Annotated in this window: 54 protein-coding genes and 1 CRISPR repeat array (1 of these 55 running past the window's edge); of the genes, 19 read left to right on the top strand and 35 right to left on the bottom strand. The window is 75.6% G+C overall.

What is annotated here, in order from left to right; all coding sequences use genetic code 11:
* Positions 1-28: 28 nt before the first annotated feature.
* A CRISPR array of direct repeats spans positions 29-484; the repeat unit is 29 nt; unit sequence GGGACCATCCCCGCGTGCGCGGGGAGCAC.
* A gap of 367 nt (positions 485-851) precedes the next feature.
* The 16 genes from ACFVNO_RS05095 to ACFVNO_RS05020 all read right to left on the bottom strand — a co-directional run bounded on the left by ACFVNO_RS05095 (position 852) and on the right by ACFVNO_RS05020 (position 17,994).
* Entirely contained in the window at positions 852-1,679 is an 828-nt protein-coding gene (locus ACFVNO_RS05095) for an endo alpha-1,4 polygalactosaminidase (RefSeq protein WP_378889496.1), read from the bottom strand.
* Positions 1,680-1,731: 52 nt separating this feature from the next.
* Positions 1,732-2,748 (bottom strand): cellulose binding domain-containing protein, encoded by a 1,017-nt coding sequence (locus ACFVNO_RS05090; protein WP_378889493.1) that lies wholly within the window; start codon positions 2,746-2,748, stop codon positions 1,732-1,734.
* 165 nt (positions 2,749-2,913) lie between these two features.
* Positions 2,914-3,732 (bottom strand): CoA ester lyase, encoded by an 819-nt coding sequence (locus ACFVNO_RS05085; RefSeq protein WP_355255665.1) that lies wholly within the window; start codon positions 3,730-3,732, stop codon positions 2,914-2,916.
* Positions 3,729-4,937, bottom strand: a complete 1,209-nt coding sequence (locus ACFVNO_RS05080) for a CaiB/BaiF CoA transferase family protein (RefSeq protein WP_378889489.1) — start codon at positions 4,935-4,937, stop codon at positions 3,729-3,731. Before ACFVNO_RS05080 ends, ACFVNO_RS05085 begins: the two co-directional genes overlap by 4 nt.
* Positions 4,934-6,955, bottom strand: a complete 2,022-nt coding sequence (locus tag ACFVNO_RS05075; RefSeq protein WP_378889486.1) for a formylglycine-generating enzyme family protein — start codon at positions 6,953-6,955, stop codon at positions 4,934-4,936. Before ACFVNO_RS05075 ends, ACFVNO_RS05080 begins: the two co-directional genes overlap by 4 nt.
* A complete protein-coding gene (locus ACFVNO_RS05070; protein WP_378889483.1) occupies positions 6,952-8,331 on the bottom strand; it encodes an ADP-ribosylglycohydrolase family protein in 1,380 nt (459 codons plus the stop codon). The genes ACFVNO_RS05075 and ACFVNO_RS05070 overlap by 4 nt, the downstream gene beginning before the upstream one ends.
* Positions 8,328-9,554 carry an ADP-ribosylglycohydrolase family protein gene (locus ACFVNO_RS05065; protein WP_378889480.1) on the bottom strand — a complete coding sequence of 409 codons (1,227 nt, stop codon included), beginning with the start codon at positions 9,552-9,554 and terminating at the stop codon, positions 8,328-8,330. Before ACFVNO_RS05065 ends, ACFVNO_RS05070 begins: the two co-directional genes overlap by 4 nt.
* Positions 9,555-9,605: 51 nt before the next feature.
* The gene (locus ACFVNO_RS05060) at positions 9,606-10,877 is read right to left on the bottom strand and encodes an ABC transporter substrate-binding protein (protein ID WP_378889477.1); all 1,272 of its coding nucleotides are present in this window, start codon (positions 10,875-10,877) and stop codon (positions 9,606-9,608) included.
* Positions 10,878-10,925: 48 nt separating this feature from the next.
* Positions 10,926-11,753: a carbohydrate ABC transporter permease gene (locus ACFVNO_RS05055; protein ID WP_355255681.1), complete on the bottom strand. Its 828-nt coding sequence runs from the start codon at positions 11,751-11,753 to the stop codon at positions 10,926-10,928.
* A 3-nt stretch (positions 11,754-11,756) separates the two neighbouring features.
* Positions 11,757-12,731 carry a sugar ABC transporter permease gene (locus ACFVNO_RS05050; RefSeq protein ID WP_355255684.1) on the bottom strand — a complete coding sequence of 325 codons (975 nt, stop codon included), beginning with the start codon at positions 12,729-12,731 and terminating at the stop codon, positions 11,757-11,759.
* Positions 12,728-13,816 carry a LacI family DNA-binding transcriptional regulator gene (locus ACFVNO_RS05045; protein WP_355255687.1) on the bottom strand — a complete coding sequence of 363 codons (1,089 nt, stop codon included), beginning with the start codon at positions 13,814-13,816 and terminating at the stop codon, positions 12,728-12,730. The genes ACFVNO_RS05050 and ACFVNO_RS05045 overlap by 4 nt, the downstream gene beginning before the upstream one ends.
* 175 nt (positions 13,817-13,991) lie before the next feature.
* Entirely contained in the window at positions 13,992-14,963 is a 972-nt protein-coding gene (locus ACFVNO_RS05040; protein WP_378889472.1) for a sigma-70 family RNA polymerase sigma factor, read from the bottom strand.
* A gap of 1 nt (position 14,964) precedes the next feature.
* Positions 14,965-15,348: a VOC family protein gene (locus tag ACFVNO_RS05035; RefSeq protein WP_378889469.1), complete on the bottom strand. Its 384-nt coding sequence runs from the start codon at positions 15,346-15,348 to the stop codon at positions 14,965-14,967.
* Positions 15,349-15,356: 8 nt separating this feature from the next.
* Positions 15,357-15,749: a VOC family protein gene (locus ACFVNO_RS05030; RefSeq protein ID WP_355255696.1), complete on the bottom strand. Its 393-nt coding sequence runs from the start codon at positions 15,747-15,749 to the stop codon at positions 15,357-15,359.
* 30 nt (positions 15,750-15,779) lie between these two features.
* A complete protein-coding gene (locus tag ACFVNO_RS05025) occupies positions 15,780-17,348 on the bottom strand; it encodes an MFS transporter (protein WP_378889465.1) in 1,569 nt (522 codons plus the stop codon).
* A gap of 106 nt (positions 17,349-17,454) precedes the next feature.
* On the bottom strand, positions 17,455-17,994 hold the full coding sequence (locus tag ACFVNO_RS05020; RefSeq protein WP_355255699.1) for a CGNR zinc finger domain-containing protein: 540 nt from the start codon (positions 17,992-17,994) through the stop codon (positions 17,455-17,457).
* A 173-nt stretch (positions 17,995-18,167) separates the two neighbouring features.
* On the opposite strand from ACFVNO_RS05020, the gene ACFVNO_RS05015 reads away from it, so the two are divergent.
* The 6 genes from ACFVNO_RS05015 to ACFVNO_RS04990 all read left to right on the top strand — a co-directional run bounded on the left by ACFVNO_RS05015 (position 18,168) and on the right by ACFVNO_RS04990 (position 23,086).
* Positions 18,168-18,620 (top strand): VOC family protein, encoded by a 453-nt coding sequence (locus tag ACFVNO_RS05015; RefSeq protein ID WP_355255702.1) that lies wholly within the window; start codon positions 18,168-18,170, stop codon positions 18,618-18,620.
* Positions 18,621-18,697: 77 nt separating this feature from the next.
* Positions 18,698-19,606 carry a pyridoxamine 5'-phosphate oxidase family protein gene (locus ACFVNO_RS05010; protein ID WP_378889461.1) on the top strand — a complete coding sequence of 303 codons (909 nt, stop codon included), beginning with the start codon at positions 18,698-18,700 and terminating at the stop codon, positions 19,604-19,606.
* Positions 19,603-19,800: a ferredoxin gene (locus ACFVNO_RS05005; RefSeq protein WP_355255708.1), complete on the top strand. Its 198-nt coding sequence runs from the start codon at positions 19,603-19,605 to the stop codon at positions 19,798-19,800. Before ACFVNO_RS05010 ends, ACFVNO_RS05005 begins: the two co-directional genes overlap by 4 nt.
* Complete coding sequence (locus tag ACFVNO_RS05000; protein WP_378889458.1) at positions 19,797-21,050, top strand: NAD(P)/FAD-dependent oxidoreductase; 1,254 nt, start codon at positions 19,797-19,799, stop codon at positions 21,048-21,050. Before ACFVNO_RS05005 ends, ACFVNO_RS05000 begins: the two co-directional genes overlap by 4 nt.
* Positions 21,051-21,145: 95 nt before the next feature.
* A complete protein-coding gene (locus ACFVNO_RS04995; RefSeq protein WP_355255714.1) occupies positions 21,146-22,195 on the top strand; it encodes an NAD(P)-dependent alcohol dehydrogenase in 1,050 nt (349 codons plus the stop codon).
* A gap of 105 nt (positions 22,196-22,300) precedes the next feature.
* On the top strand, positions 22,301-23,086 hold the full coding sequence (locus tag ACFVNO_RS04990; protein WP_355255717.1) for an SDR family oxidoreductase: 786 nt from the start codon (positions 22,301-22,303) through the stop codon (positions 23,084-23,086).
* 106 nt (positions 23,087-23,192) lie between these two features.
* Here ACFVNO_RS04990 and ACFVNO_RS04985 read toward each other — a convergent pair whose 3' ends face one another.
* Genes ACFVNO_RS04985 through ACFVNO_RS04965 form a run of 5 tightly spaced genes read right to left on the bottom strand, consistent with a single transcriptional unit; the run spans position 23,193 to position 28,504 of the window.
* Positions 23,193-23,921 carry a DUF1295 domain-containing protein gene (locus ACFVNO_RS04985; protein WP_378889978.1) on the bottom strand — a complete coding sequence of 243 codons (729 nt, stop codon included), beginning with the start codon at positions 23,919-23,921 and terminating at the stop codon, positions 23,193-23,195.
* A 56-nt stretch (positions 23,922-23,977) separates the two neighbouring features.
* The gene (locus tag ACFVNO_RS04980) at positions 23,978-25,246 is read right to left on the bottom strand and encodes a class I SAM-dependent methyltransferase (RefSeq protein ID WP_378889453.1); all 1,269 of its coding nucleotides are present in this window, start codon (positions 25,244-25,246) and stop codon (positions 23,978-23,980) included.
* Positions 25,243-26,502, bottom strand: coding sequence for a cyclopropane-fatty-acyl-phospholipid synthase family protein (locus ACFVNO_RS04975; protein ID WP_355255725.1), 1,260 nt, complete (start codon positions 26,500-26,502; stop codon positions 25,243-25,245). The genes ACFVNO_RS04980 and ACFVNO_RS04975 overlap by 4 nt, the downstream gene beginning before the upstream one ends.
* A complete protein-coding gene (locus ACFVNO_RS04970; RefSeq protein ID WP_378889449.1) occupies positions 26,499-27,230 on the bottom strand; it encodes a DUF1365 domain-containing protein in 732 nt (243 codons plus the stop codon). The genes ACFVNO_RS04975 and ACFVNO_RS04970 overlap by 4 nt, the downstream gene beginning before the upstream one ends.
* Positions 27,227-28,504 (bottom strand): FAD-dependent oxidoreductase, encoded by a 1,278-nt coding sequence (locus ACFVNO_RS04965; protein WP_355255730.1) that lies wholly within the window; start codon positions 28,502-28,504, stop codon positions 27,227-27,229. The genes ACFVNO_RS04970 and ACFVNO_RS04965 overlap by 4 nt, the downstream gene beginning before the upstream one ends.
* 163 nt (positions 28,505-28,667) lie before the next feature.
* On the opposite strand from ACFVNO_RS04965, the gene ACFVNO_RS04960 reads away from it, so the two are divergent.
* On the top strand, positions 28,668-30,194 hold the full coding sequence (locus tag ACFVNO_RS04960) for a phosphatase PAP2 family protein (RefSeq protein ID WP_355255733.1): 1,527 nt from the start codon (positions 28,668-28,670) through the stop codon (positions 30,192-30,194).
* Positions 30,195-30,200: 6 nt separating this feature from the next.
* On the opposite strand, the gene ACFVNO_RS04955 is transcribed toward ACFVNO_RS04960, so the two are convergent.
* The 3 genes from ACFVNO_RS04955 to ACFVNO_RS04945 form a co-directional block, all read right to left on the bottom strand.
* Positions 30,201-30,629 (bottom strand): hypothetical protein, encoded by a 429-nt coding sequence (locus ACFVNO_RS04955; RefSeq protein WP_355255736.1) that lies wholly within the window; start codon positions 30,627-30,629, stop codon positions 30,201-30,203.
* 103 nt (positions 30,630-30,732) lie between these two features.
* Positions 30,733-31,698: a phosphotransferase gene (locus ACFVNO_RS04950; RefSeq protein ID WP_355255739.1), complete on the bottom strand. Its 966-nt coding sequence runs from the start codon at positions 31,696-31,698 to the stop codon at positions 30,733-30,735.
* 73 nt (positions 31,699-31,771) lie between these two features.
* Complete coding sequence (locus ACFVNO_RS04945; protein ID WP_378889444.1) at positions 31,772-33,370, bottom strand: hypothetical protein; 1,599 nt, start codon at positions 33,368-33,370, stop codon at positions 31,772-31,774.
* Between the two features lie 200 nt (positions 33,371-33,570).
* Here ACFVNO_RS04945 and ACFVNO_RS04940 point away from each other — a divergent pair, with 200 nt between their 5' ends.
* The gene (locus tag ACFVNO_RS04940; RefSeq protein ID WP_378889441.1) at positions 33,571-34,512 is read left to right on the top strand and encodes an MBL fold metallo-hydrolase; all 942 of its coding nucleotides are present in this window, start codon (positions 33,571-33,573) and stop codon (positions 34,510-34,512) included.
* Positions 34,513-34,596: 84 nt separating this feature from the next.
* Positions 34,597-35,817, top strand: coding sequence for a DNA glycosylase AlkZ-like family protein (locus ACFVNO_RS04935; RefSeq protein WP_355255748.1), 1,221 nt, complete (start codon positions 34,597-34,599; stop codon positions 35,815-35,817).
* On the opposite strand, the gene ACFVNO_RS04930 is transcribed toward ACFVNO_RS04935, so the two are convergent.
* Positions 35,814-36,332 carry a PaaI family thioesterase gene (locus ACFVNO_RS04930; RefSeq protein WP_355255752.1) on the bottom strand — a complete coding sequence of 173 codons (519 nt, stop codon included), beginning with the start codon at positions 36,330-36,332 and terminating at the stop codon, positions 35,814-35,816. The genes ACFVNO_RS04935 and ACFVNO_RS04930 overlap by 4 nt on opposite strands.
* Before the next feature lie 61 nt (positions 36,333-36,393).
* On the opposite strand from ACFVNO_RS04930, the gene ACFVNO_RS04925 reads away from it, so the two are divergent.
* Positions 36,394-36,840 carry a helix-turn-helix domain-containing protein gene (locus tag ACFVNO_RS04925; protein ID WP_355255755.1) on the top strand — a complete coding sequence of 149 codons (447 nt, stop codon included), beginning with the start codon at positions 36,394-36,396 and terminating at the stop codon, positions 36,838-36,840.
* A 3-nt stretch (positions 36,841-36,843) separates the two neighbouring features.
* Here the strand turns inward: ACFVNO_RS04925 and ACFVNO_RS04920 are convergent, their stop codons facing one another.
* Entirely contained in the window at positions 36,844-37,320 is a 477-nt protein-coding gene (locus tag ACFVNO_RS04920) for a hypothetical protein (RefSeq protein ID WP_378889436.1), read from the bottom strand.
* Between the two features lie 116 nt (positions 37,321-37,436).
* On the opposite strand from ACFVNO_RS04920, the gene ACFVNO_RS04915 reads away from it, so the two are divergent.
* From ACFVNO_RS04915 to ACFVNO_RS04905, 3 genes are all read left to right on the top strand, one after another.
* The gene (locus tag ACFVNO_RS04915) at positions 37,437-38,486 is read left to right on the top strand and encodes a zinc-binding dehydrogenase (protein ID WP_355255761.1); all 1,050 of its coding nucleotides are present in this window, start codon (positions 37,437-37,439) and stop codon (positions 38,484-38,486) included.
* A 134-nt stretch (positions 38,487-38,620) separates the two neighbouring features.
* Positions 38,621-39,223: a hypothetical protein gene (locus ACFVNO_RS04910; protein WP_355255763.1), complete on the top strand. Its 603-nt coding sequence runs from the start codon at positions 38,621-38,623 to the stop codon at positions 39,221-39,223.
* A complete protein-coding gene (locus ACFVNO_RS04905) occupies positions 39,220-40,371 on the top strand; it encodes a PrsW family intramembrane metalloprotease (RefSeq protein WP_378889432.1) in 1,152 nt (383 codons plus the stop codon). Before ACFVNO_RS04910 ends, ACFVNO_RS04905 begins: the two co-directional genes overlap by 4 nt.
* A gap of 55 nt (positions 40,372-40,426) precedes the next feature.
* On the opposite strand, the gene ACFVNO_RS04900 is transcribed toward ACFVNO_RS04905, so the two are convergent.
* The 5 genes from ACFVNO_RS04900 to ACFVNO_RS04880 are packed head-to-tail and all read right to left on the bottom strand — an operon-like array spanning position 40,427 to position 44,198.
* Entirely contained in the window at positions 40,427-40,909 is a 483-nt protein-coding gene (locus ACFVNO_RS04900; RefSeq protein ID WP_355255769.1) for a hypothetical protein, read from the bottom strand.
* An 8-nt stretch (positions 40,910-40,917) separates the two neighbouring features.
* Complete coding sequence (locus ACFVNO_RS04895) at positions 40,918-41,658, bottom strand: dihydrofolate reductase family protein (RefSeq protein WP_378889429.1); 741 nt, start codon at positions 41,656-41,658, stop codon at positions 40,918-40,920.
* Entirely contained in the window at positions 41,655-42,347 is a 693-nt protein-coding gene (locus ACFVNO_RS04890) for a hypothetical protein (protein ID WP_355255775.1), read from the bottom strand. The genes ACFVNO_RS04895 and ACFVNO_RS04890 overlap by 4 nt, the downstream gene beginning before the upstream one ends.
* A 28-nt stretch (positions 42,348-42,375) precedes the next feature.
* Entirely contained in the window at positions 42,376-43,236 is an 861-nt protein-coding gene (gene folP, locus ACFVNO_RS04885; RefSeq protein ID WP_220562347.1) for a dihydropteroate synthase, read from the bottom strand.
* A complete protein-coding gene (locus tag ACFVNO_RS04880) occupies positions 43,233-44,198 on the bottom strand; it encodes a glucosyl-3-phosphoglycerate synthase (RefSeq protein WP_355255778.1) in 966 nt (321 codons plus the stop codon). Before ACFVNO_RS04880 ends, folP begins: the two co-directional genes overlap by 4 nt.
* 302 nt (positions 44,199-44,500) lie before the next feature.
* Between ACFVNO_RS04880 and ACFVNO_RS04875 the strand changes: the two genes are divergently transcribed.
* A complete protein-coding gene (locus ACFVNO_RS04875) occupies positions 44,501-46,582 on the top strand; it encodes a serine/threonine-protein kinase (protein WP_355255781.1) in 2,082 nt (693 codons plus the stop codon).
* On the opposite strand, the gene ACFVNO_RS04870 is transcribed toward ACFVNO_RS04875, so the two are convergent.
* Positions 46,570-47,538 (bottom strand): carbohydrate kinase family protein, encoded by a 969-nt coding sequence (locus ACFVNO_RS04870; RefSeq protein WP_355255784.1) that lies wholly within the window; start codon positions 47,536-47,538, stop codon positions 46,570-46,572. The two genes, ACFVNO_RS04875 and ACFVNO_RS04870, sit on opposite strands and share 13 nt — an antisense overlap.
* Complete coding sequence (locus ACFVNO_RS04865; RefSeq protein WP_378889422.1) at positions 47,535-48,152, bottom strand: TetR/AcrR family transcriptional regulator; 618 nt, start codon at positions 48,150-48,152, stop codon at positions 47,535-47,537. The genes ACFVNO_RS04870 and ACFVNO_RS04865 overlap by 4 nt, the downstream gene beginning before the upstream one ends.
* A gap of 112 nt (positions 48,153-48,264) precedes the next feature.
* On the opposite strand from ACFVNO_RS04865, the gene ACFVNO_RS04860 reads away from it, so the two are divergent.
* From ACFVNO_RS04860 to ACFVNO_RS04850, 3 genes are all read left to right on the top strand, one after another.
* Complete coding sequence (locus tag ACFVNO_RS04860; protein WP_378889419.1) at positions 48,265-49,458, top strand: FAD-dependent monooxygenase; 1,194 nt, start codon at positions 48,265-48,267, stop codon at positions 49,456-49,458.
* 120 nt (positions 49,459-49,578) lie between these two features.
* Positions 49,579-50,391, top strand: a complete 813-nt coding sequence (locus ACFVNO_RS04855) for a TetR/AcrR family transcriptional regulator (protein WP_355255793.1) — start codon at positions 49,579-49,581, stop codon at positions 50,389-50,391.
* Positions 50,392-50,427: 36 nt separating this feature from the next.
* Positions 50,428-51,645, top strand: a complete 1,218-nt coding sequence (locus ACFVNO_RS04850; protein ID WP_378889416.1) for an FAD-dependent oxidoreductase — start codon at positions 50,428-50,430, stop codon at positions 51,643-51,645.
* Here ACFVNO_RS04850 and ACFVNO_RS04845 read toward each other — a convergent pair.
* A complete protein-coding gene (locus ACFVNO_RS04845) occupies positions 51,593-52,558 on the bottom strand; it encodes an EamA family transporter (protein WP_378889413.1) in 966 nt (321 codons plus the stop codon). The genes ACFVNO_RS04850 and ACFVNO_RS04845 overlap by 53 nt on opposite strands.
* Before the next feature lie 106 nt (positions 52,559-52,664).
* Here ACFVNO_RS04845 and ACFVNO_RS04840 point away from each other — a divergent pair, with 106 nt between their 5' ends.
* Positions 52,665-53,564: a LysR family transcriptional regulator gene (locus ACFVNO_RS04840; RefSeq protein ID WP_355255802.1), complete on the top strand. Its 900-nt coding sequence runs from the start codon at positions 52,665-52,667 to the stop codon at positions 53,562-53,564.
* Between the two features lie 161 nt (positions 53,565-53,725).
* On the opposite strand, the gene ACFVNO_RS04835 is transcribed toward ACFVNO_RS04840, so the two are convergent.
* Entirely contained in the window at positions 53,726-54,748 is a 1,023-nt protein-coding gene (locus ACFVNO_RS04835; protein ID WP_355255805.1) for a glutathione S-transferase C-terminal domain-containing protein, read from the bottom strand.
* A 102-nt stretch (positions 54,749-54,850) separates the two neighbouring features.
* On the opposite strand from ACFVNO_RS04835, the gene ACFVNO_RS04830 reads away from it, so the two are divergent.
* Positions 54,851-55,218: the 5' end (the start) of an AraC family transcriptional regulator gene (locus ACFVNO_RS04830; protein ID WP_378889408.1), read on the top strand. The gene runs 529 nt beyond the window's last position; only the first 368 of its 897 coding nucleotides appear in the window; it begins with the start codon at positions 54,851-54,853; its stop codon lies beyond the right edge, outside the window.

The following is a 55,218-nucleotide window of genomic DNA, read 5'->3' as shown; positions in this document are numbered from 1 at the left end:
CCATCCAGGAACTCGCCGCACAGGCGGGGGGACCATCCCCGCGTGCGCGGGGAGCACCGGCACCGGGCCACGCTCCGGTTCGCCGGCCAGGGACCATCCCCGCGTGCGCGGGGAGCACGCCCTCGTGCCCGGCGGCGTGCTCGCAGTCCAGGGACCATCCCCGCGTGCGCGGGGAGCACGCCGACGACGCCGCCGACGCCCGCTGGATCCCGGGACCATCCCCGCGTGCGCGGGGAGCACGTCGCCACGCTGAAGTACGAGTCGGCGGACTGGGGACCATCCCCGCGTGCGCGGGGAGCACAGCGCGGCGACGTGGCGCGAGGCCAACCCCGGGGGACCATCCCCGCGTGCGCGGGGAGCACTTTGACCGGGGCGGCTATCGCGTAGCGCGGTAGGGACCATCCCCGCGTGCGCGGGGAGCACTCGATCCTGGGCACCGAGGTCCTGGCCGTCGAGGGACCATCCCCGCGTGCGCGGGGAGCACAGTAAATGACCTGGGAAGATACCACCGGATATTAAGCGATTTTCAAACTTCTGGAGATTCGGACACTGGTCTCGAAGCGTCACTTTATACGCGCGGTGGAGGGAGAACCCGGGAACACAGAACCCCGGGGGTGCGAGCACCCCCGGGGTCTGTCGGTGCGTGAAAGTTCCAGGAAGGGAACACCGACAGATTCATTGTGCACCACACCGGGACTCTCCGTACACGAACGATTGCGCTCCCGTCGCTTTCCGGTCGACCCGAGGGCGGCGGTACGGCCGGGGGTGGGTGGAATGTCCGCACTCGGGGCCGGGTCTCCCGGGGGATCGGCAATGAAAACGTGACCATAGGTCCCGTCTGCAACCCGGGGCTAGCACGCCTCGTAAAGGTGCCCCCTGGCGCCCTCGGGCACCAGGTCGAGGTCGCGCAGGATGGTGCGCGGCGGGGTGTCCGGGTCGGCGCACACCTCGGCGAAGGTCGTCCCCCGCTCTTCGAGCGTGTCCGGGTACTCGATGTCGAGCACCCCCTCGGCGCCGTAGGCGGCGGCGTAGACGTCGCACTCGTCCCAGGCGCCGCACGACTCGGCGACGGCGAAGTCGAACCCCGCCTCGACGCCCCGGTCGGTCTCCTCCGCCGTGTTCTTCTGGGCGGCGAGCATCCCGTGCTCGTGGACGACCGCGACGAGCGCCTCGGCCAGGGCGAAGTTGTCCTCGGCGGTGAGCGCCCCGTCCGAGCGCGTGAAGGAGTCCAGGTTGTCGAACTCCACGGCGGCGAACCCCGCGTCGGCGCACCCCCCGATCGTCCCGGCGAGCAGCTCCGTGATGCGCTCGCGCCCGGCCGGGTCGGAGGTGTCCAGCAGGAGCTCGTCCGGCCAGCCCGGGTCGGCCACCGGCTCCCCCGCGCCGTCGAGGAGGACCAGCCCCTCGTCGAGCCACCGGTCCGCCTCGCCGGGCTGGGTCTGGAACCCGTTGACGTAGCAGACCGAGTACAGGCCCGGCTCCGGCTCGTCCGTGGAGTCCCGGACCACGATCCCCACGCCGTCGGGCGGCCCGTACCCCCCGCCCAGCTGGTAGTCGAACCCGCCCTGGGGCAGGCCCTCCGGTTCCGCGTGGGAGGACAGGTCCGCGGCCGGCGCGCACGCCGTCGCGAGGACGGCCAGCGCGGCGACGGCGGCGAGCGGTGTCGGCCGGGAGTTCATGGTCGGAGCCTAGCGGCGGGCCGGGCGGTGCCCCCACCCGGCCCGCCCCGGGTCACGGCGCCAGGGCCGCGAACCAGCGGTCGGCGATCCTGCGGTCGCCGCTCGCCGACGGGTGGACCCCGTCATAGGTGTCGGCGTCGGTGTCGAACCCCGTCCACTGGTCGACGACGGTGACCGGCGACTCGGCGGTCGTGTTGGCCGCCGCCCAGGCCGGGATGGCCGCGTTCAGGTCCCGCACCCCCTGTCCGCAGGTCGCGCAGCTGCGGTCGGGGTCCATCGGGATGATCTGGGCGACCAGCACCCGCATGTGCGGGTCGTGCGCCCGCATCTGCGCCAGCAGCGTGTCGTAGGCCGCCAGGATGTCGGCCGTTGGGATCCCGCTCCAGACGTCGTTGGTGCCGAAGTGCATGAGCACCGTGTCCGGGTCGCTCCGCTCCAGCCACCCGGCGAGCAGCCCCTGCCGGGCCACGTTGGTGACCAGGTAGCCCCCGTGCCCCTCGTGTTCGCCGTCGTAGGCGAACCCGCAGCCGTCGCCCGGCAGGGTGCCGACGAAGTCCACCTCCTGCCCCGCGTCCACGAGGTCCCGCCACAGCAGCGCCCGCCAGCACCCCGGCGAGCCCGTGATGGAGTCCCCCAACGGCATGATCCGCACCGCGTCCCCCTCTTCTCCTCCGTTGTCCCCGTCCCCGAACGCACAGCTCAGCCCGGTGAACTCGGCCTGCCCGCCGGTGGTGGTGCCCTGTACCCCGAACTCGGCGGAGGCGCCCGGAGCGAGGTCGGAGTTCCATGCGGCGCCGCGGGCGGTGACCGTGTCCCCGTCGTGCTCGAACCCGGCGTTCCACCCCGCGGTGGTGGCCTGCCCCGCCGGGTGCGTCCAGGTGGCGGACCAGCCCGAGACCGGCTCGTCCCCGGTGTTGGTCACCGTGATCGAGGCGGTGAAGCCGCTCCCCCACGAGGAGGTGACGACGGCTCGGGCCGCGCATGTCTCGGCGGCCGCCGCCGGAACCGGGGCGAGGGCGGCCGCGGCGAGCACGGCCGCGAGGGCCGTGTTCAGGAGGGTGCGTAACACGGTCACATCCTTTCGGTCGGGTCTGGGAGCGCTCCCAGACGACCGAACGGTATCCCGCCGGCGCCGCCGCGCAAACCCCCTTTGTCCCCGGGCGCCGGGCGATCCGGCCGCCGCCGGGGGTCAGCGGGGCGCCGGCGGGCGGGCCGCGGGTCCCGGCAACGCGGCCTAGCGGTCCGCGAGCGCGAGGGTGGCGCGGGCGCGGTCGAGCATCGCCCGGTCCAGGAAGGTGCCGTCCGGGAGCGCGATCGCGCCCACGCCCGCGTCGGCCGCCTCGCCGACCCGGGCGAGCACGGTGCGGGCCCGGTCGACCTCGTCCGGGGTGGGCAGGAACGCGGCGCGGATGACCGGCAGCTGCGCCGGGTGGATCGCCGCCCGCCCGCAGAACCCCAGGGCCCGCCCCGCCGCGCAGGACGCCGCCAGCCCCTCCGGGTCCCCGACCCGCGGGTACACCGACATGGCCGGCGGCGGCAGCCCCGCCGCGCGTGCGGCGACCACCGTGCGCCCCCGGGCCCAGGCCAGCGCGGCGTCGCCGTCGGCCCGCAGGTCCGAGGACAGGTCGGCCTCGCCCAGGCCCAGGGACGCCACGGCCGGGGAGGCCGCCGCGATCTCGAAGGCCCGCTCCACGCCCAGCGCCGACTCCAGCAGCGGGTGCAGGGGGCGGCCCGGCAGGCGGGCGGCCAGGTCCCGTACCTGGTCCGGGGACTCCACCTTGGGCAGGCGGGCCCCGACGGCGGCGGGCAGGCCGGCGAGGGCCGCGAGGTCCCCGGCGTGCCAGGGGGTGTCCGGGTGGTTGATCCGCAGCTGCGCCGGCCGGTCGGCGCCGGCCAGCAGCCGCGCGGCCGCGGCCCGCGCCTCGTCCTTGCGGGCCGGGGCGACCGCGTCCTCCAGGTCGACGATCACCACGTCCGCGTCCGAGTCCAGCGCCCGCGCCACCCGGTCGGGCCGGTCGGCGGGCACGTACAGCCAGGTCAGCGGCGGTCTCATACCTGTCCCTTCGCCCGCAGTCCGGCGATCCGCTCCGGCGTGAAGCCGAGCTCGGCCAGCACCTCGTCGGTGTCGGCCCCGTGCGCCCGCCCGGTGAACCGGATGACGCCGTCGTTGCCCGACAGCCGGAACAGCGGCCCCTGCATGAGCATCGGCCCGAGTTCGGGGTCCTCGATCCGGTGGATCGTCCCCAGTTCCCGGAACTGGGGGTCGTCCACGATGTCGGACGCGTCGTACACCGGGGCGACCGCCGCCTGCGCCTCCTCGAAGGCCGCGACCACCTCGTCCCGGGTGCGGGCGGCGATCCAGCCGCCCACCGCCGCGTCGAGCACGTCGGCGTGCCGGGCCCGCTCGGCGCCGCTGCCGAACCAGGGCTCGTCGGCCAGCTCGGGCCGCCCCACCAGGCGGACCACGCGTTCGGCGATGGACTGCGCGGAGGTGGACACGGCCACCCACTTGCCGTCGCCGGTGCGGTAGGTGTTGCGCGGCGCGTTGTTGACCGACCGGTTCCCGGTGCGCGGCTGCACGGTGCCGAGCCGGTCCCAGCGGGTGATCTGCGGTCCCAGCATGGCGAGGATCGGCTCGATGATGGCCGTGTCCACGACCTGCCCGCGCCCGGTGCCCGCGCGGGCGGACAGCGCCACCATGACCGCGAACGCCGTGGCCAGGGACGCAATGCCGTCGGCCAGCCCGAAGGGCGGCAGGGTGGGCGGCCCGTCGGGCTCGCCGGTCATCGCCGCGAACCCGCTCATGGCCTCGGCGAGGGTGCCGAAGCCCGGCCTGGTCCGGTAGGGCCCGACCTGCCCGAACCCGCTGACCCGGGCGAGCACCAGCCCGGGGTTGCGGGCGGACAGCTCCTCGTACCCCAGCCCCCAGCGTTCGAGGGTGCCCGGGCGGAAGTTCTCGATGACGACGTCGGAGCGCTCGGCCAGGGCCAGCAGCACCTCCCGGCCGCCCTCGGTGGACAGGTCGGCGGTGGCGGTCCGCTTGTTGCGCCCCAGGGTCTTCCACCACAGGTTCACCCCGTTCTCGGAGGCCCCGTGGGTGCGCGCCGGGTCCGGCCGCTCCGGGTGTTCGAGTTTGACCACGTCGGCGCCCATGTCCCCCAGGTGCAGCGCCGCCATCGGTCCGGCGAACAGGGTGGCGGCGTCGACGACGCGCAGCTCGGCGAGGGCCCCGCGCGCCGGGTCGCGTGAGACGGTCACCGCGCACCTCCCGGCAGGTCCCAGGCACAGCGGAAGCCGACGGTGGCCGAGCGCGCCTGCCCCAGGCCCGGCAGCAGCAGCTTGACGCTGTACTCCGGCCCGCGGCGCCCGCCCTCCACGTACCACTCCGACCCCTCGGCGGTGTGGTCGCTGCCGCCCTTGAGCATCACGAACCGGGTGCGCCCGTCGCTGTGCTCGCTCTCGGTCCAGTTCCACACGGCGGGCTCGCCGCGCAGCAGCGCCCCGGTCTCCCCGGCGAGCTGCCACTCGTCCTCGGTGGGCAGGCGGCCGCCCCGCCAGGCGCAGTAGGCCCGGGCGTCGTCGAGGTCGACGAAGGTCACCGGCCGGTCCAGCGTGCCGGGGGCGGGCCGGCCGTCCCGCCAGTGCGCGAGGAACCGGTGCGGCAGGGCCGGGGTGTAGCCGGTGGCGTCCAGGAACTCGGCGAACTGCGCCTGGGTCACCTCCGTGGCGGCCACCGCTACGGGGGCGTCCAGCACCCCGTCGCGCTGGAGGACGCGGGCGTCGTGCAGGCGCGGGGGCAGCGGCTTCCACTCGTCGACGTAGGGCGCGCCCTGGTACATGCCGGTCTCGCGGGCCCGGTAGCGGACGGTCAGCGCGTAGGGGCCGGCCGGGACGACGGCGACGGCGCCGTCGGGGCCGCTCCCTCCGGCGGGGACCGCGGGCGCCGCCGGGGCGAGCCGGCGGGCGAGGCGGTGCCGGAACCGGGCGTCGGGGTCGTGCGGCCGCCGCCCCAGCTCGGCCAGCAGGCCGGGGAGCCATTCGGGGACGGGGGTGCCCTCGGCCACGTGCAGCAGGGCCGCGATCCCCCGGGCGGGCACGGCGGCGCGCCCGTCGGCCGACCGGCCGCCGCCGGTGAGGTCGAACAGCCTTCCGTCCGCGGGCGCCCCGGGGAGCACGGGCCCCTCGTGGTCGCGGTCGGAGGCGTTGGCCAGGGTCCACAGGGTGAGCCCGTCCCGCTCCCAGCGGGAGGCGTACACCCCGGCCCGCTCGGCCGCGGGGTCCAGTTCCGCCAGCGGGGTCCACTCCCCCTCCAGCAGCAGGTCGCCGGCGGCGCGCTGGACGGCCGTCATGCGGGCGACGGTGGCCGCGTCGCGGCGGGACCAGCCGACCCACACCCCGAAGACCACCTCCCAGACCATGACGCCGACCCCGTTGAGCCAGGCCGACCGCAGCTCCTCGGTGTGGTCGCGGTGCCAGCGGCGCACGTGGTGCTGCATGTGGCGGCGCTCGTACCAGTGGGCCCGCAGCACCCCGGGCACCGGGGAGTCCGCGAAGAACTGCGCCCAGGAGGCGGAATGGTCCTCGATCCGCTCCACCGCGAGCTTGGACTCGCCCTCCAGGACCACCCCGGGGCGGGCGGCCTCCAGCCGCTCCACCAGTTCGGGCTCGGCCTTCTTGAGCGTGTCCAGGAAGACGCCGTCGGCGTCCAGGTCGGCCACCAGCGTGGCCAGTTCGGTGACGTCGTCCGCGCCGCGTCGGGTGCCCACGTCCCAGGGGTTGTAGTCGACGAACACCCGCACCCCGGCGGCGTGCAGGTCGTCCACCAGGTCCCGCAGCCCGGGCACCTGCCGGTAGTGGTCCCACTGGTTGCGGTCGTCCAGGCCGATGACGGGGTAGGCGTGCCACAGGACGACGGCGTCCAGCCCGCCGAACCGCTCGCGCGCGTCGGCCAGGAACCGCCGGGGGGTGAACCGGCCCTCCTCGAAGGAGTACAGCAGCTCGTCCCACAGCCACACCTGCGCCACCGTGTGGCAGCGGGCCGCCCAGGCCGCCTCCGGGCGCGCGTACGCCGAGCCGTCGTAGGCGTGGCGGGCGCGCGCGTCCTCGCGCCAGGCGTGCAGGCGGGCCCGCCAGGCGGGGCGGTCGGCGGCCCGTTCGGGGGCGGCGAAGATCTTGGCCTCGTCCAGCGCGACGAGCCGTTCGGGGGTGAGCTCGGCCGGGACCTCGGTGGGGCGGTCGATGGGGCGCGGGACGAGCGGGTCGAAGGTGTAGGTCATGCGGTCCTCGTGTCGTTCGTCGGACCCGGCGCGGGCCGGGCCGCGGCCAGGGCCGCCGTGCGTGCGGCCAGTTCGTCGATGCGCCGCTCCCCGCCGGGCAGCGAGGTGGCGATGCGGCCGTCCAGGGGGCGGGTCCACTGTCCGCCGATGCCGTCGACCCCGGCCAGGGCGCCGACCACCCCGCCGACCGTGGCGGCGGCGGAGTCGGTGTCCCAGCCGGCGGTGACGGCGATCGACACGCTGGGGCCGAACTCCCCGCCCCCGCGGGCCAGGGCGTAGGAGATGACGGCGGCGTTGTTGAGCACGTGGACCCAGTGCAGGTCGCCGTAGGCGGCGTGCAGCCGGTCCAGGCCCGAGCGCACGTCGCCCTCGGCGGCGGCCTCCCGGCCCAGGCCCACCGCGGCGGCGATCCGGCTGCGCGGCGGCAGCACGGTCTGTGCGGCGTCCAGGACCTCCTCGACCGAGCCGGCGGTCATCGCCGCCGCGCCCAGCGCCGCCGCCCACATCGCCCCGTACACGCCGTTGCGGGTGTGGCTCAGCCGGGCGTCGGTCCAGGCCAGGCGGGCGGCCGTGCGCACGTCGCCGGGGTGCGTCCAGCCGTACAGGTCGGTGCGGATGAGGGCGCCGATCCACTCGCGGAACGGGTTGTGGTGCGTGGCGGTCTCGGGGACGGGCCGGGCGTCGAGGATGTTGCGGTAGGCGGCCCGCTCGGCGGTGAACACCCGGCCCGCGGGCATGAGGTCGAGCCAGAGCGCGGCGACGTCGTCGGTGGTGAACCCGGGGCCGTGCCGCTCCAGGAGCTCCAGCGCGAGCATCGGGTAGTTGAGGTCGTCGTCCTCGGGCGTCCCGTCGATGTTCTCCTCCAGGGAGGTGCCCGCGCTGCGCCGGTTCCACGGCCACCGGGCGGCCACGTCGGCGGGCAGGCCGACGGCGGTGAACCAGCGGTCCAGAGGCCAGCGGCCGGTGGCGCGCAGGATCTCCTCGATGCCCTCGCGGGGGATCTTCTCCACCGGTTTGCCCAGCAGGCAGCCCGCGGCGCGCCCGGTCCAGGCGCCGCGCACCCGTTCGGCGAGGCCGTCCCCGGGCGCGGGGAGCGCCGGGGGCGGGGGCAGCAGTTCCTCGATCCGCTCCCACGGGTCGGGCTCGTGGTCGGCGGCGGGGATCGGCAGCGCGTCCAGCTCGTCGAGCAGGGTGCGGGCCAGGGCCCGCAGCGGGGCGGGGGCCGGGGTCGGCCCGGCCCCGCTGACGACGGGGACGGGGTCGCCGCCCGCCGCGGTCCAGCGGGCGAGGACCTCGCCGGTGTCGCGCCCCTCGGCCCGGGACTGGACGAGTTCGTGGGCGACCAGGTCCTCGGGCTGCGCCCAGGTGAGCCTCATGCCGCACCGTCCCCGGAGCCGTCGGCCGCGGCGGCCCCCCCCGCCGCGGCCGGGCCGGCGGGGTCCCCGCCGATCAGGGCGTCCATCCCGCGCAGCCGCGCCAGGGCGCGCTCGCGGTCGGCGCGCAGGATGTCGGCGGCGGCCGAGGCCATGAGGCGGCCGGTCGCACGGATGTCCATGCGGCTGGCCGCCTCGACCGCGTCGATCCACTCCGCAGGGACGGCGGCGGACCCGCCCAGCCCCGCGCAGACCGCACCGGCCATGACGGCGATCGAGTCGGCGTCCCTGCCGTAGTTGACCGCGGCGAGGACGGCGCCGCGGTAGTCGCCCCCGTGCCCGAGAAGCAGGCCCAGGGCGGCGGGGAGCTCTTCGATCGCCTTGGTCCGGGAGGGCCGCCGGGCGTCCCGGGACATCTGCCGGTAGTGCGGGCCCACCGAGTCGAAGGGCTCGACCGCGGCGCGCACCAGCCGGGCCAGTTCGCGCTCGCCCTCGTCGTCGGCGGGCGGACCGGCCCAGCCGTCCAGGGCCCGGACCACCGATTCCAGGGCGTCCCGGGTCCCGTCGTGGGCGACCTCCAGGGCGGCGGCGACCACGTCGTCCGCCGTCGCCCCGGGCGCCACCGCGGCGGCGACCATCGCGGCGAACACCCCGGCCGCCTCCCGCCCGTAGCTGGACTGGTGGGCGCCGGTGAGGTCGATCGCCTCGGCGTAGGCGCCGTGCGGGTCCCCGGCGTTGGCCAGCCCCACCGGGGGCATGTACATGGCCGCGCCGCAGTTGACCACGTTGCCGACGCCCGCCTCCCGGGGGTCGACGTGCCCGTAGTGCAGCCGCGCCACGATCCACTTCTCGGCCAGGAACACCCGCTGGAGCAGCAGCGCCGTCGACTCCAGCTCGGGGATCCAGCGCGGTTCCCCGATCATCAGCGGGACGAGGTCCTCGGCCATCGCGTACGCGTCCAGGTGCGCGCGCCGCTCGGCGTAGACTTCCACGAGCGCCCGGGTCATCAGGGTGTCGTCGGTGATGTGCCCGTCGCCCTTGTGGTACGGCGCGATCGGGCGCGCCTCGCGCCAGTTCGGGTACCAGGGGCCGACGATGCCGGTGACCCGGCCGCCGTGGCGCTCCTCGATCTGCTCGGGGGTCCACCCCTCGGTGGCACCGCCCAGCGCGTCACCCACCGCGGCTCCGGTGATCACGGCCACCGCCCGGTCCTGCAGCCAGTCCACGACTTCTCGCCCTTCGTCCTCGGCTCTCGACTCTCCGTCCCCGCCCGACCGCTATCCCGTGATCTCCTCCCACCCCTCCTGGAGTTCGGCGCGCATCTGGTCGGAGTCCGTCTCCTGGGCGAGGAAGCGCTGGTAGGCGGGGGTGGCCACGGTGTCCTTCCACTGTGCGTAGGAGTCCACGAACAGGAACGGGGAGGACTCCAGGTAGTCGGCCGAGGCGAGGATCTGCTCCCAGCCGGGCTGGTCGTCCAGGGAGGAGGCCATGGCCTCGCGCGCGGACACGGTGGCCGGGATGAGGGAGTCGGCCTCGTTCAGCACCGCGAGGTTCTCGGTCGAGGTGAAGAACTCCAGGAACCGCGCGGCCTCCTCGACGTGCTCGGAGTCGACGTTGACCGACAGCGTCTGCGGGTTGGCCGTCTGCCAGGGGCCCGCGGGGCCCTCCAGCGGGGGCAGCACCACCCAGTCGAGGTCCTCGGGGGCGTCGGCGGCGATGTTGGTCGCCTGGAAGGAGCCCTGGACCGTCATGGCCACCTCGCCGGCGTAGAAGGAGGCGAGCACCTCGGAGCCGGACTGGGAGAGGCCGACCGGGAGCATGGTCCTGTCCTCGTGCGCCATGGTCCCGACCAGTTCGGGCAGGGCCATCTCGCCCTCCCCCAGCACCAGTTCGGCGTCGGCGCCGGTGCCGTCGAAGAACGTGCCGCCGAACGACGGGGCCATGGACATGAACACGGCGGTGGGGCTGCCCAGCCCCCAGCCCAGGCCGTACCGGTCGCCGGAGGTCGTCTTCTGCGCGATCTCGCGCAGCTCGTCCCAGGTCATGGTCTCCCCCGCGGGGACCTCCACCCCGGCCTCCTCCAGGATGCCGCGGTTGGCGAAGACCACGTAGGACTGCATCTCGGTCGGGTAGGCGACGATTTGCCCGTCGACCGTCACCGCGTCCAGGACGCCGGCGGGGATGTCCACGCGGGTCGCGTCGGACATGTGGTCCGACAGGTCGGCGAGGTAGCCGTCCACCGCGAAGGGGACGATCCCGGCGGCCTCGTAGTGGATGATGTCCGGCGCGGCGCCGCCGTTGAACTGGGTGATCAGCTTGTCGTAGATCCCGTCCCAGCCCGCGGGGACGATCTCGACCTGGACGTCGGGGTTCGCCTCGTTCCATTCCCGGACGATGTTCTCGGTGGCCTCGATGGCGGCGGGCTGGTCGGAGAGCGACTGGAACTGGAGCGTCACCGGCCCGCCGTCGCCCCCGTCCCCTCCTCCGCAGGCGGTGAGGAGCAGCATCGCGGCCGGGACGGCGGCGATGGACGCGGCTCGGGTGTTCATTCGGGGGTTCCTTTCCTCGGGGGTGGGTGCGGCGGAATCCGCGCGGGGTCAGCCCTTGACGGCGCCGGCCATCAGCCCGCCGGTGAGTTTCCGCTGCATGAGGGAGAAGAAGACGATGCTCGGGACGGCGGCCAGCACCGATCCCGCGGCCAGCGGCCCCAGCGCCACCTTGCCCTCGCCGCCGATGAACATCTTCAGCGTGATGGGCAGGGTGTAGTTCTCCGGCGACTGGAGCAGCACGAGGGCGAAGAAGAACTCGTTCCAGGAGGACACGAACGCGAACATGGCCGTGGCGGCGACCCCCGGGACCAGCAGGGGCAGGACGACCAGCCGCAGCACGTCCAGGCGTCCGGCCCCGTCCACGGAGCCCGCCTCCTCCAGGTCGACGGGGATCGCGGACACGTACCCCTGGAGCATCCACAGCGCGAACGGCAGCGTGTAGGTCGTGTGGACCAGGATCAGGCCGCCCAGGCTGTCGGTGAGGCCCAGGGTCCGCAGGATCAGGAACAGCGGCAGGATGATGAGGATGACCGGGAAGACCTGGCTGACCAGGATCCAGCCCACCCCCGCGCCGCGGACCGCGCCCTTGAGCCGGGCCAGGACGTAGGACGCGGGCAGGGCGATGAGGACGACCAGGCCCGTGGAGGCCAGGGCGACCAGCAGGCTGTTGCCCGCGGAGCGGACCAGCCCCTGGCGTTCCAGGGCCCGGGCGTAGTTGTCCCAGCGCCATTCGCCGGGCAGCAGGGACACGGTGAGCGAGTTGAGCTCGGCGGACGACTTCAGCGACGCCGAGATCAGCCACAGCAGCGGGAAGCCCAGGAAGACGATGTACGCGGCCAGGGCGAGGTACTGGGCGGGACGGACGAGGGGTCGCACGGGTCAGCCCACCTTGCCTTCGCGGTCTTCGCGGAACTGCGACCACAGGTAGAGGGCCAGCAGCAGGACCACCACGACGACGAGCACCACGCCCATGGCCGCGGCGTAGCCGATGTTGCGGTTCTTGAACGCCTCCAGGTACGTGAACAGCATCGGCAGCATGGTCCGGCCGCCGGGCCCGCCCTCGGTGAGCACGTACACCAGCGAGAACGAGTTGAAGTTCCAGATGAAGTTCAGCGAGGTGATGGAGGCGATGATGGGGCGCAGGCTCGGCAGGGTCACCCCGGTGAAGCGGCGCCAGGGGCCGGCGCCGTCCATGGCAGCGGCCTCGTACAGCTCGCCCGGGATCTGCTGGAGCCCGGCGAGCAGGGTGACGGTGGTCTGCGGCATGCCGACCCAGACCCCGACGACGATGACGGCGGGCAGCGCCGTGGAGAAGTCCGCCAGCCAGTTGATGTCGTCGGGCAGTCCGATCGCGCCCAGGGCCGCGTTGAGGGGGCCGGCGTTGGGCGAGTAGATCATCTGCCACATGATCGCCACGACGACCGGCGGCATCGCCCAGGGGATGAGCGCCAGGACCCGGGTGAGCCCCTGGAGTCGCAGCCCGGAGTCGAGCAGCAGGGCCAGGCCCATCCCGGCGGCGAGCTGGAGCAGGGTCACCGACACGGCCCACACCATGCCGATGCGGAACGACTCCCAGAAGAAGCCGTTGTCCAGCAGGCGCACGAAGTTGTCGAAGCCGACCGGGTCGTAGTCGGGCCTGCGCACGAGGCGGGCGTCGGTGAAGGCCAGGCCGAGGCCGACGACCAGCGGGGCGACGCTGAGCACGAGGATCGGCAGCAGCGAGGGCATGACCAGGGCGGCCGCCTCGCGGCGGCGGGCGCGGGCCATGCCGCCGGGGCGCGGCGCCGGGCGGCGCCCGGCCGGGCCGGGCCGGGTGCGGGTGCCGCCGGAGGCGGTCGGTGCGGGGGTCCTCACGAGTCCCCCTCGGTGTCGGCGGTCCCGCGGTTCCCGGCGGTCCCGGGGGCTTCGGCGGCACCGGTGCCGGTGACGGAGGTCGACTCGCGGACGATGAGCCGGGGGCCCACCCGGATCTGCCGGGTGCCCTCCTCGCGGCCCTCGGCCAGGTCGAGCATGATCCGGGCGGCGGAGCGGCCGCGTTCGGCCGAGCCCAGGGAGACGCTGGTCAGGGTCGGCTGGAAGACCCGTCCGAACTCCGTGTCGTCCATGCCGGTCACGGCGAGGTCCTCGGGGACCGACAGGCCCCGCTCCCGGGCGGCGCGGATGGCGGCGATCGCCAGCAGGTCGTTGGCGGCGACCACCGCGTCGAGGGGGTCCCCGGCCTCGGCGGCGCCGTCCAGCAGGCGCCGGGCCGCGACCACGCCCGCGGCGACGGTGAAGTCCCCGGCCACCTCGACGGCGGGGCGCGGGGCGTCCTCGTCGTCGGCGGTGGCCATGTCGAAGCCGCGCTGGCGGGCCTCGCCGGGGGTGGTGTCCAGGGGGCCGTTGAGGAAGCCGATGCGGCGGCGGCCGATCCTGCGCAGGTGCAGGACCGCCTGGCCGATACCGGCGGCGGAGTCTGTGGAGACCGAGTCGATGCCGTGGGCGTCGAGCTGGCGGCCGACGACGACCACGGGCACGTCGCGCTGCTGGAGGGCGTCGATGAGCCGGTCGTCGGTGCGCAGGGGCACGAGGATCATCCCGTCGACGAACCCGCCGCTGAGGCTGCGGACCAGCTCGGTGGTGGACTCCGTGGTGCCGCCGGTGGACATGACGACCACGCGGTACCCGTGCGGGGCGAGCACCTCGTGGATCGCGGTCATCATCTCGACGTAGACCGGGTTGCCGATGTCGGCGACGGCGAAGGCGATCTGGAAGGTCTTCTTCATGCGCAGCGAGCGCCCGATCGCGTCGGGGCTGTAGCCGAGCTCCTCGGCCGCCGCGCGCACCCGTTCGACCATGGCGGCGCTGGCGCCGCTCCCGTGCAGCGCACGGGAGGTGGAGGCCAGGGAGACCCCCGCCCGTTCCGCCACCTGGATCAGGGTGGCCCGTGAAGAGGTCATCGAAGCTCCAGTCACGATCCGCCGAGGAGAGTGAAAACGTTTCCAGGCGGGCCGCAGGGAGACGCAGGCCACACTGGAAACGTTTCCAGGAAGCTACATCCGCCGCCTTCGCCACGTCAAGTCCGATATGCGCACAGAACGGTCCCGGATCCGGGGCGGCCGGGAGGCCCCGGGCTCAGAGGTGTTCGGGCAGGCCGAAGCGCCGGAAGAGCGAGGTGTCGAAGAACATCGCCGCGTGCCGCACGCCGCCGGGCGCCAGGTCCAGCACCTTGAGCCCGAACGCCCGGTGCACGCCCTCCCCGTCGCGCATGTACAGCCCGAACCCGGCCTGCCCGTTGGCCTCGACCGGCACCAGCACCATGTCGCCCGCGGCCGAGGCCGGGCAGTGCACGGAGATCAGCTCCGCGATGTGCGCGGCCCCCTGGACCCAGGTGCGGAACGGCGGCATCTCGAACACCGCGTCCTCGGTGAACACGGCGGTGATGGCCGATACGTCGTAGGTCTCGAACGCCGCCACGTAGCGGGCCAGGATCGCCTTGGCCTCGGCCGGCTCGACGATCTCCTCCTCCACCGGGGCGTTGCGCGACAGCTGCGCCCGGGCCCGCTGGAGCAGGCTGTTGACCGCCGGGACGGAGGTCTCCAGGATGTCGGCGACCTCGGCGGCGGACAGCCGCAGCACGTCGCGCAGGACCAGCACGGCGCGCTGGCGCGGCTGGAGGTACTGGAGCGCGGCCACCAGGGCCAGGCGCACCCCGGTGCGGGCGGCGACCACGCTGCCCGGGTCGTCAGCGCCGACCAGGGAGTCGGGCACCGGCTCCAGCCAGGGCACCTCGGGGCCGTAGGCCAGCTCGGCCGACGGGTCGGCGGCGGGCCCGCCCAGCCCGGTGGGCAGGGGCCGCCGCCGACGGCGCTCCAGTGCGGTGAGGCAGGCCGTGGTGGCGATGCGGTGCAGCCAGGTGCGCAGGCTCGACCGGCCCTCGAAGCCGTCGTAGGCCTTCCACGCGCGCAGGTACGTCTCCTGCACCAGGTCCTCGGCGTCGTGCACCGAGCCGAGCATCCGGTAGCAGTGGGCGTACAGCTCGCGCCGGTAGGGGTCGGCGAGCCTGGCGAAGTCCTGGTCGGTCGTCTGTTCCACCACGACCGACACGCTACGCCTCCTGTATGACAGAAACCACGTTCCCGGCCGGGTCGGTGAACCACGCGACCGAGGGCGTGCCGTGCGCGATCCCCTTCTCGTCCTGGTCGAACCCCTCGTAGCGCAGGGTCCGCACACCGCGGCGGGCCAGTTCGTCCACCGCGGCCCCGATGTCGTCCACGACCAGGTTGAGGACCGTGTAGGTGGCGGGCACGTGGTCGGGCTTGGGGTAGACGAGGATCGCCCGCCCGTCGCCCAGGCCGATCCGGACGAGCCCCTCCTCCTCCATGCCCTCGACCGGCTGCACGTCCAGTCCCAGGGTCCCGCCGTAGAACTCGCGCGCCTTTGCGGTGTCCGGCACCGCGAAGGACCCGAAGGCCCGGCTGCCGTCGAACATGTCCCCTCCTAGGAATCGATCTCGGTCGCGGCCATGGCCGCGCGGTCCGCTTCGCCGAGCTGGATGATCTGGACGTAGTTGCCGTCGGGGTCGGCGGCGGTGGCGAACAGGCTGCCGCCGCGGTCCTCCAGCGGCGCGATCCACGAGGTGCCCAGCCCGTCCATGCGTGCGGCGACGGCGCGGGCGTCGTCCACGTCGAAGTTGATGATCATGCGGGCGGCGTCGGCGGCCTCGGGGCCGACGTCGTCGCGGCGGTCGATGAGCAGGTGGAAGTGGCCGAACCGCAGCACCCGGTAGGAGTCGACGTCGTCGTCGGAGTCGGGCTCCAGGGCGGCGGCGTACCAGTCGTGCAGGCGGTCGGGGTCGGTGCTGGCGAGCAGCATGCTGTCGAGGTTGGCCATGGTCTCTCCCGGGAAGTGTGCGAGCGGGTCCTAGTCGTTCACCCGTACCGACCCGTCCGGGGCCCGGGACTCATCGGGTGCGGCGGGTTTCTCCGGGATGCGCAGCAGGACCAGGGCGGCCGCGCCGAAGACGGCCATGGCGGCGGCGCCGATGCCCCCGGCCAGGTTGAGCCCGGCGGTGAACGCCTCGCGGGCCGGGCCGAGCAGGGCCGCGGCGAGGTCGTCGGGCAGGGTGCGGGCGATGTCGACGGCCTGGGCCAGGGAGCCCGCGGCCGCGTCGGGCACCCCCTCGGGCAGGGTGACCCCGGCGCGGTAGACGGCGGCGGAGAGGCTGCCGATGAGCGCGATGCCCAGGGCGATGCCGAGTTCGCCGCTGGTCTCGGACATGGAGGCGGCGGCTCCGGCGCGTTCGGCGGGGGCCGAGCCGATGACGATGTCGGCGACCAGGGCGGCGCCGGGGCCCAGCCCGACCGAGGCGAGCAGCAGCCCGGCCATGACGGGGAGCGCCCCGTCCTGGGCGGGCGCCAGGGCCAGCACGGCGAACCCGGCCGCGGTGACGAACATGCCGCCGCCGATCACGGTGGCGCGGCCGATCCGGGCGGCCAGGGGCGGGGCCGCCAGGGTGGCGGCGATCATCGCCAGCGACGGGGGCACCAGCCACAGTCCGGCGGTGAGCGGCGGGTACCCGGCGACGAGCTGGAAGTACTGGCTGATGAGCAGGAAGGTCCCGCCCATGGCCAGGGCCCCGGCCGCCATCACGGCCAGGGCGGCGCCGAAGGCGGGCGCGCGGAACAGGCGCAGGTCCAGCAGCGGGTCGTCCAGGCGGAGCTGGCGGCGGACGAACAGCGTCCCCGCGGCCAGTCCGGCGGCGACGGTGAGCAGGGGGACGGCCGGGGCGTGGCCGTCGGCGAGCGTCTTGAGGCCGTGGACCACGGGCAGCACGGCGGCCAGGGACAGGGCGACGCTGGTGAGGTCGAGGCGGCCGGGGTGGTCGGCGCGCTGTTCGGGCAGCAGCAGCGGCCCGCACACCAGGAGCAGCAACATCACGGGCACCCCGAGCAGGAACACCGACCCCCACCAGAACCAGTGCAGGAGCACCCCGCCGACCATGGGGCCGATGGCGGTGCCGCCCATGAAGCAGGCGCTCCAGACGGCGATGGCGGCGGCCCGGTGGCGCGGGTCGGGGAACATGCCGCCGATGAGGCCGAGGGTGGAGGGCATGAGGGTGGCCCCGGCGACGCCCATGAGGGCGCGGGTGGCGATGAGGACCTCGATGGTGGGCGCGAACGCGGCGACGGCGGAGGCCGCGCCGAAGGCGGCGGCGCCGATGAGCAGGAGCCGGCGGCGGCCGATGCGGTCGCCCAGGGTGCCCATGGTGACGAGGAACCCGGCGACCATGAAGCCGTAGGCGTCCACCGCCCACAGCAGCTGCGGCCCGGTGGGGGCCAGGTCGGCGGCCAGGTGGGGCAGCGCCAGGTACAGGACGCTCATGTCGATCGAGAGCAGCAGGGTGGGCAGGGCCAGTACGGCCAGGCCGAACAGGGCCCGCCGGTCGGGGCGGGCCGCGGGTGCGGGAGCGGCGGGTTCGGGTTCGGTCACGGGGTCCTCCGGTCCGGACGGGATCGTTCACACGTACGGACCCGGGAGGGCCGGGGAACTCATCGCGCCGCACCGGCGGATCTCCGCCCGCACCCGCGGGGGCCGGTCAGGCCGGGCGGTCCGCCCGGGCCCGGGCCTGGTGGCGGGCGGCCTTGGCGCGGTTGCCGCACCCCGCCATGGAGCACCAGCGGCGGGTGCCGTTCTTGGAGGTGTCGAAGAAGTACAGAACACAGTCGGGGTGGCCGCAGCGGCGGATGCGGTCGGGGGCCCGGAGCAGGTCGAGGTAGTCGGCCGCCGCGGCCCAGGCGGGCCCCCAGGAGGGGTCGTCGAGGTCGACGGCGGTGTCGGGGCCCTGGGGGCCCAGGAGCCGGCGCACGCTGCCGTGGGCCAGGGCCTCGTTGAGCCCGGCGGCCGCCGCGGGGGATCCGGGTTCGGCCACGAGCTCGGCGAGAACGGCCCGGACGCGCAGGAGGGGCGGCAGGAAGGCCTCGTCGGCGGGGAAGCGGTCGGTGAGGCCGTTGTCGGCGAGCCACCGCTCCAGGCCGCCGGGGGCCCGGAGGAGGTCGTGGTCGACCCCGCCCGCGATCCACCGGGTGTTGAGCAGGTCCATGGCGAGCGGTTCGCCCCGGAGCGGTCGGTCGAGCACCGGTCCCGCACCCCCTTCCTCCGTCGGCGGGCCCGTGGCGGGAGCCCGCGGTGGCCGGATGCTACCAGCCACCTGCGATAACCACCTAAATGGATTTTACAGGTTGACTCCGGCGGCGACTAACCCTTAAATTCGCTTTCGACGGTTAGACCGGCGAACCAAGGAGAACCGACATGGCACCGACCGCCCTCACCACCGGGCATGTGGGCCTGAACGTCACCGACCTCGGCCGCTCCCGCGACTTCTACGTGCGGGTCTTCGGCTTCGAGGTCCTGGGAGAGGGCGATGAGAAGGGGCGCGAGTTCGCCTTCCTCGGACGGGAGGGGAAGCTGCTCCTCACCCTGTGGCGGCAGGCGGACGGGCCCTTCGACCGCGCCTCCTCCGGCCTGCACCACCTGTCCTTCCAGGTGGAGGACATCGAGGAGGTCCGGGCCGCCGAGGGCGTGCTGCTGGACCTGGCCGTGGAGTTCGCCTACGACGGCGTGGTCCCCCACGGCGAGGGCGCCGCCTCCGGCGGGATCTTCTTCCACGACCCGGACGGGATCCGCCTGGAGATCTACGCCCCCTCCGGGGCCGGGGCCGCCCCCGCCCCCTCCGGTGCCGCGCCCACCTGCGGCTTCTTCTAGAGGACACCCGTCGGCGGGCGCCCCGGGGCGCCCGCCGCACCGGCCGCGCCCCCATCACTCGGACCACAGGAGGGACCATGGGAACCCGCTACCACCCCGGCGAGCGCGCCGTCCAGGAACGGGCGGGGCTGGCCGACCAGGCCGCCTTCTCCGACGGGGCGATCCGCACGGAGATCCCCGACGTCGCCGCCGTGTTCCTCGCCGAGCGGACCTGGCTGGCGGTCGGAGCCGTCGACGGCGGCGGGGACCCCTGGTGCACGCTGCTCGGCGGACCGCCCGGATTCCTGCGCGCCTCCGGCCCCCGCACCCTGGAGGTGGACGCCCTGCCCGGGGCGGGCGACCCCCTGGACGGGCCGCTCGGGCGCTCCCCCGCCCGTATCGGGATCCTGGCCATCGATCCCGCGACCCGGCGGCGGATGCGGATCAACGGGGTCGCGCACCCGCGCCCGGGGGGACTGCGCGTCACGACCGACCAGGTCTACTCCAACTGCCCCAAGTACATCCAGAAGCGCGTCCCGCACCCGGTGCCGGCCGACCGCCGGGGCACGCCCGCCGCCGGGGACCGCCTGACCCCGGCGCAGAGGGACCTGGTGGGCTCCGCCGACACCTTCTTCATCGCCACCGCGGCCCCCGGGGGCGACGCCGACGCCAACCACCGCGGCGGCTCCCCGGGGTTCGTGCGGGTCCACTCCCCCGGCCGGCTCTCCTGGCCCGACTACGCCGGCAACGCCATGTTCAACACCCTGGGCAACCTGTGGGAGCGGCCGCGGGCGGGTCTGCTGTTCCCGGACTGGGGGACGGGCACGGTCCTCCAGCTCACCGGCACCGCGCGCATCCATTGGGACGGCACCGACCGCGAGGTCGAGTTCGAGGTCGAGCGCACCGTGTCCACTCCCGGCGCGGGCCTGCTGTCCCCCGGAGCGCCCCTGTACTCCAAGTTCAACCCGCCGGTCACCCCGGCCGCCCCGAACGGAGACCCCCGATGAGGATCCACGTCGACCGCGCCGCCTGTGACGACAACGGCCGCTGCGTCTTCGCCGCCCCCGACGTCTTCTCCTTCGACGACGACGAGAACCTCGTGTACGACCCCGCCCCTCCCCCAGGGCGGTCCGCCGCCGTCCTGCGGGCGGCCGCGGACTGCCCGCTCCGGGCCATCACGGTCGAGGGGGCCGGGGAATGAGCGGCGGCCCCGACCCGGTCGTGGTCGTCGGGGCCGGCCTGGCCGGGCTGCGGGCCGCGACCGCCCTGCGCGACCTGGGGTACGCGGGCGGCCTGACCCTCGTCGGCGACGAGCCCCATCCCCCCTACGACCGTCCGCCGCTGTCCAAGGAAGTGCTGACCGGGCGGCTGCCGGCGGACGCCGCCGAACTCCCGCTCCCCGCCGGCCTGGACGCGCGCCTGGTCCTGGGGCGTGCCGCCGTCCGGCTGGACCGGGCCGCCCGCACCGTCGTGCTGGACGACGGGACCCCGCTGCGGTACGGCGGGCTGGTGATCGCCACCGGCGCCTCGGCCGCCCCGTGGCCCGGCCCGGGCGTCCCCCCGGAGCGGGGCGTGCACCTGCTGCGCGGGCGCCGCGACGCGGTCGCGCTGCGCGGGGCCCTGCTCGCGGGAGGGCCCGTGCTGGTGGCCGGCGGGGGCTTCCTGGGCTGCGAGGTCGCCTCGGCGGCCCGGTCGATGGGGCTCCCGGTCACTCTGGTGGACCCGGCCGGGTCCCCCCTCGAAGCGGCCGTCGGCCCGGCGGCCGGGTCCTTCATGGCCGCCGTGCAGGCCGACGCGGGGGTCGACCTGCGTATGGGCGCCACCGTGGCGGAACTCCCGGACCACCGGGGGACCGCCCTGCTGTCGGACGGGACCCGGGTGGCGGCCCGCACCGTCGTGCTCGCCCTGGGCGCCCGCCCCAACACGGCGTGGCTGCGCGGCTCCGGGCTCGGCCTGGACCCGGGCAGCGGAGCGCTGCTGTGCGACGGCCGCAGGAGGGTGTTGGACCACCGCGGTTCGCCCGTTCCGGGGATCGTGGCCCTCGGGGACGCGGCGGCCGCACCGCACCCCTTCCCCGGCCCGGGGGCGCCCGCGCACCTCGCGCTCGGACACTGGAGCGAGGCGGTCGACCACGCCGCCACGGCCGCGGCGGCCCTGCTGGGCGGGGCACCGCCGCGGGAGCCGGGGGTCCCGTCCTTCTGGTCCGACCAGTTCGGGCTGCGCATCCGGTCGGTGGGGGTGCCCCGGGCCGCGGACCTGGCCGAGGTCCTCGAACACGACCTCCCGAACCGGCGTCTGGAGGTCGTCTACCGCCGGGGAGGCCGGACGGTCGGCGCGCTGACCGTCGGCCGGACCTCCCGGCTGGCCGCCCACCGTCGGCGGATCGCCCGGGGCCTCGCGGGTCAAGAAGTGTCGACCGATTCCGGGATCGCCGTTGACAGACAGGCGTGACCTGCGTTGATAGCGTCGAGCGGTCGGCCGGCCACCGGACGTGTCCAACGGTGCGCCCGGCCCCGCCGAACCGCCGACAGGCAGGAGAACACCCGATGCGAGCCGTGGTCTTCGAGAACTACGAGCAGTTCCCGTCGCTGACCGACGTCCCGAGGCCGAAGCCGGGCCCGGGCGAGGTGCTGCTGCGGGTGGCGGGCGCGGGCGCCTGCCACTCCGACGTGAGCGTCTACCGGCACTTCAAGGAGGGCTCCCCCGGCGCGCAGAAGCCGCCGTTCGTGCTGGGGCACGAGAACTCGGGCTGGGTGGAGGAGCTCGGCGAGGGCGTGAGCGACCGCGTCAGGACCGGCGACGCCTACCTCGTGTACGGGCCGATCGGCTGCGGCCACTGCCGCAAGTGCGCGCGCGGCCAGGACACCTACTGCGAGAACGCCGCGACCATGCCCTATCTGGCCACGGGCCTGGGCCGCGACGGCGGCATGGCCGAGTTCCTGACGGTCCCCGAGCACCACCTGGTGCCGCTGGGCGACGCCGACCCGGTGGACGCGGCCCCGCTGTCGGACGCCGGGCTCACGCCCTACCACGCGATCAAGCAGGCGCTGCCGCACCTGGCGGGCGGCGGCCGGCACGCCCTGGTGATCGGCCTGGGCGGGCTGGGGCAGATCGGCGTGCAGATCCTCAAGGCGCTGACCGGGGCGACGGTGATCGCCACCGACGTCAAGCCCCAGGCCCTGGCCCGGGCGGAGGAGAACGGCGCGGTGACCGTCGCGGGCGGCGACCGGCAGGTGGAGCAGATCCGCGAGATCACCGGCGGCCGGGGCGTGGACGCGGCGTTCGACTTCGTCGGCATCACCCCGACGATCGCGACGGCGACGGCGACCGTCGCCCAGGGCGGGCGGGTGACGGTGGTCGGCATCGCGGGCGGCACCCACGAGTTCTCGTTCTTCACCAACCCCTACGAGTCCTACGTCACCAACACCTACTGGGGGACGGTGGAGGACCTGTGGGAGGTCGTGGACATGTACCGGGCCGGGCAGATCCGCCCGGAGGTGGAGCGGTTCGGCATGGAGGACGCCCTGGAGGCGTACCGGCGGCTGGAGGCCGGGGAGATCTCCGGCCGCGCCGTGGTGGTGCCCCACGAGGGGTGACCCGCGCGTCGGACGCCCGGACCCGTGGGGGTCCGGGCGTTTTCGTACGCGCACCGGTCTCGGTAGAGTGCGCCCGACCGATACCGGGCCGGGAAGGCGGAACAGGTGGATCTGGGAATCGCGGGCAAGACCGCGCTGGTGACGGCGGCGAGTTCGGGGCTGGGGCGGGCGATCGCCGTGGCCCTGGCGGCCGAGGGCGTGAACGTGGCGGTGACCGGGCGCGACAAGGAACGGCTGACCAGGACCGTGGAGGACTGCGACGCCCACGGGACGTCGGCCCTGTCGGTGGAGTGGGACCTGGCCGACCACGGCCGCGCCGAGGAGGTGGCCGCGTACGTGGGCGACCGGCTGGGGCCGGTGGACATCCTGGTCAACAACACCGGCGGCCCGCCGCCCACCCCGGCGTTGGGCCAGGAGCCCGGCCTGTGGGAGGACATGTACGGGGCGATGGTGCTGCCGGTGATCCGGCTGACGGACGCCGTGATCGGCGGGATGCGCGAACGCGGCTGGGGCCGGGTCATCACGAGCACCTCGGCCGGGCCGATCGCGCCCATCCCGAACCTGGGGGTGTCCAACACGCTGCGGGCGTCGCTGCACTCCTGGTCCAAGACGGTGTCGGGCGAGGTGGCCGCGGACGGGGTGACGGTGAACGTCATCGTCCCGGGCCGGATCACCACCGCCCGCACGGACTCCCTGGACCGTGCGCGCGCCGAGCGGGAGGGGCGCACCGTGGAGGAGGTCGAGCGCGAGGCCGCGGCGACGATCCCCGTGGGCCGGTACGGCCGGGCCGAGGAGTACGGGGCGGTGGCGGCGTTCCTGGCGAGCGCGCAGGCGGCCTATGTGACCGGGTCGGTCATCCGGGTGGACGGCGGGGCGATCCCCACCGTCTGACCCGGGAGCGGCCGCCCCGGCCCCGCCGGGGCGGCCGCGCCGCTCTTCCCGTCACCGCCTCCCCCTCCGGGACCGGTGCCTCGCGGGGTCCGCGGGTCCGGGCGGTTCAGGGACGGCGGGGAGGGCGGGGCACGAAGGCGCTGGTGCGGGCCTCGTACTCGGCCCAGCCGGGGCGCCCGCGCATGTGCTCGTCCAGCAGGCGCTGCCCCGAGCCGCGGGTGAGGAGGTAGGTCATCACCAGCGGGGCGGGCAGGGCGAGCAGGGTCCAGGGACCGCCCGAGGCCGCGACGAGGAACAGCCCCCACCACACGCAGGCGTCGCCGAAGTAGTTGGGGTGGCGGGTCCACGCCCACAGGCCCCGGTCCATGACCCTGCCCCGGTTGGCCGGGTCGCGGCGGAAGGCGGCCAGCTGGGCGTCGCCCGCCGTCTCGAAGGCGAATCCGAGCAGCCACAGGGCGGCGCCCGCCGCCGCCCACCAGCCGAGCGGTCCCGGGGCGTGCGCGGCGAGCTGGAGCGGAAGCGAGACCAGCCAGACCAGCGCGCCCTGGAGCAGGTACACGACACGCAGCGCGTACAGGTCACGATTCCCAGGGGCGCGGGAGAGCAGGCGCTCGTAGCGCGGGTCCTCGCCCGAGCCCCGGGAGCGCAGGCCGATGTGGACGGCCAGCCGGGTGCCCCACACCGCCGTCAGGGCGAGCAGCAGCGCGGGGCGCAGCAGGTCCCCGGTGGCGGTGGCCAGGCAGACCGCCGCCACGAGGACGAACGCCGGCCCCCAGGCGACGTCGACGACGCTGTGCCGGCCCAGCCGCCGCCCGGCGGCGAAGGCCGCGAGCATGAGCAGGAGCACCGCCACCGCGGACAGGGCCGAGGTCAGGGCCAGGGCGGCGGGGTTCACGCCGTCCCCCCTCCGGGGCCGGACCGGCGCGCGGAGATCTGGTGGACGCCCATCCGCCCCTCCTCGAACGCCAGAGCGCCGCCCGCCAGGTACAGCCGCCAGGTCCGCGCGGCCTCCTCCCCCACCAGCGCCACCAGGTCGTCGTAGCGCCGCTCCAGCTCCGCCGACCACGCGCGGGCGGTGCGCACGTAGTGCTCGCGCATCGAGCGCACCCCGGTCACCTCCAGGCCGGCGTCCTCGATGAGGCCCACCGTCTCGCCCAGGGGGCGCATGTACATGTCGGGGGCGATGTAGCGCTCGATGAACGGGCCGCCGCCGGGGTGGTCGCCCCCGCGGGACATCTGCTGGACCAGCAGCCGGCCCCCCGGCCGCAGCAGGGACCGCAGCCGCCGGGCGAACGGCGCGTACTCGTCCCGGCCCACGTGCTCGCCCATCTCGATGGCCGCCACGGCGTCGAACCCGCCCCGGTCGATGTCGCGGTAGTGGCGCAGCCCCACCTCGACCCGGTCGTGGAGGCCCTCGTCGCGGACCCGTGCGGCGACGTGGTCGCGCTGGGCCGCCGACAGGGTCACCGCGGTCACGTGCGCGCCGAAGCGGCGGGCGGCGTGCAGGGTGAGCGAGCCCCACCCGCAGCCGACGTCGAGCAGGCGCGCACCCTCCCGCAGCCCCAGCTCCCGGCAGACCAGGTCGAGCTTGGCGCGCTGGGCGTCGGCGAGGGTGGCGTGGGGGTCGTCGTCGGGCCAGTAGGCGCAGGAGTAGGCCATGGTCTCGTCCAGCAGCAGGGAGTAGACGGCGTTGCCCGCGTCGTAGTGGTGCGAGATGGCGGCCGCGTCGCGCTCGCGGGAGTGCGTGCGCCCCCGGAGCCGGGCCTCGCCGCGCGGGCGCGGCGGCGGGGCGCCGACGGCGCCCACGGCCAGCAGGGCACGGGCCGCCCCCGCCCACTCGCCGGGTCCGGGCGGGGAGGCGCCGTGGCGGCGGACCGCGGCGCCGACCCGGCGCAGCGCGTCGGTGAGGTCGCCCTCCACGTCCAGGGCGCCGCTGACGTAGGCGCGGGCCAGGCCGAGCTCGCCGGGGCGGGTCACCGCGTACCGCAGGGCGTCGCGGTCGCGCAGGACGGCGACGGGCGCGTCGGCCGGACCGGCCTCGCTGCCGTCCCAGGCGCGCAGGCGCACCGGCGGGCGGCCGTCGAAGAACGCGGCGAGCACCGGGGCGAGGAAGTGGGCGACACCGCGCGGCCGGCCGCGGCGGGCGGCGGGGGCGCTCATCCGGCACGCTCCATGACGATCTGCTCCACGTCGATGATCCCGGAGCGGAACCCGGCCTCGCAGTAGGCGAGGTAGAAGTCCCACATGCGCTGGAAGACGGGGTCGAAGCCGAGCCCGGCCACCCGGTCCGCGGCGGCGTCGAAGGAGCGCCTCCAGACCAGGAGGGTGTCGGCGTAGTCCGCGCCGAACGCGTGCCGGTCGACCACTCGTAGGGACGTGCGGTCGCGCACCTGCCGCTCGATGGCGGCCACGGAGGGGATGAGCCCGCCGGGGAAGACGTACTTGTGCATCCAGGTGTAGGAGTGCCGGGAGGCCCGCATCAGCCGGTGGTCCATGGTGATGGACTGGATGCCGACCCGGCCTCCGGGGCGCACCAGCCGGTTCAGGGCGGAGAAGTAGGCCGGCCAGTAGTGCTCGCCGACGGCCTCGATCATCTCCACGCTGACCACGGCGTCGTACTCGCCGTCCACGTCGCGGTAGTCGAGCAGCAGGACGTCGGCGGCGCCGTCCGCCCCGGCCTCGGCCAGCCGCCGCACGGCCAGGTCCCGCTGCTCGGCGGAGAGGGTGACGGTGGTGACGCGGGCCCCGCGCCGGGCCGCCCTCAGCGCCAGGGACCCCCACCCGGTGCCGATCTCCAGCAGGGTGGTGCCGGGACCGGCTCCCACGGCGTCAAGGAGGCGGTCGATCTTGCGCTCCTGGGCGGCCGCCAGGGTGTCGGGGTCGCGCGGGCCGGGTCCGTCGAACAGCGCCGCGGAGTACGTCATGGTGCGGTCCAGGAACAGCGCGAAGAGGTCGTTGGACAGGTCGTAGTGGTGGCCGATGTTGCGGCGGGCCGCCTCCCGGGTGTTGCGCTCGCCCCGGCCCCGGCGCGGCAGGGTGATGTGGCGCAGGGGGCGCAGGGGGCGCGGGACCAGGTCCGTGTAGTGCTCGGCCAGCCGGGTGAGCAGGGCCACCGGGTCCGGGGAGTCCCACTCGCCCGCCATATAGGACTCGCCCAGCCCGATGAGCCCGCCCGCGCCCAGTCTGCGGTGGAACGCCTCAGGGTCGCGCAGGCACAGGACGGGGGCGCCGGTTCCCGGGTCCCGGACGGCGGCGGGGTCCTCGGTGATCCGCACCCCCGCGCGGCGCGCGGCGTGGCGGGCCAGGACGCGTGCGGCGGCGGCGCGCAGGCGGGAACGGGGCACCCGGGCGACGTCGGGCCAGCGGCGTGCGTCGACGGCGGCGGGCGGCGCCGGGGGCGGGGTCGTGGTGGTCATGGTCGTGCACCTGTCTTCTCGTGTGCGGTGGTGTCGTGGTGGTCCGGCCTCGGGTGGACCGGGACTCCGCGCAGGTAGAGGCCGATGCCCCGGGTGCGGATGCGGGCCGCGCCCACAAGGGGGGCGAGCGGGCGGCGCAGGGCCAGGCGGAGCAGGGAGGCGGGGGTGGCCGGGACGCGGCGGCCCCGCACCGAGGCGGCGAAGGGCGGCGCCCCGCCGGTGTGGAGGGTGACGGTGAGGGAGAGCCGCTCCCCCGGCTCGGGCAGGGCCAGGCGGTAGGTCCCCTCGACCCCGTGGAACGGGGAGACGTACATGGCCTTGGCGGTCTCCGCCCGCCCGCGCGCGTCCACGTCGAGGAGGTAGCGGTGGCGGTCGCCGTAGGTGTTGTGCACCTCGGCGACGACGCGGGCGAGGGTGCCGTCGCGGCGGTGGCACCAGTAGACGGTCAGCGGGTCGAAGGCGTACCCGAGCACCCGGGCGTGGCCGAGGACGAGGACCGGCCCTCCGTCCAGGTGGGCGCCCGCCCCGGCCAGGTACCTCTCCAGGTCCGCTCGGGAGGCCCGGTGGCCGAAGCCCGCCAGGGGGCGCAGCGGCCACGGGAGCCGCGGCGGGTGGTCGAGGTCGGTCAGCCAGTAGTAGGTCCGGTGCGCGAAGGCTGAGCGGACCGGGGCCGCGCGGACGTGCCGGACGACGGCCTCGTAGAGGGCGGGCGCCGCGGGGGCGCTCACCAGGACACCCCCAGGCTCTCGGCGGCGCGGACCCCGGAGGCGCAGCCGTCCTCGTGGAAGCCCCAGCCGTGGTGGGCGCCGGCGAAGGCGACGGTCCCGTCGTTCAGGTCGGGCAGGCGGCGCTGCGCGGCCAGTGCCGCGGGTGTGTACACCGGGTGCTCGTAGTCCATCTCGGCCAGGACCAGACGGGGGTCGACGCGCCCGTCGTCGTTGAGGGTGACCAGGTGGCGGCGCCGGCCGGGCAGGCGCTGGAGCCGGTTCATGTCGTAGCTGACGCGGACGGCCCCGGCGTCGGGGTCGCAGGAGGGCAGCCGGTGGTTCCAGCTCGCCCGTACCACGGGGTCGCGGGGCAGCACGGAGGTGTCGGTGTGCAGCAGGGTCCGGTTGCGGGAGTAGCGGAACGCGCCCAGCACCGCGCGCTCGTCGGGGGTGGGCCGCTCCAGCAGGGACAGCGCCCGGTCGGCGTGGACCGCGACGACGGCCGCGTCGAATTCCAGGACGTCGCCGCCCGCCCGCAGGCGGACCCCGCCCGGGCGGCGCTCCAGAGAACGGACGGGTGCCCCGGTGCGGACCGCGTCGAGGTTCTTGGCGATCCGCTCCACGTAGGAACGCGAGCCGCCGGCGACCGTCCGCCACCGGGGGGAGCCCCAGACGCCGAGCATCCCGTGGTTCGCCAGGAAGGCGAACAGGTACCGGGCGGGGTAGTCCAGTGCGGTGCCGGGAGGGCAGGACCACACCGCCGACACCAGGGGCACCAGGAAGTGCGCCACGGTGTGGCGGCTCAGGGAGCCGTCGGCGGCGAACTCCCCCAGGGTGGGTCCCGGGCCGTGGTCCGGGGCGGCCAGCAGGGCGCGGGCGGCGCGGTGGAAGCGGGGGATCTCGACGAGCATCCGCAGGTGGGCGGCGCCGGCGCGGGAGCCGGTGGGCAGCAGGGCGCGGGCTCCGCGCGAACCCGCGTACTCCAGGCCGCAGCCGTCGCAGGACACCGAGAGGCTCATCTCGGCGGGCCGGGTCTCCACGCCCAGCTCGTCGAAGAGCCGGACCAGGTGGGGGTAGGTGCGGCGGTTGTGGACGATGAAGCCGCTGTCCACGGAGAGCTCGCCGCCGTCCTCCCCGGTGAGCCGGTGGGTGTGGGCGTGGCCGCCCAGGCGGTCGTCGGCCTCCAGCAGGGTGACCTCGGCCCGCTCGCGCAGGATGTGCGCGGCGGTCAGTCCGGAGACCCCGGAGCCGATCACGGCGATACGCCGGCGGTGGGTGTGCCTGTCCTGGACCACACGTGTCCCTTCGGTGGGGGCTGGTACCGGGTATTCGGGGCCGGCCCGGCCGCGGATGGGTGGCGGCGCCGAAAAGGACTGTGACCTGAGCCACAGGGCCGCGAGAGCACCGGAACAGGAGCGGTTCTGGACAGCGAGGGGGTCTCGGCGGCACCGTGGACGAATGCGCGCACTACGAGCGATCGACCGCCTGGACCGCAGGATCCACCGCTTCGTGACCGGCCTGGGGCCGCCCGCACTGGACCCCTACACCCCGAAGTTCGTGCAGGCCACGGACAACATGGCCCCGTGGTTCCTGATCTCGGCGACGCTGGCCGCCACCGGCGGCCCCCGGCTGCGGCGCACCGCCCTGCGCGCCATGGCCGCGGCCGCGGCCGCCAACGCGCTCTCCGCCGGGGTCAAGCACCTGACCGACCGCGGCCGCCCGGACCTGTCGCGGGTGCCGCGAGCCCGGATCCCCTACCGCGACTACCGCAGCTCCTCCTTCCCGTCCGGGCACACGGCGGCGGCCGTCGGCTACGCGGCGGGGATCGGCGCCGACGCCCCGCGCCCGCTGACGGCGCTGGTGGCGGCGCTGGCCGGGGTGGTGGCGGTGTCCAGGGTGCACAGCGGGGTCCACTACCCCGGCGACGTGCTGGGCGGGGCGGCCATCGGGCTGGCCGCCGGGCTGGCGGCGCGCGCGGTGGTGCCGCCCCGGCCGGAGCTGGTCCACGGCGCCGAGACTCTTCCCGCGGGCGTGCACAGCGAGCCGGCCCCGGCCGAGGACGCCCTGTCCACCGGGACGCTGCCCGGGACCGGTGTGACGGTGGTGGTCAACCCCCGCTCGGCCGACCTGCTCCCGACGGCGGTCGCCGAGGGGCTGCCCGGGCCGGCGACCGGCGGGACGCCCTCGAAGATCGCGCGGGCGCTGCCGGGAGCCACGATCGTCGCCCTGTCCGAGGACGACGACATCGCCATGGTCATGGACAAGGCGGCGGAGGCCGGCTCGGTGCTGGCGGTGGCGGGCGGCGACGGCACCGTCAACGCGGGGGCGCGCGCCGCGATGGACCACGACCGGCCGCTGCTGGTGATCCCCGACGGCACGCTCAACAACTTCGCCCGGACCCTGGGTCTGACCTCGGTGGACATCGCGCTGCGCGCCTACGCCGGCGGCCGCCTCGCCCGGGTGGACGTGGGCGAGGTGGACGGGCGCCTGTTCCTCAACACCGCGTCGTTCGGCTCCTACCCGCGCATGGTGGAGCGGCGCGACCGGTGGGCGCCGCGGATCGGCAAGTGGCCCGCGTTCGCCCTGGCCCTGTGGCACGACCTCCGCGAGGTCTCGCCCGTTCCGGCGGTGGTGGACGGGCGCGAGACGAAGGTGTGGTGGGCGTTCGTGGGCAACGGCCGCTACCGCACGCACGGCCGGGTCCCGGCACTGCGCGAGAGCCTGGTGGACGGCCGCCTGGACGTGCGGGTGCTGGGCGCCCGCTCCCCGTTCCCCCGCCTGCGGGCGGCCGTGGACGTGCTGCTGGGCCGCCACTGGCAGGGCGAGGGCTACCGGGAGAGGACCGCCCGGGCTCTGGAGCTGGTCCTGCCCGAGGAGCCGCGGCTGCTGGCCGTGGACGGGGAGGTCGTCGAGGGCTCCCGGACCGTGCGGTTCACCAAGCGGCCGGCGGCGCTGCGGGTGTTCGTCCCGGCCTCGGGAGCCTGAGGAACGTCAGCAGCGGCGGTCGCCGCCGCAGTCGCCGATGAGCAGCGCCAGCCCGGCGCCGACCAGCCAGGAGTCCTTGGCGATGGGCGTGCCCTCCTGGGTGGGCAGCAGGGTGCCCGGGCGGCGCAGGCCAGGGGTGCGCAGGTACAGCCCGACCAGTCCGGCGCCGAAGGCGGCGAGCCCCGCCCCCGCGATCCTGCTCGGCACCAGCGGCACCAGCAGGGCGGTGCCCAGGGCGATCTCCCCGGCGGACAGGGCCTTGACGAACGTGGTGGGGTCGACGTCCTTGAGGAAGGGGTAGGTGCCGGCGGCCATGCCGTGCATGCCCCGTGCGGTCTCCTCGTCGGCGCCGCGCTTGGACAGGCCGGAGTTGAGGATGAACGCGCCGGTGGCCAGGCGCAGGGGGATGTCGCTGATTCTCGTCGGAAGTCGCATGTCGTCTCCGTGGAACGGGCGCTGATGACGCGGGGCGATCAGAATGCTACCCAGCGCAGCGCCCGGGGGCGGGGAGACCCGCCGCCGACCTCCCGACCAGGGGTCAGAGGCCGGTGACGGTCTCCTCCAGTGCCTGCCACGCCAGTTCGGTGTCGCGGTCGCGCGTGTGCGGGCGGGAGAAGGCGTCGGCGAACTCGGCGATGTCCTGGAGCGTCCAGCGCAGCCGGTACAGGTCCAGGCGGTCGGGGTCCACGGGGTGGCCGGAGGCGTCGCTGTAGCGCTCCAGGTCGGCGGCGTCTTCCGCGACCAGCCACAGGTCGCGTTCGGGGGCGGCGGCCCCCACGGTGTCCCAGTCCACCAGCAGCGGCCGGGGGCCGCGCCAGACCACGTTGCCGGGGTGGGGCTCGCCGTGGGTGACGACCAGCGGGGCGTCGGCGAGCCGGGCGGCCCGGCGGTCGTACTCCTCCAACCGCGTGCGCACCCGCTTGGTGTGCTCGGCCAGCAGCCGGGCGGCGGGGCCGGAGTAGGGGCCGTGCGCCCCGATCAGGGAGGGGTCCTCCAGGACGGCGTCCAAGTGGGCCCGGTGCCCGATCTCCTCGGGCGCGGCGGGCACCCCGCGCACCGGGGCGACGCGGTGCAGCCGGGCCAGGGCGTCCAGCAGCAGTCCGCGCAGGTACGGGGTCAGGGGGCGGCCGAACTCGCCGGAGGCGCCCTCCACGTACGGGAAGAGGCTGAGCACCCGGTCGCGGCCCACCGCCCGGACGGTCCGCCCCTCGGGGGTGCGCAGCGGTGCCACGACGAACCCCAGGCCGGAGTCGTCGTGCAGCCGGGCCGCGGTGTCCATGGCCGCGGCCAGCCGCTCCCGGGCCTGCACCGGGGTCGGCCCCAGGTAGGCCTTGCGGGACAGGTCGGCGACGGTCGCGAACCAGCGCCGCCCCGAGGTGTCGGTGACCCGCCAGTGGTGGTCGGCGAAGCCGACGGGCAGGTGGGTGAGCGCGACCGGGCGGATGCCCCACGCGCCCAGGGCTTGTGCGATCCGGTCCTCGTGGAGGTCTGGCAACTCCCGCATGCCGCGAAGCTACCAGTGCTCTCCCCGCGGTGCAGGGGTTTTCCCGGGGTTGCCCGGGCTCCGCCCGCCCGCGTCAGGCCACCAGTCCGTACAGCCGGACCGTGTCGGCGCCGCGGACCACGGTGACCAGCGCGCCGGGGACGGCCACCGCCCGGTGGTCGCCCGCGTCCGGGCCCGGCGGTTCCGGCCGGGCCCCGTCGGGCGGGTCCAGGACCAGGAGCCGGGGGTCGCCGTCGAAGGGGACCGACCACAGCGCCGGGGCGCCGCTCCCCTCCCCCGCGCCGGCCCGGTCCCCGCCGGAGGGCACCGCGACCGCGCCGGGCAGCCCCACGGCCGGGCCCGGACCGTGCTCGGACACCTCGTCACCGGGCAGGGCGGCGGTCTCGACGATCTCCCCGGCCGGGTCGACCCGGTGGAACAGCACACGGTCGGCGGCCGTCTCCGCGACGACCGCGCCGGAGGTGTCGGCGCCCACCAGCACGGACCGGCCGTCGGTCCAGGACTCGCCGGTGATCCGCACCGCGTGCGACCCGTCGCGCGGGTCCAGGGCCGCCGGGGCGCCCCCGCCCGCGAGGGGGCCGGCCACCACCGCGGGGCGTGCCTCGGGGTCCGCGGCCGGGCCGCCGGTGCGCAGCGCGGGGAAGTCCCCCAGCCCGGGCAGCTCGCGGGTCCAGCGCTCCCCGCCGTCCCGCGGGTCCAGGGCGGTGACCACTCCGGTCAGGTGCGTTGCGGGGGTGTCGGCGGGCCCCATCGAGGAGGCGCCGGACGGCGAATCGCGGGGGGCGCAGGCGTAGGCGACCAGGAACACGTCGGGGGTGCGCAGGGTGTTGTCGGCGTCCCACTCCCGCCGGGGCCCGCAGACGCGGCCGGGCCGCTCCGGGACGGTGAACGACCACGCCTCCCGGAAGCCGGAGGTGTCGCGGGCGCTGATCCGCGGCGGCCCGTCCCCCTCCTGCCAGGAGTACACCAGGGTGCCGGGTCCGGCGGCCAGGACCCGCGCGTCCGCGCCGTCCGGCGGGGGCGGGGTGGTGAACGCCTCCACCGTGGCGCCGCGGGCGGTGTCCAGCTCCACCCAGGCCAGGGCGCCGGTGCGCCCGGGGTCGTCGGGGTCGCCGTGGGCGACGTGCACGCGGGTGCCGCCGCCGTGGACGGAGGCGCGGGCGTCGGCGCCGCGCAGCCGGTAGCGCCACAGTTCCCCGCCGGTGGTCCCGTCCAGGGCGACCACCCCGTCGTCCAGGACGACGACCGGGCCCAGGGTGCCGGGCAGCACGTCCACCACGGCGCCGTCCCCGGGCGGCGTCCAGGACCAGGCGACCTCCGCCGCCCGCGCGGGGACCGGCGGGGCGGTCCCGGGGACGGTGGCGGCGACGGTGTGGTCGACCATCAGGGACAGGGTCAGGGCGCGCACCCCGAACCCGGCGACCAGGGCCAGCACCAGCCCGGCCGCGGCCGGGGGCAGGGAGCGCCGCCACGGGCGCGCCCGCATCCGGCGCCGCCCGGCCGCCACCATCAGCAGTCCCGTCCCCGCCGCGGAGAGCGCGGCCCACCAGGGGACCTCGGGGGCGAACGCCAGCGCCGCCCCGCCCAGGCACAGCCCGGCGCCGCACCAGCCCAGCGGGCCGCGCGGGGAGGTGTCCTCGGTGTCCCGGCCGACCGTCGGGTCCTCGACCACGCACGCCTCCCCTCGCACCGGCGCACGCGCGCCGACCATACGACGCGCGGGTGGTGCGTTCGGTTTTCCGGCGGGCGCCGCGCCCGCCGACCGCAACGGATGATCCCCCCGAATCCGGACGGTATTCCCGTGGCCGCCCCGCCGCGGCCCCGCCGTCGGTAGCCTGGCGGACCGCGCACCGGCGACGAGGAGGATCGGCAATGGCAGGGAACACCGCGACCGGGCCCGCGGCGGCCGCGCTCACGGAGGTCGCCGAGGGGGTGCACGCCTGGGTCCAGCCCGACGGCACCTGGTGGGTCAACAACGCCGGGGCGGTCGTCGGCCGGGACGGGGTGCTGGTCGTGGACACCTGCGCCACGCACGAGCGCACGCGCCGGTTCCTGGCAGCCCTGGACGCGGCCACGGGGGGCGCGCCCGTGCGCTGGGCGGTCAACACCCACCAGCACGGCGACCACGCCTACGGCAACTCGCTGCTGCCCGACACCGCCGCGCTCATCGGCCAGGCCGCCATGCGCGAGGCGCTGCTGCACGACCCGATCTTCGAGGACTGCCCGCCCGTCTGGGATCCGCACCCCGACTGGGGCCCGGTCGCCCGCCGGCTCCCCTCCATCACCCTGGACCGGGAGCTGACCGTGCACGTGGGCGGGCGCCGGGTGGAGCTGCGCCACCCCGGGTACACCGCGCACACCCCCGGCGACGTGGTGGCCTGGCTGCCCGAGGAGGAGGTGCTGTTCACCGGTGACCTGATCTTCCACGGGCTGACCCCGCTGGTGTTCATGGGCTCGGTGCAGGGGGCGCTGCGGTCGCTGGCGTGGCTGCGCTCCTTCGAGCCCGCGCACGTGGTGCCCGGCCACGGGCCGGTGTTCGGCGCCGCCGACCTGGACGCGGTGCTGGCCGCCCACGAGCGGTACTACCGGTTCGTGCTCGCCGCTGCCAGGGAGGGGGCCGCCGCCGGGCTGAGCCCGCTGGAGAACGCGCGCGCCCTGGACCTGGGCGAGTTCGCCGGCTGGGGCGACGCCGAGCGCATCGTGCTCAACCTGCACCGCGCCCGGGCGGACCTGGCCGGGGAGCCGATGGACCTGCGCGCCGCCCTGGACGACGCCGTCGCCTGGAACGGCGGCCCGCTGCCCACCACCCTGTAGGCCGCGGGGCCGGGACGTGCGGAATGTCGGGAGCGTGCGGTTCACTGGGCCGCACACCCCCGTCCCCCACCCCCGGAGCCCCGCGTGGACACCCTCGAACTCGACACCCGGGCGGTGCGCCGCCTGGCCGTGCGCCGCCAGCACCTGTCCGGGCCCCGCCTCCGCCCCGGCCCCGACGGCCTGCGCGAGGTGCTGCGCGACCTGCGCTGCCTCCAGATCGACCCGATCGGTGTGGTCGCCCGCAGCCACGAGCTGGTGCTGTGGAGCAGGCTGGGCGGGTACCGGCACGCCGACCTGGACGCGCTGCTGTGGGAGGAGCGCTGGCTGTTCGAGTACTGGGCGCACGCGGCGTCGATGGTGCTCACCGAGGACCTGCCGCTGCACCGGCGGCTGATGCGCCGCCACCCGGGCGAGGGCTCCCGCCTGGGGGCGTGGGCCGAGGCCAACGGGGAGCTGCGCGAGCACGTCCTGGACCGGCTGCGCGAGGCCGGGCCGCTGCCCACCGACGGGTTCGAGGACCGGGCGGCGGTGCCCTGGGAGTCCACCGGGTGGACGGCCGGGCGCAACGTGGAGCGGATGCTGGAGCTGCTGTGGTTCCAGGGGCGGATCATGGTGGCCGGGCGGCGCGGGCGCACCCGGCTGTGGGACCTGGCGGAGCGGTGTCTGCCCGCGTGGGCGGACCGGTCGGAGCGGACCGACGCCGAGATCGAGGAGCGGTCGGCCGAGCACGCGCTGCGGGCCCTGGGCGCCGGGCGGGCCCGGGACGTGCGCCGGCACTTCGTGCGCGAGCGGTACGGGGACACGGACCGGACACTGGAGCGGTTGGTGGCCCGGGGGCGGGCGGTGCGGGCCCGGGTGGAGGGGAGCGCCGAGCCGTGGTTCGTGCACGCCGACGTGCTGCCGCTGGTGGAGGAGGCCGCGGGCGCCGGGTGGGAGGGGCGGACGACGCTGCTCTCGCCGTTCGACAACCTGCTGTGCGACCGGGAGCGGACGTCCCTGCTGTGGGGGTTCGACTACGTCAACGAGATGTACACGCCCCGGGCGAAGCGGCGGTTCGGGTACTACGTGCTGCCGGTGCTGCACGGGGACCGGCTGGTGGGGCGGGTGGCGGCCCGCGCGGACCGGCGGCGCGGGGTGCTGGAACTGGAGGGCGTGTACGCCGAGGCGTGGGTGGACGACGAGGAGGCGGCACCGGGGCTGGCGGAGGCGGTCGCGGGCCTGGCCGGGCTGGCCGCGGTGGGGTCGGTGGCCTGCACCGGCCCGGTGCCGCCGGTGTGGCGGTCGGCGCTGGCCGCCCTCGGCTAGAGGTCGAAGACCAGGCAGGTGGAGGAGGCGGTGGCCACGACCTTGCCTGACTCGTCGCGGACGTCGCCCTCGGCGAAGGCGACGCGGCGCCCCGGCTTGGGCACCCACCCGCGGGCGGTCAGGGTCGTCCCGGCCGTGACCGGGCGCAGGTAGTTGACCTTGATCTCGATCGAGGTGTACCCGGACCCGGCGGGCAGGGTGGTCTGGACGGCGCAGCCCGCCACCGTGTCGAGCAGGGTGCAGACGTAGCCGCCGTGGACGATGCCCAGGGGGTTGTAGACGGAGTCGTCGGGGGTGCCGGTGAAGACGATCTCGCCCTCGCCGACCGACACGAGGTCGAACCCCATGAGGGCGGCGATGGGCGGCGGGGGCAGCTCGCCGCCGGCCATGGCGCGCAGGTGCGCGGCACCGGTGAGGCCCTCGCGTCCGGCGGCGACGACCTTGGGGTCGTACCAGGTCACGGTCTTCTCGCGCGGCTCTCCCCAGGCGGCGGGGGCCGGTGTGCTGTCGGTCATGGACGCACCCTAACAGGTCGGTTTGTTTTTCCAACTCGATGGGGTGTGCCATCCTGGGGGTATGGCGCAGACGGAGACGACGAAGCCCAACCCCACCGTCCCGGGACGCCCCTGTCCGGCGGCCGGCGCGCTGAGCCTCGTCGGCGAGAAGTGGTCCCTGCTGGTCGTGCGCGAGCTCCTCCTCGGCGTGCACCGGTTCGACGCCATCGCCCGCAACACCGGCGCCCCGCGCGACCGGCTCACCGCCCGCCTGCGCGCCCTGGAGGAGGCGGGCGTCGTCGAGCGCCGCGCCTACAGCGAGCGCCCGCCGCGCCACGAGTACCACCTGACCGACGCCGGCCGCGACCTCGCACCGGTCGTCACCGCCCTCGCCCACTGGGGCTCCACCTGGCTCTACGACGAGCCCCCGGTGGTCTTCCACCACCGCGACCACGTCGCCGTCCTGGACACCACCCCCACCTGCACCGCCTGCGGCTCCCCCGCCGACCACCTCACCCTCCGCCCCTGAGCCTCACCCCCAGGCCGCCACCACATCCCGGGCGACCACGAGGATCCGCCCGCCGAGCAGGCCGACCTCGTGCGAGCAGCCCCGCTCGTGCGGCAGCACCTCGTCGAGGGTGACGTCGCCCAGCCCCGGGAGCGATCCGCCGTCGGTGCGCGCCCGCTCCCCGTCGGCCTCCACGGCGAAGGAGGAGACACCGGTGTACGCCAACGACAGGCCCGCGTCGTGCTTGAAGGGGTTGGGCTCGAAGGTCAGCGTCAGGTCGAACAGCCCCTCCCCGCCCGGCGCCATCGCGATCCCGGCCGGCCGCAGGTCCTTCACACAGCGGGGCCCGTAGAAGTCGTAGTGGCCGGGGTCGGCGGCGAAGGCCCGGGCACCGGGCGGCAGGCGGGCGGCGAGCCCGGGCAGCGCCTCCAGGTAGGCGTTCGGGTCCAGGAACCGCACGCGGCGGCCGCACTCCTCGCGGTGAAGGGACACCAGGCGCATCGGCCTCTCCTGCTCTTGCGGTGACAGCGGCCAGGGGAAGTGTTTACACGGAGAGGCGGGGAGGCAGGGGGGCTGGGTGGGGAGATAAGGGGGCAGGAACGGCGGAAGGGGGCCGGATGCGGGCACTGCGATTGCACGGGCCCCGGGACCTGCGGGTGGACGAGGTGCCCGAGCCCCGGGTCGTGCCCGGGACGGTGAAGATCCGGGTCGGGTGGAACGGCATCTGCGAGTTCGACGTGCGCAACTACCTCGACCCCGTCCTGCCCGACGAGTACCTCCACCCCGTGCTGCGCACCCACGGCCCGCACGTGCAGGGCCACGAGTTCTCCGGGCGGGTCGTCGAGGCCGCCGCCGACGTGCGCGGAGCGCCCCAGGGCGCAGTGGTGGCGGTGGAGCCCCTGGTGTTCGACGGCAGCTGCGCCGCCTGCCGCCGGGGCGAGTACAACCTGTGCGAGAACTCCGGGTTCATCGGCCTCATGGGCGGGGGCGGCGGCATGTCCGAGTACGTGGTCGTGCCCGCCGACCGGGTGCACGTGATGCCCGAGGACGTCTCCCCCACGGTGGCCGCCCTGGTGGAGCCCCTCGCGGTGGCCTGGCACGCGGTGGGCCGCGCCTGCCTGTGCGAGGGCGACACCGTGCTGGTCGTCGGCGCCGGGGCGGTGGGCCTGGGGGTGCTGATGGCCGCGCGGGCGCGCGGCGCCGCGCACGTGACGGTGAGCGAGGCGTCCCCTCTGCGCCGCCGGATCGCCGAGGAGCTGGGCGCCGACCTGGTGCTCGACCCCGCGGAGACGGACGTGGTCGCCGCCGTCCGCGGGTCCGCGCCCCTGGGGGCCGACGTCTCCTTCGAGACCTCCGGCACCGGGACGGAGGCGGTGGCGACGCTCATCGGCGCCCTGCGCAAGGGCGGCCGGGCGGTGACCGTGTCCGAGGGGCGGCCGGTGGTGCTGGACGCCGCGGTGCTGGCCTCCACCGAGATCGGCCTGGTGGGCAGCTTCGGCTACGGGCCCCTCGACTTCCCCGAGGTGATCGATGCGGTCGGCCGCGGCGTCCTCCAGCCCAAGGAGCTGATCACCGGCCGGCTCTCGCTGGAGGAGGCGCGCGAGAAGGGCTACGAGGAGCTGATCGCGCACGGCGACGACCACGTGAAGATCCTCGTGCACCCCTGAGGTCCGACACCGCTCAGGGAACGGTGAAATCCCCGTCAAAATGTGCCAAGTTCCAACTTTCCCGGCAGTACGCCCGGTCGTGGATGCTTCCCTTGTCCGGACAGATCATCACCATGAGTGACGAAAGGGGCGCCATGGCACAGCCGAGTGGTACGGCGCCGGGGACGAGCCGCAACCACTGGATCCCGCTGGGCGTCGCCACGGCCGTGGCGGTCCTCCTGGTGGTCGTCTGGTCGCTGCTCGACTCCCTGCTGCCGGGGGCCCAGCGGGTCCGCGCCGGGGACGAGATCACGCTCGGCCAGGGCGGCGGGTACCGGGCCGCGCTGACCCTGCCCCAGGACGGGTGGCACCTCGACGTCGGGGCCAGCCAGGCCGGCCAGACCTACCGCTTCCACCGGGGGCCCGTGGACCTGACCGTCACCTCGGTCACGCCCGTCGGCGACCCGCTGCCCGACGCGGAGCGGCTGTGGGCGGGCATGGGCGACATCGTCCGCGCCGGGGACCCCACCGCGAGGCTGGGCGAGCCCGAGGCGATCACCACCGAGCAGGGCGTCGAGGGGCTGACCGGGGTCATGCGCAGCCGTTCCGAGGAGGGGGCCGCCGTGCTGTACCCCTCGCCCGACGGGGAGTTCGCCGTGGAGATGACCCTGGGCGGGGAGGACGCCACCACCGCCGACCTGAAGGCGGTCGCCGACGTCGCCCGCGCCGTCACGTTCACCGAGGAGGGCGGACGATGAGCCAGGCGCCCAACGACCCCCGGTCCCCCGACACCGCGGCCGGGACGGTGCCCGCCCAGCGCCGGCGGGGCAGGAACGGGCCCGGGCCGCAGCGGGTCCCGGCGCCCCGCGCCCCCGAGCAGACCGTGGCGGGGTACCGCCTGCCCGCCTTCGTCTCCATGGTCGTCATCGGCGTGCTGTGCCTGCTCGGGCTGGTCACGCTGGCGGTCCGGCTGGGCGGGACGGTGCGGGTGTTCTTCGCCGAGGCGGCGCTGGGGCTGGTCTTCGCCGCCGCGACCCTGCTGTTCGGGTTCTGGCTGTTCCGGCGCATCCGGCCGGTGCGCGCCCCCGATCCCGCCGCCTCGCTGGTGGCGGTGGCGTGGGGGCTGACCGCGGCGACCGGCGGCGCCCTGCTCGCCAACAGCGCGCTCACCGGGGTGTGGTCCAAGACCCTGGGGCTGGAGTTCTCCGCCGTCTGGGGCGCGGCCATGACGGCGCCGTTCAACGAGGAGCTGTTCAAGCTCGCCGGGATCGTCCTGGTGGCCGTGGCCTTCCCCCGCGCCGTGCGCGGGCCGGTCGACGGGTTCGTGATCGGCGCCCTGGTGGGCCTGGGCTTCGAGGTGACCGAGAACCTCATCTACGGGCTCAACACGGTGGTCGAGGCGGGCGGGGTGAACGGCGGCCTGGCCGTGGCGCAGACGGCCGTCCTGCGGGTGCTCCTCACCGGCCTGGGCTCGCACTGGGCGATGTCCGCGGTGGCGGGGGCCGGCGTCGGCCTGCTGGCGGCCGCGGGGTGGCTGCCGGGCGGCCGCCGGGTCCTCGGGGCGTCGGTCCTGGTCCTGACCGCGATGGCGATGCACTGGCTGTTCGACTCGCCGCTGCTGGACGGTTTCGCGGGCATCGTCTTCAAGGTGCTGCTGAACTTCGGGATCGCCATGGCGGTGTACTTCGCCGCCCGCCACACCTACCGGCGCCGGGTCCGCAGGGCCCTGGCGCTGGAGGCCGAGGAGGCGGGGCTGCGCCGCTCCGCCGCCGTCGCCCTGGCCCGGCGCCGCGCCCGCCGCAGGGCGCTGCACGAGGTGCCCGAGGCCGAACGCGCCGAGGCCCGGCGCGTCCAGGCCCTGATGGTGGAGTCCGCGGAGGACCGCGCCTTCGCGCACACCGTCTGACCGCACGGACCCGCCGAGGAGGGGCCGGGGCTCTCCCCGGCCCCTCCCGTGCGCCTCAACCGCTCGCGGCCAGAAGCTCCCGGGCGAGTTCCCGGAAGCGGGCGACCACGGCCCGCTCCCGCCCGGGGGCGGGCACCACACCGGCCCGGCGGTCCGCGTCCCACTCGTAGGCCAGGTCGAGGAAGGACCTGTAGTCGTGGTCGCCCTCGCCGTGGGCGGCGACCAGGCACAGGTGGTGGTACACGTCCTCGGCCGCCGCGGCCGCGCGGGCCGCGTCCGGCGCGCCCCCGAGGAGCCGGGAGCAGAGGTGCCGGGCCGCGTAGAGGTGGGCCTGCCCCGGGGTGGGCCAGGACAGGCCGAGTTCCGCCAGCGCCTCGGTGAAGAGCTCCTCCGCCGGGTCCGCGCGCCCCAGCCCGGCCACTTCCCGCAGCGCGGGCGAGTCCAGCCCGCGGGCCAGGGCCTGGGCTGCGACCATGGGCAGGTCGGCGGGCAGGGTGCCCAGGACCGCCTGGACCAGTTGTCCGCGCAGCACGTCCATCGGGGCTCCTAGGGCGTGGGTCGGACGAAGCGGTGCAGCAGGGTCCCCTCGGACTCCAGGATGAGGCGGGGGCGCAGCTCCAGGTCCGACGGGACGCCGAAGGCGATCCGGCGGGCCTCGCCGCCCGCCAGCAGCGGCACCGTGGTCAGGCACAGCTCGTCCAGCAGGCCCTGGGCGGCCACGTCGGCCAGCAGCGAGGGGCCGCCCTCGCACAGCACCCGGGACAGCCCGCGGCCGGCCAGGTCGGCCAGGGCCGCGCCCAGGTCCACCTCGATGCCGCCGTGCACCAGGACCCGGTCGGCGCCCAGCTGGGCGCGGGCGCGCTCCAGCGCGTCCTCCCCCGCGGCGGCCCGGGTGACCATCCACGCCCCGCCGCGGCCCCGGGCCGGGGCGGCCAGGCCCGGGGGCACCAGCGCGGAGCGGCTCACCACGGCGACGTCCGGGTGCGGCGTGCGGCCGGGCCGCACCCGCGGCCCCGGGCGGCGGTAGCCCTCGGCGCGGGCGGTCCCGGCGCCCACCAGGATCACGTCGGCCAGGTCCCGCAGCAGGCGGTAGACCTCGTTGTCGGGCGGGGTGTTGATGGACCCGGTCAGCCCGTCCCCGCCGGTGGACGCCCCGTCCAGGGTGGCGACCATGTTCGCGCGCGTCCACCGCTCCGGGTGGGCGTACAGCACCGCCAGCGCCTCTCCGGAGACCTCGTCCCCCGGGGCCGCCGTGCGCGGGGCGATCTCGTTGAGCAGGACCCTCATCGCCGGTCCCCGGGCCAGACGGCCACCAGGTACAGCACCCCGAAGGGGTCGTCGGCGTAGAGCAGGCGGGGCCCGGCGACCGGCGCCCCGGACCGGGCGTGCGCCATGGCCTGGAGGGCGGAGCGGCCGTTGATCATCAGGTCCGCGCACAGCGCGGGGTCCAGGTCCAGCAGCGCCGCCGCGTCCCCCTCCGCCAGGGCGGCGCGGATCGCCCCGTCCACCGGGAAGGTCCGCTCGTCCAGGTGGCCGGGGGCGCGCAGGCCGCGGCGGGCGCCCGCGTCGGCCATGACCAGCAGCCCGACCCGTTCGGGGCGGTCGGCGACCGCCCGGCCCCGCCGGGCCGTCTCCGCCGGGTCGGCGTCGGCGGCGATGGTGCCCATCTCCACGGGCACCCGGACACCCGTGTCGTCCAGCAGGCGGCGGGCCACGGCCAGGGAGGTCGGCAGCGCCTCGGCCGCGGGGACCCGCTCCCCCGGTCCGCCGAAGGCCGACACGGGGACGCGGCCCCGGACCCGTTCCGCCGAGCGCGCGTCGGCGCCCAGCACCACGATCACGTCCGGTGCGGCGGCGACCAGCGCGCCGACCGCCTCCTCGCACGCCTTGCGCAGGTCGGCGGCCACGTCCTGGCCGCCGGTCAGCTCCCGCAGGAGCAGAGGCGGCGACGGGCACACGGCGGTGGCGACGATCAACGGTTCCCCCTTCCGGAGCGGCGGCCCCTCACGCCAGCCCCCGCACGGTCCGCGCGGGGGGCCGCACCCCGCGGATCGAGGCGACCATGTCCAGGACCTGCCGGGTCTCGGCCACTTCGTGCACCCGGTACACACGGGCCCCGTGCCAGGCGCACACCGCGGTGGCGGCCAGCGTCCCGGTCAGGCGCTCCCCCACGGGCAGGTCCAGGGTCTCACCGACGAAGTCCTTGTTGGACAGCGACACGAGGACCGGCCACCCGGTGGCGGTCATCTCGTCCAGGCGGCGGGTCAGCTCCAGGGAGTGCCAGGTGTTCTTGGCGAAGTCGTGGGCCGGGTCGATGAGCACCGAAGCCGGGTCCACCCCCAGCGCCACCGCGCGCTCGGCGAGGGCGACGGTGGAGGACACCGCGTCGGCGACCACGTCCTCGTAGCGCACCCGGTGCGGCCGGGTGCGCGGGGTGACCCCGGCGGTGTGGGTGCACACCAGGGCGGCCCCGAACTCGGCGGCGACCTCCGCCAGCCCGGGGTCGTAGCCGCCCCAGGCGTCGTTGAGCAGGTCGGCTCCGGCCTCGCAGACGGCGCGGCCCACCGAGGCCCGCCAGGTGTCGACGCTGATGACGAGGTCGGGGAACTCGGCGCGGACGGCGGCGACGAAGTCGACGACGCGGCGCTTCTCCTCGTCCGCGCCGATCTCCTCACCGGGCGCGGCCTTGATCCCCCCGATGTCCACGATGTCGGCGCCCTCGGCGACGACCTTGCGCACCCGCTCGAAGGCGGGCCCGTCGTCCCAGGTGGCGCCCTTGTCGTAGAAGGAGTCGGGGGTCCGGTTGACGATCGCCATCACCAGCGACTCGTGCCCGCCGTACTCCCGGCCCCGCAGCCTCATCACCGACCGACAGCTCCTCCCAGCACCCGGGAGCGCTCCGGCCCGACCCCGGCGGCCGGCGGGCGCTCCACGGTACTGACCGTACCCGTGCGCGGGCGCCCGTGTCCGTCGGAGGTGTCGAACCAGCGGATCGCGACGTCGCCGCCGTGCTCGATCCCGCACCGCCGGTCGGCGATGGCGAGCAGCTCGGTGGCCATGGCGCCCAGGCCGCGCAGCGACTGGTGGCGGTGGGCGCGCCGCCCCAGGTCCACCTGGGCCACCGCGTGCACCCCGCACCGCAGGTGGGTATCGATGAGCACGGCCAGCTCGACGCCGTAACCGGTGGGCACCGACAGCTGCCCGAACAGGTCCCGGCGGATCGCCCACTCGCCCGACAGCGGCTGGACCACACCGGACAGCGCGGGCCAGCGCAGCGCCAGGGTGGGGCGGGCGACCAGCTCGGTGACGCGGCCGCCCTCGTGGCTGACCCGGGCGCCGCCGGGCAGGTCGAGCAGCCGGTCGTAGAACCCCTTGACCAGCCCCACCCCGGGCTCGGTGAGCAGCGGCCCCAGCAGGGCCGAGACGAAGTGGGTGTCCCACTCCACGAGGTCGGCGTCGAGGAAGACGATGATGTCGCCCGAGGTGACGAACTGCGACTTCCACATCGCCTCGCCCTTGCCGCGCCGGTGCCCCAGGTCGGGGCGGACGTCGACGGTCCGGTGGACGGTCGCCCCCGCCCGGGCCGCCGCCCGGCCGGTGCCGTCGGTGGAGTCGGAGTCCATGACGACGACCTCGTCGAGCAGGGGCGTGCGCTCCACCAGGGCGGCCCGCACCCGGGAGACGATGCCCCCGACGGTGGCCTCCTCGTTCCGGGCCGGAACGACCAGGCTGACGGTCAGGCCCCGCTGTCGTTTGAGGTCCAGGAGCCGCTCCGGCGTCCAGTCGGTGTGCCGGTAGGTGCGGTCCTCGAACCAGGTGTCGCTCACGAACTCTCCCCCAAGCCCTTCCACAAGCCCTCCCAGCGGCCAAGGTTACGACCCGCGGTGCGCGGCGGGCCCACGCGCGGGTCGGACCGCCGTGCGCGGGACCCACTGTGCACGGCGCGGGCCGGGTCCGTGTTCCGCGCATCCTGAATCCCGGTGAAAACCCCGTTACCACCGGTCACGCGGACGGACGCCCCGGGAGGATCCGGGAATCCCGTGCAAGCCCTAGGCTGAACCGCAGAGGCGGAACGCTCGTCCCAGAGCACCGACCAGTCCCCGCCCCGACGCCAGAAGGACCTCTGCCCGTGCAGCCCCTGGATCCGACAGACCCCGAACGCATCGGCCGCTACCGGCTGACCCACCGCCTGGGAGCGGGCGGCATGGGCCGGGTGTACCTGGGGCGCACCGCCGCGGGCCGCAAGGTCGTGGTGAAGGTGATCCTGCCCCAGTACGCGGGCGACGCCGAGTTCCGCGGCCGGTTCGCCCGGGAGGCGGCGGCCGCCGCGCGGGTGGGCGGGTTCCACACCGCGCCGGTGGTGGACGCCGACCCCGACGGGGACCCGCCGTGGATCGTCAGCGCGTTCATCCCCGGCCCGTCCCTGCACGAGGTGCTGGCCGGGCGGGGGCCGCTGCCGCACCCGACGCTGCGGGTGCTGGCGGTGGGCCTGGCCGAGGGGCTGGAGGCGATCCACGGCGCCGGGCTGACCCACCGCGACCTCAAGCCCGCGAACGTGCTCATGGCCTCCGACGGGCCGCGCATCATCGACTTCGGCATCGCCCGCCCCAGCGGGGACTCCTCCGGGCTGACCCGGACCGGGGCCACCCTGGGCACCCCGCTGTACATGTCGCCCGAGCAGGTGGACGCGCTGGAGGTCGGTCCGGCCTCGGACATGTTCTCGCTGGGCACGGTGCTGGCGCACGCGGCGGTGGGGCGCAACCCGTTCGACGCCCCCACCCTGGCCGGGATCGTGCGCAATCTCATCGGCCCCCCGCCGGAGCTCCCGGAGGGCGTCCCGGCGGACCTGCGGGACGTCATAACCCGCTGCTGGCGGCACGCCCCGGAGCAGCGGCCCACCCCGCAGGAGGTCGCCGAGACGGTCGGGGACGTCGATCCGGAGGTGGACTGGCCGGACTTCGGGGGCGGCCCGGCGGGCGGCCCCGCGACGGGGTCGGCCACGCCCCCGCCGGCGGACCGCCCGGCGCACGGCGGAGGTCCGGCACACGGCGGCGGTCCGGCGTGGACGGGCTCCGGCGGCTCCCCGTCGGAGCACGGCGGCGGGCGGGCGGCGACCCCCTCGGGCGGCATCCCGGCCTACGGCACCGGCGCGCCGGCGTACGGGGTGCCGACGGGCGCCCCGCGAACGGGCGTCCCCGCGGGGACGGCCTCCCGGGTGCCCGAGTCCGAGGAGTCCCTGCGCTCGGAGTCGGCGGTCTTCGACCGGCTGCGCGAGGGCGGCGACCACGCCGCGGCGCTGGCCGGCTACGAGCGCCTGCTGCCCCGGCTGCGGGAGTCACTGGGACCCGCCCACCCGCGGACCGTCAAGCTGCGGTCGCGGATCGCGGCCTGCAAGGAGGGCCTGGGCGACCACCGGGCCGCCCTGGAGGAGTACCGCTCCCTGCTGCCCGACCAGGCGGCGCTGCTGGGCGCCGACCACATCGACACCCTGGGCACCCGGTTCCAGATCGCCTACCAGCTGGGCGAGCTGAACGACCACGAGGCCGCGCTGGCCGCCTACCGCGCCGTCCTGCCTGACCTGGTCCGGGTGCTGGGCCCCGACCACGGCCACACCCTCACCGTCCGCGAGAACATCACCGACCACCTGTCGGCGGTGGGCGACCACCGGGGCGCCCTGGACGAGCACCAGCGCCTGCTGGGCGACCGCGTCCGGACGCTGGGGCCCGACCACCCCGACACCCTCGCGAGCCGACAGGCCGTCGCCAACACCCTGGGGGACCTGGGGGACGACGCGGCCTCGCTGGCCGAGCACCGCAGGCTGCTGCCCGACCGGACCAGGGTGCTGGGGCCGGACCACCCGGACACGCTCACCACCCGGTTCGAGATCGCCTACCGGCTGGGCGAGCTGGGCGACCACGGGGCGGCGCTGTGGGAGGCGCTGATGCTCCTGCCGGACCTGACCCGGGTCATGGGCGCCGACGACCCCCGCACGCTGGCGTTCCGCCTGGAGATCGCCCGGCTGCACCGGCTCCAGGGGAACCCGTCCGCCGCGGGCGCCACCCTGCGCTCGCTGGCGGCGGACCTGGACCGGCTGCCGCAGGGCCGGGGCACGGACTCGCTGCGGACCCGGGTGCGGGTGGAGTCGGAGGTCCTGCGGGAGTGGACGCTGCCGCGCGCCCCGCAGAGCGGTCCCCCGCCCTACACCGGCTGACCGTCCCGCTCGGCCCGGCCGCCGTCCGGCGCTCCGGGCCACCCGTCCGCCGCGGCGGCGGCCAGGCGGTCCAGGCCGGCGGAGTCGACGAACGCGGTGTGGGTCCCGGCGGTGGTGCAGGTGAAGGCACCCGCCACCGCCCCGGCCAGCACGCACTCCGAGACCGGGGCGCCGCCGAGGTACCGGTGCAGGAACCCGGAGATGAAGGCGTCGCCCGCCCCGTTGGCGTCCACGACCGGGCGCTCGGGGGCCACCGCGGGGAAGTGCCGCGGCCGGTCCCGGCCGCGCTCCAGCACCCGGCAGCCCGCGGCCCCGTCGGTGGCCACGGCCAGCACGGCCCGGCCGCGCTCCAGTATCCCGGCCAGGACCTCGTCGACCCGGCCGTGCACGGCGGCGGCGCTCATGAAGACCAGGTCCGAGTTCAGGGCGTAGTCGAGGTGGTGCGGGTTCTCGCCGTCCCAGTCGTGCAGGTCGGTGGAGACGGTGGCGTCCAGTCCGGCCAGGTCCCGGTACAGGTCGCGATTGTGGTTGATGATCGACATGTGCACGTGGCGGGCGCGCTCCAGGAACGGCAGCGCGAACTCCCGGGGCAGGCGCAGGTCGGCGGGGTGGCGGCCGTCGTAGAAGGAGAACCGCCGGCCCTGGTCGTCGACGAGGTTGACGCCGCGGGGCGTGCCGTGCGGGGACACCAGGTGGGAGAAGGCCAGCCCCTCCTTCTCGTACCGCTCCAGGATCATGCGGCCCTGGAGGTCCTCGCCGAGGAAGTCGATGAACTCCACGGCCCGGCCCAGGTGGTGCAGGCCCAGGGCAACGCCGTTGCCGGTGTGCCCGACGTGGTCCAGCACCGGCGGCACCGACGCGGAGTCGCCCGCGGGAACGGCCAGGTCGGGGACGCGGACGATGGTGTCCACGCCGGTCCCGCCGACGACGAGGACGTCGGTCCGGGGGTGTGTCATGTGCGGTCTCCTTCGGGGGTGGCGCCCTCGGGGGCGTCGGGCACGCCCGTGGTCACGGGCGGCGGCCCGGGCGGGAGGCCCAGGGCGGTGTAGGCGGCGGCCAGGGCGGCGGCGCGCAGCTCGGCCGCGGGGCGGTCGCCCAGCAGGACCACGCAGTCGCCCAGGCCGCCCAGCACCAGGGTGACGCGGGCCAGCTCGGCCAGCTCCGCGCCGGGGTCGGCGAGCATCGCGGTGATGCGGCGGCGCCAGTCCAGGACCCGGCCGCCCAGGTCGAGCTCGGCCAGGGTGGCGGCGTCGCGGAACACCACCCGGTTGACCTCCCGGTGGCGCATGCTCACGTCGAAGTACCGGGCCAGCAGGACGCGCGGGTCGACGGCGCCCCCGGCCGCCTCGTCGGCGGCCACGGCGGCCTCGTAGTCGTCCAGCATCGGGCGGACCAGGGAGCGCAGCAGGTCCTCGCGCGAGGCGAAGTGGTAGTAGAGCGCGGGTTTGGTGATGCCGACCCGGTCCGCGATGTCGCGCATGCTGGTCTGCTGGACGCCCCGCTCCCGGAACAGCTCCAGGGACGCGGCCCGGATCCGGTCCTTGGTCTGGGTCGATCGCGCTCGGGGCACCCCTCACCTCACCTCTCGGCCACCGTGGTGTCACCAGTCTGGACCATGGGGGGCCTTGCCATCACCGGTGCTTTTTGTTTACCTTCCGGTAAGTCTACAAAAGGAGGGCGCCATGGCGACCGTGCTCGTCTCCGGCGCGGGGATCGCCGGCCCCGTCCTGGCCCACCGCCTCGTCCGGCTGGGGCACCGGCCCGTGCTCGTGGAGCGCGCGCCCGCGGGCGGCGGGGGCTTCGGGGTCGACCTGTTCGAGCCCGCCGTGGAGATCGCGACGCGCATGGGCCTCATCGACCGGATCCGCGAGGCCTCCACCGGCAACACCCGCATCCGCCTGGAGCGGCCCGGGCGCCGTCCGGTCGACGTCGACATGGGCGCCCTGGCGGAGGTCACCACCGACGACCGGCACGTGGAGGTGCTGCGCGGCGACCTGGCCCGCATCCTGCACGAGGCCGTCCGCGACGACGTCGAGTACCTGTCCGGGGACTCCGTCGCCTCCCTGCACGACGACGGGGACGGGGTCGACGTGGCCTTCGAGCGCGCCGCCCCGCGCCGGTTCGACCTGGTGGTGGGCGCCGACGGGCTGCACTCGGCCGTCCGGCGCCTGGCCTTCGGCCCCGAGGAGCGGTACCGCAGGTTCCTGGGCGGGCACATCGCCGTGTTCGACCTGCCCGAACCGCGGGAGGCCGACGGCCGGGTGGTGCTCTACCAGTCCGTGGACCGGACGGCCGCGGTCTTCCCGGTGCCGGGCACCGGCCGGGCCCGCGGCGCGCTGCTGTCGCGGGACGCGCGGGAGTACGACGGGCACCACCGGGACCTGGACGCCCAGCGGCGGTTCCTGCGGGAGGCGTTCGCCGGGGAGGGCTGGAGGGTGCCCGAACTGCTGGAGGCCGCCGACCGGGATGGGGGCCTGTACTTCGACTCCATCAGCCGGATCGCTATGGACTCCTGGACGCGCGGCCGGGTGGCGCTGGTCGGCGACGCCGGGTACTGCCCGGGCGCCGCGGTCGGCGGCGGCACCACCCTGGCGGTGGTGGGCGCCTACACGCTCGCCCACCACCTCGGGGAGGACCCGCGGACCGGCCCCGCCGCGTACGAGTCGGCCCTGGCCTCCTACGTGCGGCGGGTGGGCGGGGTGGGGACGGCGTCGATGGACACGCTCATCCCGCGCTCCCGGCTCGGGGTGACGCTGCGGTCGGCGGCGCTGCGGGCCCTGCCGCGGCTGCCCCGGCCGCTGCTGCGCCGTGCGGTGAACTCGGACTCGCGGGCCGCCCGGGTGATGTCGTCGGTCGCACTGCCACCCGCCGCCTGAGCCGGCGGACGGGCGGCGGCCCGGACCGCACACGGCTGCTCTTTCTCCTCATTCTCCTCAGTGGTCACTCCGTCACCGACTCCCTTGTTTGAGACTCGATTAAGGGTTACGTTTATCTTGATGTCAGATACCGAACACCCCAAGGTTCCGGACGATCTGGTGGGCGCGGCGATCCGCGCCGCCGAGCGGACGGGAAAGGACGTGGCCGACGTGCCTCTCATCGAGATAGCCCAGGAGGCGGGGGTCTCCCGCAGCACCCTCCTGCGCCGCCTCGGGGGCAGGCGCGGGGCCCTGGACACGGCGGTCCGCGAGGCGGGCGTCGACCCGGGCGGGCGCCCTCCCGTCCGGGAGCGGGCCGTCGAGGCGGGGGCGCGCCTCCTGGGCGAGACGGGCCTGGCGGCCACCACCCTGGAGGCCGTCGCGGCCGCCGCCGACTGCTCGGTGCACAGCGTGTACGCCGCCTTCGGGTCGCGCGACGCCCTGCTGGCCGCGGTCTTCGAGCGGTACGGCCCGCTGACCGAGCTGGAGCGGCACCTCGCCGACCCGGGCGAGGACCTGGCGGCCGCCGTCCTGGGCGTCCACCGGGCGCTGGCCCGGGCGTTCACCGACGAGCCCCGGGTGATGCCCGCGCTGCTGGCCGACGTGTTCGCCCGGCCCGGCGGCCCCGCCCGGAACCTCCTGACGAGCCGGTTCTTCCCGCGCATGCTGGCCGCCCTGGGCGGCTGGCTGCACCGGGAGATCGACGCCGGGCGGCTGCGGGACCTCCCGGTGCCCCTGCTGGCCCAGCAGCTCGTCGGCCCCGCCGTCATCCACTTCGCCCTGCGCCCCGCCCTGGCCGGGGTGCCCGGCATCGACTTCCCCGACGTGGAGGAGACCTGCGCCGTCCTCGGCGACGCCTTCCTCCGAGCGGCGGCGACCGACCCGCCGCGCTGAACCAGGGGCGACGGAGCCCCGGAACAGGAGTCCCCGATGACCGAGAAGACGACCTGCCTGATCGCCGGCGGCGGCCCCGCCGGGATGGTGCTCGGCCTGCTGCTCGCCCGCGCGGGCGTGGCGGTGACCGTGCTGGAGAAGCACGACGACTTCCTGCGCGACTTCCGGGGCGACACCGTCCACCCCTCGACCGTGCGCCTGCTCGACGAGCTCGGCCTGGGCGAGGAGTTCGCCGCCCTGCCGCAGAGCCCGCTGGACCGGGTCGCCTTCCCCCTCGGCGGGGACAGGATCGTGACCATCGCGGACTTCCGCCGCCTGCCCCACCCCTACCGGAGCGTCGCCATGGTGCCCCAGTGGGACCTGTTGAACCTGCTGGCCGGGGCCGCGGCCGAGGAGCCCTCCTTCACCCTGCGGATGGGCACCAAGGCCACCGGGCTGGTCCGCGAGGGCGGCCGCGTCGTCGGCGCCCGGTACCGGGGCCCCGGCGGCGAGGGGGAGATCCGCGCCGACCTCACCGTGGGCTGCGACGGCCGCTGGTCGCTGGTCCGCCGCGAGGCGGGGCTGGTCCCCGCGGAGTTCCCGGTGGGCATCGACGCCTGGTGGTTCCGGCTGCCCGGCTCGCCGGAGGACGCCATGGCGCTCACCCCCCGGGCCGGTCGGGGCCGGTTCCTCATCGTCATCCCCCGCGAGGGGTACCTCCAGGTCGCCTACATCGGCCGCAAGGGCACCGACCCCGACCTGCGCGCCCGGGGCGTGGAGGCGTTCCGCGCCGACGTCGCCGAACTGCTCCCGGAGCTGGCCGACCGGGTGGACTCCATCGGGTCCATGGACGACGTCAAGCACCTGGACATCCGGCTGAACCGGCTGCACCGCTGGCACGCCGAGGGCGTGCTGTGCATCGGCGACGCCGCGCACGCCATGTCCCCGCTGGGCGGGGTCGGCATCAACCTCGCCGTGCAGGACGCGGTGGCCGCGGCGACCCTGCTGGCCGAACCTCTCCGGAGGGGGACCGCCGACGGGCGCGCCCTGGCGCGGGTGCGCGCGCGCAGGCTGGCGCCGACCGCCGTCGTCCAGCGCCTCCAGCGGACCATGGAGAAGATCCTGGTCGAGCCGATCCTCCAGGGCCGCAGGATGGGGCCGCCCGCACCGGTGCTCTGGGTGCTGGAGCACCTGCCGTTCATGACCGCGGTGCCCGCCCGCCTCATCGGTCTGGGGCTGCGCTCGGAACACGCCCCGGAGTTCGCCCGCCGCTGACGCCCTCCTCCGGACCGTTCCCCCGTTCCTCCCCCGGGTCCCGGCCCCCGGCCCGGGAGCGCCCGCCGCCCAGGGCGGTGAGCGCGACCCCGCCCACCAGCAGCACCGCGGCCAGCAGGTTGAGCGGTGTGATCTCCTCCCCCAGGAACACCCACGCCGAGAGCATCCCGAACACCGGCACGAGCAGCGTGAACGGGGCGACCGCCGAGGCGTCGTGCTCTCGCAGCAGGAACCCCCACACGCCGAACCCGAACACGGTCGCCACCCAGGCGATGAACAGCAGTGCGCCGATCCCGGTGAGGTCGAGGCCGCGCAGCGCGGCCAGGCCCGCCTCCGGCCCCTCCACGAGCAGGGACAGCGCGAACAGCGGCAGCGGCGGGACCAGGCTCACCCACACCATCCAGGACAGGGTGTCGGGCGGGGCCGCCTTGCGGGTGGCCACGTTGGCCAGGCCCCAGAACGCGGCCGCCGCGATGATCATCGAGAACGCCGCCAGCGGCCCCGATCCGCCCTGGGCCCAGGCCGCGACACCGATCCCGCCCAGCGCCACGGCCATGCCCGCATAACGCAGCGGGCGCAGCCGCTCGCCCAGGAACACCACCGCGAAGACCGCAGTGAACACCGCCTGGACCTGGAGCACCAGCGACGTGAGCCCGGCGGGCATGCCCAGGTGCATGCCGGTGAAGACCAGGCCGAACTTGGCCACCCCCAGGGTCAGCCCGACCACGAGGATCCACCCCAGGGCGACCCGGGGCCGCTTGACGAGGAAGACCGCGGGCACGGCCGCGACGAGGAAGCGCAGGGCGGTGAAGAGCAGGGGCGGGAAGTGGTCGAGGCCGACCTCGATCACGACGAAGTTGACACCCCAGACGGCCGCGACGAGCACGGCCAGGAACAGGTGGAAGGGACGCATGGGTCCGATCATGGCCGCCCGGCGGATTAAGCACCAGCGAAGGTTCCTACACCGTCGGATTCACGTCTGCTACATAATGGTGGTGTCCTCCCGGAAGGAGCGCCCCGTGCTCGACCTCTCCCGGCTGCGCGCCCTGCACGCCGTCCACGTCCACGGATCGGTGGCGGCCGCCGCCAAGGCCCTGGGCTACACCCCGTCGGCGGTCTCCCAGCAGGTCGGCAAGCTCGAACGCGAAACCGGCACCCCGCTGCTGGAGCGGCGCGGGCGCGGCGTGGTGCTCACCGACGCCGCCGCGATGCTCGTGGGCACCGCCGGGCGGGTGCTGGCGCTGGTCGAGGAGGCCGAGGTGTCCCTGGAGGAGCGGCGCGGCCGCCCGCACGGGCGGCTGACCGTCGCGTCCTTCGCCACGGCCGCGCGCGGGCTGCTGCCGGGGGTGCTCGCCGAGCTGGCCGCCGCCCACCCCGCGCTGGACGTGCGGCTGTTCGAGGAGGATCCGCACGCCACCCCGCACATGGTCGCCCAGGGCACCGTGGACCTGGCCGTGGTGCACGACTGGGACATCGCCCCGATGAGCGTCCCCGAGGGGGTGGCGCGGGAGCGCATCGGCGAGGACCGCTGCGACGTCCTGCTGCCGCCCGACCACCCCCTCACCGTCCGGGACTCCCTGACCCGCGCCGACGTGGCCGGGGAGCGGTGGATCTGCCAGCCCCCGGGGACGGTGTGCCACGACTGGCTGACCCGCACGGTGCGCTCCACCGGCACCGAGCCCGACATCGCCCACTACGTGGCCGAGTACCAGACGCAGCTGGCGCTGGTGGCCGCCGGCCTGGGCGTCGCCGTGGTCCCGCGCCTGGGCCGGGGGCCGCTGCCCGCCGACGTGGCGGTGCGGCCGGTGGACCCGGCACCGGTGCGGGGCCTGGCGGTGCTGTGGCGCGAGGGCGCGTCCCGCCGGCCGGCGATCACCGAGGCCGTGCGGGTGCTGCGCGAGCACGCCGCCCGTCTCTAGACCGTGTCCTCGCGGCCCTCCGCCGCGTGGCGGGAGGTCCCCGGCGGGCGGCCGACGGCCGCGGCACCGCCACCCTGCGCGGCGCCCTCGGGGGACGGGGGCCTTCGGCCCCGACGGCGCCTCGCGGACCCCGGCGGCACGGCGGGCGCTCGGGGCGGCGCTCAGTCGGCGATGGCGGGGACGCGCTCGCCCTCCGGGACCGGGCCGGGCGCGGTGCCCTCCCCGAACGGCGACCCGCCCAGCGCCTCGCGCCCGTGCGGGGCGAGCCACCCCTGCGGGTCGGGCCCGGCGGCGACGACCCGCGTCGGATTGATGCCGGTGTGCACCCAGTAATAGTGGACCCGGATGTGGTCGAAGTGGGTGGTGTCGCCGAACCCGGGGGTCTGGAACAGGTCGCGGGCGTACGCCCACAGCGCCGGGTACTCGATGAGCTTGGCGATGTTGCACTTGAAGTGCCCGTGGTACACGGCGTCGAAGCGCACCAGGGTGGTGAACAGCCGGATGTCGGCCATCGTCAGGGTCTCCCCCACCAGGTAGCGGCGGGAGGACAGGCGCGCCTCCAGGTCGTCCAGGCGGGCGAACACCCCGGCCACGGCGCGGTCGTAGTGCTCCTGGTCGGGGGCGAACCCGGCCCGGTACACCCCGTTGTTGAGGTCGCGGTAGACCTCCGCGCCGACCGCCTCGATCTCCTCGCGCAGCGGTTCCGGGTACAGGTCGGGGGCGCCCTCGCGGGTGAGCGGCCCCCATTCGGTGGCCATGTCCAGGCAGAGCCGGTCGTAGTCGTTGGTGGCCAGGTGGCCGGTGGCGGTGTCGACCAGGCCGGGCACGCTCACCCCGCCGGTGTAGCCGGGGTCGCGGGCCAGGTAGGCCTCGCGCAGGGCGTGGATGCCCAGCACCGGGTCCACGCCGCCCGGGCTGCCGGTCTCCTCGGTGAACACCCAGTGCGGGTCGCCGTCGATGACCTCCTGCCTGGGGTCGGTGACGGCGAGGGAGACCGCGTCCTCCAGGCCCATGAGGCGGCGGACGATGACGGTCCGGTGCGCCCACGGGCAGGCCCGGTTGACCACCAGCCGGTAGCGCCCGGGCTCGGCGGCGCGGCCGAACCGGCCGTCCGCGGTGACCCGGTCGGCGAAGGCCGCCGGATCGCGTGTGATCTCCTCCGTGGGGACTTCGTTGGCCCGCATCCCGCTTCTCCTCCCGGCGACGGCACTGCCGGTCGCATCGTATCCCCGCGGCGGCGGCGCGTCCGGTACCGGACGGAGGGCCTGGGCTACCGTGGTCCTCCCATGGACGACACGACCCCGGAACCGGTCGGGCCCCTGGCGGGCGCCCGGGGCGGCAGGCTGCGCTACGGGCGCGGCGCCCCGGGGATCGAGCGGCTGGCGGTGTCGTTCTCCTCCGGGGGCTTCGCCCCGCACCGGCACGACGTGTACGCGGTCGGCGTCACCCTGGCCGGGGTCCAGGGGTTCGGCTACCGCGGCGGGCGCCACCACTGCCTGCCCGGGCAGGCCCACGTGCTGCACCCGGACGAGGAGCACGACGGGGCGGCCGGGACCGAGGAGGGGTTCGGCTACCGGATCGTCCACATCGACCCCGCGCTGGTCCAGCGGGCGCTGGGCGGGGTGCCGCTGCCGTTCGTGGCCGACCCCGTGGT

Source organism: Nocardiopsis sp. NPDC057823, from assembly GCF_042797335.1.
Classification (GTDB): domain Bacteria; phylum Actinomycetota; class Actinomycetes; order Streptosporangiales; family Streptosporangiaceae; genus Nocardiopsis; species Nocardiopsis changdeensis.
This window is presented reverse-complemented; position numbering and strand designations above follow the sequence as displayed.

Coding starts and splice junctions, on each gene's coding strand:
- ACFVNO_RS04850 (WP_378889416.1), top strand. CDS start 50,428: ATGACCGAGAAGACGACCTGCCTGATCGCCGGCGGCGGCCCCGCCGGG.
- ACFVNO_RS04855 (WP_355255793.1), top strand. CDS start 49,579: ATGTCAGATACCGAACACCCCAAGGTTCCGGACGATCTGGTGGGCGCG.
- ACFVNO_RS05070 (WP_378889483.1), bottom strand. CDS start 8,331: ATGAGGCTCACCTGGGCGCAGCCCGAGGACCTGGTCGCCCACGAACTC.
- ACFVNO_RS05085 (WP_355255665.1), bottom strand. CDS start 3,732: ATGAGACCGCCGCTGACCTGGCTGTACGTGCCCGCCGACCGGCCCGAC.
- ACFVNO_RS04995 (WP_355255714.1), top strand. CDS start 21,146: ATGCGAGCCGTGGTCTTCGAGAACTACGAGCAGTTCCCGTCGCTGACC.
- ACFVNO_RS05005 (WP_355255708.1), top strand. CDS start 19,603: ATGAGGATCCACGTCGACCGCGCCGCCTGTGACGACAACGGCCGCTGC.
- ACFVNO_RS04835 (WP_355255805.1), bottom strand. CDS start 54,748: ATGCGGGCCAACGAAGTCCCCACGGAGGAGATCACACGCGATCCGGCG.
- ACFVNO_RS05000 (WP_378889458.1), top strand. CDS start 19,797: ATGAGCGGCGGCCCCGACCCGGTCGTGGTCGTCGGGGCCGGCCTGGCC.
- ACFVNO_RS05035 (WP_378889469.1), bottom strand. CDS start 15,348: ATGTTCGACGGCAGCCGGGCCTTCGGGTCCTTCGCGGTGCCGGACACC.
- ACFVNO_RS05030 (WP_355255696.1), bottom strand. CDS start 15,749: ATGGCCAACCTCGACAGCATGCTGCTCGCCAGCACCGACCCCGACCGC.
- ACFVNO_RS05010 (WP_378889461.1), top strand. CDS start 18,698: ATGGGAACCCGCTACCACCCCGGCGAGCGCGCCGTCCAGGAACGGGCG.
- ACFVNO_RS04920 (WP_378889436.1), bottom strand. CDS start 37,320: ATGCGCCTGGTGTCCCTTCACCGCGAGGAGTGCGGCCGCCGCGTGCGG.
- ACFVNO_RS04895 (WP_378889429.1), bottom strand. CDS start 41,658: ATGAGGGTCCTGCTCAACGAGATCGCCCCGCGCACGGCGGCCCCGGGG.
- ACFVNO_RS04870 (WP_355255784.1), bottom strand. CDS start 47,538: ATGACACACCCCCGGACCGACGTCCTCGTCGTCGGCGGGACCGGCGTG.
- ACFVNO_RS04905 (WP_378889432.1), top strand. CDS start 39,220: ATGAGCCAGGCGCCCAACGACCCCCGGTCCCCCGACACCGCGGCCGGG.
- ACFVNO_RS04940 (WP_378889441.1), top strand. CDS start 33,571: ATGGCAGGGAACACCGCGACCGGGCCCGCGGCGGCCGCGCTCACGGAG.
- ACFVNO_RS05095 (WP_378889496.1), bottom strand. CDS start 1,679: ATGAACTCCCGGCCGACACCGCTCGCCGCCGTCGCCGCGCTGGCCGTC.
- ACFVNO_RS05060 (WP_378889477.1), bottom strand. CDS start 10,877: ATGAACACCCGAGCCGCGTCCATCGCCGCCGTCCCGGCCGCGATGCTG.
- ACFVNO_RS05015 (WP_355255702.1), top strand. CDS start 18,168: ATGGCACCGACCGCCCTCACCACCGGGCATGTGGGCCTGAACGTCACC.
- ACFVNO_RS05045 (WP_355255687.1), bottom strand. CDS start 13,816: ATGACCTCTTCACGGGCCACCCTGATCCAGGTGGCGGAACGGGCGGGG.
- ACFVNO_RS04910 (WP_355255763.1), top strand. CDS start 38,621: ATGGCACAGCCGAGTGGTACGGCGCCGGGGACGAGCCGCAACCACTGG.
- ACFVNO_RS05075 (WP_378889486.1), bottom strand. CDS start 6,955: ATGACCTACACCTTCGACCCGCTCGTCCCGCGCCCCATCGACCGCCCC.
- ACFVNO_RS04860 (WP_378889419.1), top strand. CDS start 48,265: ATGGCGACCGTGCTCGTCTCCGGCGCGGGGATCGCCGGCCCCGTCCTG.
- ACFVNO_RS04980 (WP_378889453.1), bottom strand. CDS start 25,246: ATGAGCGCCCCCGCCGCCCGCCGCGGCCGGCCGCGCGGTGTCGCCCAC.
- ACFVNO_RS04960 (WP_355255733.1), top strand. CDS start 28,668: ATGCGCGCACTACGAGCGATCGACCGCCTGGACCGCAGGATCCACCGC.
- ACFVNO_RS04915 (WP_355255761.1), top strand. CDS start 37,437: ATGCGGGCACTGCGATTGCACGGGCCCCGGGACCTGCGGGTGGACGAG.
- ACFVNO_RS04930 (WP_355255752.1), bottom strand. CDS start 36,332: ATGACCGACAGCACACCGGCCCCCGCCGCCTGGGGAGAGCCGCGCGAG.
- ACFVNO_RS04955 (WP_355255736.1), bottom strand. CDS start 30,629: ATGCGACTTCCGACGAGAATCAGCGACATCCCCCTGCGCCTGGCCACC.
- ACFVNO_RS04950 (WP_355255739.1), bottom strand. CDS start 31,698: ATGCGGGAGTTGCCAGACCTCCACGAGGACCGGATCGCACAAGCCCTG.
- ACFVNO_RS04900 (WP_355255769.1), bottom strand. CDS start 40,909: ATGGACGTGCTGCGCGGACAACTGGTCCAGGCGGTCCTGGGCACCCTG.
- ACFVNO_RS04925 (WP_355255755.1), top strand. CDS start 36,394: ATGGCGCAGACGGAGACGACGAAGCCCAACCCCACCGTCCCGGGACGC.
- ACFVNO_RS04845 (WP_378889413.1), bottom strand. CDS start 52,558: ATGCGTCCCTTCCACCTGTTCCTGGCCGTGCTCGTCGCGGCCGTCTGG.
- ACFVNO_RS04975 (WP_355255725.1), bottom strand. CDS start 26,502: ATGACCACCACGACCCCGCCCCCGGCGCCGCCCGCCGCCGTCGACGCA.
- ACFVNO_RS04985 (WP_378889978.1), bottom strand. CDS start 23,921: ATGCTCGCGGCCTTCGCCGCCGGGCGGCGGCTGGGCCGGCACAGCGTC.